The 41,941-nt window shown below is 56.8% G+C and carries 30 protein-coding genes and 3 pseudogenes; 20 read left to right on the forward strand and 13 right to left on the reverse strand.

Annotated elements, in window-relative coordinates:
• Positions 1-143: 143 nt before the first annotated feature.
• A pseudogene (locus tag M2375_RS22080) lies at positions 144-551 on the forward strand (LysR substrate-binding domain-containing protein); the annotation flags it as partial.
• A gap of 345 nt (positions 552-896) precedes the next feature.
• Here the strand turns inward: M2375_RS22080 and M2375_RS22085 are convergent.
• The 3 genes from M2375_RS22085 to M2375_RS22095 all read right to left on the reverse strand — a co-directional run bounded on the left by M2375_RS22085 (position 897) and on the right by M2375_RS22095 (position 3,940).
• The gene (locus tag M2375_RS22085; protein WP_259170424.1) at positions 897-1,811 is read right to left on the reverse strand and encodes a pirin family protein; all 915 of its coding nucleotides are present in this window, start codon (positions 1,809-1,811) and stop codon (positions 897-899) included.
• Between the two features lie 63 nt (positions 1,812-1,874).
• Complete coding sequence (locus tag M2375_RS22090) at positions 1,875-2,810, reverse strand: NADP-dependent oxidoreductase (protein WP_259170425.1); 936 nt, start codon at positions 2,808-2,810, stop codon at positions 1,875-1,877.
• Between the two features lie 59 nt (positions 2,811-2,869).
• On the reverse strand, positions 2,870-3,940 hold the full coding sequence (locus tag M2375_RS22095) for an alkene reductase (RefSeq protein WP_259170426.1): 1,071 nt from the start codon (positions 3,938-3,940) through the stop codon (positions 2,870-2,872).
• 189 nt (positions 3,941-4,129) lie between these two features.
• Between M2375_RS22095 and M2375_RS22100 the strand changes: the two genes are divergently transcribed.
• Positions 4,130-5,005 carry a LysR family transcriptional regulator gene (locus M2375_RS22100; RefSeq protein ID WP_259170427.1) on the forward strand — a complete coding sequence of 292 codons (876 nt, stop codon included), beginning with the start codon at positions 4,130-4,132 and terminating at the stop codon, positions 5,003-5,005.
• 244 nt (positions 5,006-5,249) lie between these two features.
• Here M2375_RS22100 and M2375_RS22105 read toward each other — a convergent pair whose 3' ends face one another.
• The 3 genes and pseudogenes from M2375_RS22105 to M2375_RS22555 form a co-directional block, all read right to left on the reverse strand.
• Positions 5,250-5,378, reverse strand: coding sequence for a hypothetical protein (locus M2375_RS22105; RefSeq protein ID WP_259170428.1), 129 nt, complete (start codon positions 5,376-5,378; stop codon positions 5,250-5,252).
• Positions 5,379-5,433: 55 nt separating this feature from the next.
• Positions 5,434-5,724, reverse strand: coding sequence for a helix-turn-helix domain-containing protein (locus tag M2375_RS22110; RefSeq protein WP_259170429.1), 291 nt, complete (start codon positions 5,722-5,724; stop codon positions 5,434-5,436).
• Between the two features lie 109 nt (positions 5,725-5,833).
• A pseudogene (locus tag M2375_RS22555) lies at positions 5,834-6,049 on the reverse strand (transposase); the annotation flags it as partial.
• Positions 6,050-6,112: 63 nt separating this feature from the next.
• Between M2375_RS22555 and M2375_RS22115 the strand changes: the two are divergent.
• The 3 genes and pseudogenes from M2375_RS22115 to M2375_RS22125 all read left to right on the forward strand — a co-directional run.
• Positions 6,113-6,835: pseudogene (locus M2375_RS22115) on the forward strand (IS30 family transposase); the annotation flags it as partial.
• Positions 6,836-7,026: 191 nt separating this feature from the next.
• Positions 7,027-7,932: a LysR family transcriptional regulator gene (locus tag M2375_RS22120; RefSeq protein ID WP_259170430.1), complete on the forward strand. Its 906-nt coding sequence runs from the start codon at positions 7,027-7,029 to the stop codon at positions 7,930-7,932.
• Between the two features lie 219 nt (positions 7,933-8,151).
• A complete protein-coding gene (locus tag M2375_RS22125) occupies positions 8,152-9,333 on the forward strand; it encodes an MFS transporter (RefSeq protein ID WP_259170431.1) in 1,182 nt (393 codons plus the stop codon).
• 656 nt (positions 9,334-9,989) lie between these two features.
• Here M2375_RS22125 and M2375_RS22130 read toward each other — a convergent pair.
• From M2375_RS22130 to M2375_RS22140, 3 genes are all read right to left on the reverse strand, one after another.
• A complete protein-coding gene (locus tag M2375_RS22130) occupies positions 9,990-13,058 on the reverse strand; it encodes an efflux RND transporter permease subunit (protein WP_259170432.1) in 3,069 nt (1,022 codons plus the stop codon).
• Positions 13,051-14,172, reverse strand: a complete 1,122-nt coding sequence (locus tag M2375_RS22135) for an efflux RND transporter periplasmic adaptor subunit (protein ID WP_259170433.1) — start codon at positions 14,170-14,172, stop codon at positions 13,051-13,053. The genes M2375_RS22130 and M2375_RS22135 overlap by 8 nt, the downstream gene beginning before the upstream one ends.
• A 75-nt stretch (positions 14,173-14,247) precedes the next feature.
• On the reverse strand, positions 14,248-14,865 hold the full coding sequence (locus M2375_RS22140) for a TetR/AcrR family transcriptional regulator (protein WP_259170434.1): 618 nt from the start codon (positions 14,863-14,865) through the stop codon (positions 14,248-14,250).
• A gap of 89 nt (positions 14,866-14,954) precedes the next feature.
• On the opposite strand from M2375_RS22140, the gene M2375_RS22145 reads away from it, so the two are divergent.
• From M2375_RS22145 to M2375_RS22155, 3 genes are all read left to right on the forward strand, one after another.
• Positions 14,955-16,490: an efflux transporter outer membrane subunit gene (locus M2375_RS22145; RefSeq protein WP_259170435.1), complete on the forward strand. Its 1,536-nt coding sequence runs from the start codon at positions 14,955-14,957 to the stop codon at positions 16,488-16,490.
• A 51-nt stretch (positions 16,491-16,541) separates the two neighbouring features.
• Positions 16,542-16,892, forward strand: coding sequence for a DUF4148 domain-containing protein (locus M2375_RS22150; RefSeq protein ID WP_259170436.1), 351 nt, complete (start codon positions 16,542-16,544; stop codon positions 16,890-16,892).
• Positions 16,893-18,246: 1,354 nt separating this feature from the next.
• Positions 18,247-19,329, forward strand: coding sequence for a PLxRFG domain-containing protein (locus tag M2375_RS22155; RefSeq protein ID WP_259170437.1), 1,083 nt, complete (start codon positions 18,247-18,249; stop codon positions 19,327-19,329).
• Between the two features lie 447 nt (positions 19,330-19,776).
• On the opposite strand, the gene M2375_RS22560 is transcribed toward M2375_RS22155, so the two are convergent.
• Complete coding sequence (locus M2375_RS22560; RefSeq protein ID WP_404979367.1) at positions 19,777-21,036, reverse strand: IPTL-CTERM sorting domain-containing protein; 1,260 nt, start codon at positions 21,034-21,036, stop codon at positions 19,777-19,779.
• A gap of 378 nt (positions 21,037-21,414) precedes the next feature.
• Positions 21,415-23,334 carry a DUF11 domain-containing protein gene (locus tag M2375_RS22160; protein ID WP_259170438.1) on the reverse strand — a complete coding sequence of 640 codons (1,920 nt, stop codon included), beginning with the start codon at positions 23,332-23,334 and terminating at the stop codon, positions 21,415-21,417.
• A gap of 451 nt (positions 23,335-23,785) precedes the next feature.
• Here M2375_RS22160 and M2375_RS22165 point away from each other — a divergent pair, with 451 nt between their 5' ends.
• Positions 23,786-24,634, forward strand: a complete 849-nt coding sequence (locus tag M2375_RS22165) for a helix-turn-helix domain-containing protein (protein WP_259170440.1) — start codon at positions 23,786-23,788, stop codon at positions 24,632-24,634.
• Positions 24,635-25,419: 785 nt separating this feature from the next.
• Here M2375_RS22165 and M2375_RS22170 read toward each other — a convergent pair.
• Positions 25,420-27,081 carry a HAMP domain-containing sensor histidine kinase gene (locus M2375_RS22170; RefSeq protein WP_259170441.1) on the reverse strand — a complete coding sequence of 554 codons (1,662 nt, stop codon included), beginning with the start codon at positions 27,079-27,081 and terminating at the stop codon, positions 25,420-25,422.
• A 945-nt stretch (positions 27,082-28,026) separates the two neighbouring features.
• Between M2375_RS22170 and M2375_RS22175 the strand changes: the two genes are divergently transcribed.
• From M2375_RS22175 to M2375_RS22190, 4 genes are all read left to right on the forward strand, one after another.
• On the forward strand, positions 28,027-28,350 hold the full coding sequence (locus M2375_RS22175) for a DUF3482 domain-containing protein (protein WP_259170443.1): 324 nt from the start codon (positions 28,027-28,029) through the stop codon (positions 28,348-28,350).
• Positions 28,351-28,365: 15 nt separating this feature from the next.
• Entirely contained in the window at positions 28,366-29,361 is a 996-nt protein-coding gene (locus tag M2375_RS22180) for a DUF932 domain-containing protein (RefSeq protein WP_259170445.1), read from the forward strand.
• Positions 29,362-29,590: 229 nt separating this feature from the next.
• A complete protein-coding gene (locus M2375_RS22185; protein ID WP_259170456.1) occupies positions 29,591-30,604 on the forward strand; it encodes a YqaJ viral recombinase family protein in 1,014 nt (337 codons plus the stop codon).
• Between the two features lie 134 nt (positions 30,605-30,738).
• The gene (locus tag M2375_RS22190; protein ID WP_259170446.1) at positions 30,739-31,878 is read left to right on the forward strand and encodes a phage capsid protein; all 1,140 of its coding nucleotides are present in this window, start codon (positions 30,739-30,741) and stop codon (positions 31,876-31,878) included.
• A gap of 759 nt (positions 31,879-32,637) precedes the next feature.
• Here the strand turns inward: M2375_RS22190 and M2375_RS22195 are convergent.
• On the reverse strand, positions 32,638-32,901 hold the full coding sequence (locus M2375_RS22195) for a helix-turn-helix domain-containing protein (RefSeq protein ID WP_259170447.1): 264 nt from the start codon (positions 32,899-32,901) through the stop codon (positions 32,638-32,640).
• A gap of 129 nt (positions 32,902-33,030) precedes the next feature.
• Here M2375_RS22195 and M2375_RS22200 point away from each other — a divergent pair, with 129 nt between their 5' ends.
• The 7 genes from M2375_RS22200 (at position 33,031) to M2375_RS22230 (ending at position 41,781) form a co-directional block, all read left to right on the forward strand.
• Positions 33,031-33,336 (forward strand): zinc ribbon domain-containing protein, encoded by a 306-nt coding sequence (locus M2375_RS22200; protein ID WP_259170448.1) that lies wholly within the window; start codon positions 33,031-33,033, stop codon positions 33,334-33,336.
• Positions 33,337-33,618: 282 nt separating this feature from the next.
• The gene (locus tag M2375_RS22205; protein ID WP_259170449.1) at positions 33,619-34,536 is read left to right on the forward strand and encodes a DUF2628 domain-containing protein; all 918 of its coding nucleotides are present in this window, start codon (positions 33,619-33,621) and stop codon (positions 34,534-34,536) included.
• 135 nt (positions 34,537-34,671) lie between these two features.
• Positions 34,672-35,700 (forward strand): PASTA domain-containing protein, encoded by a 1,029-nt coding sequence (locus tag M2375_RS22210; RefSeq protein ID WP_259170450.1) that lies wholly within the window; start codon positions 34,672-34,674, stop codon positions 35,698-35,700.
• 92 nt (positions 35,701-35,792) lie between these two features.
• Positions 35,793-36,626, forward strand: a complete 834-nt coding sequence (locus tag M2375_RS22215; RefSeq protein ID WP_259170451.1) for a hypothetical protein — start codon at positions 35,793-35,795, stop codon at positions 36,624-36,626.
• Positions 36,627-37,213: 587 nt separating this feature from the next.
• On the forward strand, positions 37,214-40,030 hold the full coding sequence (locus tag M2375_RS22220) for an ATP-binding protein (protein WP_259170452.1): 2,817 nt from the start codon (positions 37,214-37,216) through the stop codon (positions 40,028-40,030).
• A gap of 23 nt (positions 40,031-40,053) precedes the next feature.
• Positions 40,054-41,010, forward strand: coding sequence for a hypothetical protein (locus tag M2375_RS22225; RefSeq protein ID WP_259170453.1), 957 nt, complete (start codon positions 40,054-40,056; stop codon positions 41,008-41,010).
• 501 nt (positions 41,011-41,511) lie between these two features.
• The gene (locus M2375_RS22230; RefSeq protein ID WP_259170455.1) at positions 41,512-41,781 is read left to right on the forward strand and encodes a hypothetical protein; all 270 of its coding nucleotides are present in this window, start codon (positions 41,512-41,514) and stop codon (positions 41,779-41,781) included.
• Positions 41,782-41,941: the final 160 nt, after the last annotated feature.

Raw genomic sequence — 41,941 nt, forward strand, 5'->3', positions numbered from 1 at the left:
GCAAGATTGGACATCGTGGACTGGATCGAGGGCTTTTACAACCGCGTGCGCATGCACACGGCCATCGGGTACATGGCCCCCGTCACAAAGGAGCGTAGCCTGTTGGCTGCATGACTTGGTGTACGTGGAAACGAGGCAGGGTCAAAGTGCTGGTGCCGGTCTGCAGCCCCGCGCTGTTGGCCGAGTACCCCAAGGATTGCGCTTTAGATGCATTACCCAGGCTGCATCGCATGCAAAACCCGGATGCCTGGCAGCGCTACGCCGACGAGACTGGCATGGTGTTAGCGAACCCTGCCATCGGCTCGCGATTTGATCTGCATGCCATGTTGATAGAGGCAGCGCTTTCTGGTTTGGGTGTGGCCTTGGTTCCGCGCATTTATGTAGAAGCTGAGTTGGAGCAAGGCCGCTTGGTTGCCCCCTGGCCGCTCAGCCAATCCATTGCCAAGAAATTTTGTTTGGTCTTGCCTGAGCCATTAGGCCTGAGCGAGGCACCGTTGCAGGCCTTTGTCAACTGGATTCTGACGGAGGCGCAAACGGCAAGCTCTGCTTAGCCACGGGCCTTTGGCCGTTATTGGCTTGGAGAGTGACAGAGTCTTGAACAACTGCATTGAACAGCAACACGGTCATTCATCTGCTTGCATCAAATGCCCGTTGGGGTGCTACCAGTCATCGAACTTGTTGAGTTGACTGACTGCAATCAGCCTGAAGTTACCTCTCGGTAAAGCCAATTCGGCTTTGCAGCGCTAGCGGCCGGTGGGAACATGGCGATGAATAGCGCCTTTACAAAGCAAAGCCGACTGCCAAGTGCCATGACAACTTTTCTATCCCCAAAGCCTATAGGCCTGCATGCAGCGGTAGAGAACCGTGCTCACGACTTGTGTAGCTTGTGCAACAGCTCACTTGAACACCGGTACCGTACCTGAAGGAGTGACACGGTCTTCCGCCGCCTTTAACTTTTGCCCCAGTTCGCGGATGCGCCCTTCACCCACAGCAAGCGCCTGCGCAGAGGTGTGTACGGAATAATTTCCCAGACGCAATGGATGCGGATGTGGAATGGCCGAGCCGAGTACGAAGACCGTACTTTCGAGGCCGCGAGCCTCCAGCACGATGGGTTTCGCTTCGTCGGCGAAGACCACCATCTCACCTGGTTGCACCACTGCACCAGCATCAAGCTTGCCACTGGCGACTGCCAGCCAGGCTACCGTGTGGTCTGGTGGCGGGCTATAAGTCCAGCGTTCCCCTGGCTGCAGTGTCACCAGCAGGTAATTGATACCGTCGGGCGCGTTGACCGGGCTGTGGGCACCGTCGTAACGACCGATCACGACATGCGCGGGCCCGATCTTGGGCACGTCTTGCGCTTCGATGTAGTGGCTTTGTGGCTCTGACAGCTCCAGCGCTTCCGGTAGCGCAAGCCACAGTTGAAACCCCTGGATGCGGGTTGCGTCGGCAGGTGCGGTCATCTCCTTGCCATGCCAAACACCGAGGCCAGCACGCATCCACTCCACACCTCCATAACCAATCGTGCCGCTGCCGCTGGCGGGATCGTCGTAGTGCACGTGGCCTTCTGTGAAGACGGTGACGGTCGCGATACCGGAATGCGGATGCAGTGGCATTTTGGCCATCGCTTGAATGGCGGATTCTTGCGCATCAAAGATGTCGAGGAACACGAACGGCTTCAGCGACTGGCCGAGATCAGAGGGGCTCATGAGCCGTGTGATGGGACCGCCCGAGCCATGGCCAAGCGTGCGGTAAACGATGACGCGCGGCGAAAGTGCATGTGCGTCTGTCACAGGGGTTGTATGAGCGTTCATGGTTTGAAATATCCAGAAGGGATTAAAGGTGAATAGCCAGCGGCGTGCGCTACGGCATGCCCATCAGCGCGCGAAGTCGGCAACCACTTTGCCAAACCGAGGGCCGGCTCGATTGCGTTCTATGGCTGCAGGGATGTCATTGAAGCCCACGACTTCGCTGACCCTGGAGGCCAGCGAGCCTTGGGCGATCTCGTCAGCCAACCGCGCCAGAAGTGTCGCGTCGGCCTTGTTCGCAAACCACAATCCGCGGCGACCGGCCGGTGTACGCGCCGCGATGTCGGGCGCTGCTGCGCTTACGGTGGCGCCGTTTGGAGTCATCACATCCCACGAGCGATCAAGCACTTCACCACCCACGTAGTCGAGAACCAGATCGATGTCTTGCGCCACCGCCTCGAAGCGTTGGCTCCGGTAGTCGATGACGTGGCGCGCGCCCAGGCTGCGCACGTAGTCCAGATGTGCGGCAGACGACGTGGCGAAAACTTCAGCACCCGCTTGCTTCGCGTATTGCACGGCATATCCGCCCAGCCCGCCTGCTGCTCCGTGGATCAGGATGCGTTGACCTGCGGCGATGGGCCCCGCCTGATGCAGGCTCAGCCAGGCGGCCACCGCCGCCACCGGTATACCGGCTGCCTGCATGTCGTCCAGGCCTTTTGGCGTGTGCACCAGGTTCGCCTCGGCCACGGCTACAAATTCTGCGTAGGCACCAAGGCGCCCCAAGGGGCCCATGACGCGGTCGCCGACTTTGAAACGCGATGCACCTGGCCCTACCGCTTCCACGGTGCCAGCCAATTCAATCCCCAGCACGGCCGGGAGCTGCACTGGGAAAGCCTTCTGAACCAGGCCTTCGCGAAATTTCCAGTCGATGCCGTTCACACCGGCCGCGCCAACGCGGACCAGCACCTGGCCGTCGCCGGCCGTGGGTTTAGCTATTTCGGCGACCTCGGCGGCGGCGGCACCGCCATAGGTCCGAACCAAAATGGCGCGTTGAGTGTTTGTCATTTGAAGTTTCTCTTACTGAGGTGGACATTTCAGGAACCGGGGAGCAGAGCGGCGCTGGGTCAGGCCGCGATGCTGGCCAGGCGTGGATAGTCGGTATAGCCCTTGGCATCACCGCCGTAATAGGTGGCCTGGTCCGGTGGGTTCATTGGTGCGTTTGTCTTCAAGCGCTCCGCGAAGTCGGGGTTGGCCAGCACCATCTGCCCGTAGGCTTCCAACTGCGCCAAGCCAGAGGCGAGGTCGTTGCCAATCTGTTCACGTGCGCGCCCTGGGCGGTTCACGATGAGCGTGCCGCGCCAGAGCTTGCGGATGTCTGCCAGCAAAGCCTCGTTGCCCGCTTGCATTACATGCACGTAGGCCAGGCCTAGCTTGTCGAGTTCGGTGATCAGATAGCGGTAGAGATCCGGTGCTTCAGAACCCTCGTCAATGCCCCACAGCTTGGCACCGGGAGAAAAGCGGATGGCGGTGCGGTCCGCGCCAATTTCTTCGGTGATGGCCGTAGCCACCTCGATGGCGAAGCGGGCTCGGTTCTCGATGGATCCACCGTACGCGTCGGTGCGGGCGTTAGCGCTGGGGGCGAAGAACTGCTGGATGAGATAGGCGTTTGCGCCGTGGATTTCGACACCGTCTGCCCCAGCTTCCATCGCGCGACGCGCGGCCAGGCGAAAGTCCGCCACGGTCTGGCGAATCTCTTCAGTGGTCAGCGCGCGGGGCTCGGGGATGGGCTGCATGCCCGTCATGGTGAACATCGGCGCACCGGGCGCAATCGCGGACGGCGCCACGGCTTGCCGATGGTGCGGCGTATTGTCGGGATGGGACATTCGCCCGGCGTGCATCAACTGGATAAAGAGGCGCGAGCCCTTGTTGTGCACGGCTTCGGCGATGACCTTCCAGCCGGCAACCTGGGCATCGGTGTAAATGCCGGGGGTGCAGAGATAGCCCTGCCCGTCTTCAGAAGGCTGCGTGCCCTCGGAGACGATCAAGCCCACCGTGGCGCGCTGGGCGTAATAGCTGACGGCCAGGGCCTTGGGCGTGCCGTCGAATTCGGCGCGTGAACGGGTCATCGGCGCCATGACGAGGCGGTTCGAGAGGGTGTAGCGGCCGACTTGGACCGGGCTGAAGAGTTGGGTCATGAGAATCTCCTGAAGGGGGGGTGAATGCCTCGGACGGAAGAAGGTGCGGCAAGATCGAGATCAAGCTTTTGGCGCGCTGAATCTGTCTTCATGCACCATCTTGGATACGAGCCCCGATCTTCGATTAACCTACAGGCAAGATAAAGACGGTTCCGTGGGAATCATTAATCCAAAATTGGCACAATCGACATGGAATATCTGAACGACATGGCGCTGTTTGTGGAGGTTGTGAAAGCCAAAAGCTTTCGTGCCGCAGGCGACGCCACGGGCGTGCCCAACTCCACCTTGTCGCGTCGTATCGGCGCGCTGGAGAAAAACATTGGCTTGCGCCTGCTGCACCGCACCACCCGCAGGATCGAGCTCACAGAGGCCGGGCAGATCTACTACGACAGTTGCAGTCGCATCGTCGAAGAGGCGCGCATTGCGCATGAGCAACTCGGCGAGATGCTGGCCCAGCCCAGCGGCGTGCTGCGTGCGTCGCTTCCTGTGGATTTCGCAACCCTCTACATGGCGCCGCTGATCACCGAGTTTGCCGAGCGCTATCCGGGCATCACATTCGAGCTGGACCTCACGCCGCGCAGAGTCGACTTGGTGACCGAGCCCTTCGACGTTGCCATCCGCATGGGCGAGCAACCGAGTTCAACGCTGATCGCGCGGCAACTGGCGCGCATCACGCCCTACCTATATGCGTCGCCTGGCTATCTCAAGAGAGCTGGCGAGCCCACCGAGCCTACTGAACTGCGGCGGCACGAGTGCATCGGTTACCCGAAGTCGGGACCATGGGTGATCCATAAGGAGGACGAGACTGCCGAGGTGGAAATCGGCCGGCGCTTCACGGTCAACAGCGTCGGCATGTACCGCAGCTTCGCCGTTTTAGGCCAAGGCATCGCCCTGCTGGCCGAGGGCGTTGTGGCGGACGACGTGGCCGAGGGCCGGTTGCGTCGTGTCTTGCCCGCCTGGCATGGCAAACCCATACCTGTGTACGCGTTGACGGAAACGCGGCTTTTACCGGCCAAGACGCTGCGATTCATCGAGTTTTTACAGGACCGATTAATCACCCGTTAGCTTTGCAGCGATTCAACGTAGTTCTCCACAGGGTCCATCTAACGCAGGTGTGGAGTGATTCCAAGCGTTCCGCGGAATACTTTCTATTCAGCGACAGCCGACGCTCAACCGGCGCGCTTGAGCAAGAACTTTGGGCTCCTAGCGGAGTTTCAAGCCACCTTGAGAAATCCCCTTTTCCACCCTGGAGTTGAGCAAGCAATTCTCGGCACGCTTCTAGCGCCACTTGTGCGACGCCAAGGTCGCGCTAGCTCAGACGCTGCGCCCGGTTGATAAGCCAGGTCAGCAGGAAGCCGGGCAAGACGAAACCCAGGGTCACAAGAATGCCGTGAACCACATGGGCGGCAGGCTCATTCAATGTGGCGACATGCTTCATGGGGGAGAGCCAGGGCGAAAGGTTGAACAACACGACCACCACCATTGCGTGCAATCTACTTGCTTATCGTCGACGGCGAGCGGCCAAGGCCAGTGGCGATCTGTCGCAATGAGACGCCGGCCATCAATCCACGGGATATTTCCTCGCGCTCATCAATTTGTAGCTGATGCACAGATCGACGACGTTGCCTGGGCGCGATGCCACCGTCCGTAGCGAGGAATCCGTAGATCGAGCCCGGTGCCTTGTCCAGGGCCGCGCCGATGGCGGTCAGCGTTTGCCCAGCTTTCCAGCGAGCCCATAACTCCTGGCGCTGCTGCACCGTCAATCCTCGCTTGCGCGTTTCCATACCAAACTTCCAACAACGTTCTTGAGACGATGTTGCCTTGACCGGTTGAATGCACGAGCGCTTTTTTTAAGATGTCGCGCTCCGTGGTGACCCGGCGCAGTTCCCGTTGAACACGCTCGACTTCAGAGGCCGACTCGCTGCGCAAGGGCTTGTTGGCCCGAATGTCCATGACGCCGCCTTGCTCCTGGCTGACCCAGCGTCGCAGCACGCTCTGCTCTATGCCGAGGTCCCTCGCTATGTGCGTGACCATCGCCCCTGGCTGCTTGACCAGCTTCACGGCTTCCCGCTTGAACTCGTCCGTAAACGTTCTTCTCGTCCTTGGCATATCTGACTCCTAAGCACATCATGTCATTCGATGTGTCCGGGAAACTGGGGGAAGCCCAGTCTGTGGTCACCCGAACAAATAGCGGGATGGCTCAAGCGAACCTACCCGGACCAAAAGGAGTTGCAGGTGTCTCACGAAGCCATCTACCGCACACTATTCGTCCAAACACGTGGGGCTTTGAAGAAGGAGCTCCTGGAGCACCTGCGGCGAACCAGAGGTAAGCGTCGCTCCCGGCACTACACCCAGAAAACTCCCATCCATGGACGGATCGTAGGTGCAGTGCCTATCAGCGAGCGTCCAGCCTGCGTTGAAGATCGAGCAGTTCCTGGTCACTGGGAAGGCGACCTGTTATTCGGTGATGCCTACAGTCAGATAGCGACACTTGTCGAGCGGCATACGCGCTATGTGATGTTGGTCAAACTCGTGGACAAAGACTCGTACACCGTAGGAGCCGCGCTGGCTCGGCATGCACAGACATTGCCGCGTGAGCTGTATCTGTCCCTGACCTGGGACTGGGGCTCTGAAATGGCCGGGCACAAGCGGTTCACCTTGGCAACCGATATCCAGGTCTACTTCTGTGACCCGCAGAACCCCTGGCAGCGAGGCTCCAACGAAAACACCAATGGATTGCTTCGTCAGTACCTACCTAAAGGCATTGATCTGTCTGCATACTCACAAGATAGCCTGGATGCTATTGCGAGAGATCTCAATCAACGACCACGCAAAACTCTGGGATATCGAACCCCTGCTGAAATGTTCGATGAGTGTGTTGCGTCGATCGGTTGAATTCACAGCCAATACCTGACGCTCGCAACGACTAAACCTTGCTCCGGTTGCATAAAGGCAATACTTCTGCATACGTCGCTTTCCGGCATGACGTCGCTGCGTCCGTGCCGAAGCCTGCTTGACCCGTGTCTTATCGTCGCGCTCGCCCGCCCCAAACTGCGCCCCTACAGAAAAGAGCACCGGATACTTCCATGCTGGAAACACGCCTTCTCCAACAGTTCATCGCCGTCGCGGAAGAACTTCATTTCAGCCGTGCTGCGGAGCGCTTGCATATGGCTCAGCCGCCTTTAAGCCAAGCCATCCGGCGACTGGAAAGCGAGCTCGAAACTCCGCTGTTCCTGCGCACCAAGCGCAGCGTTGCGTTGACGCCGGCTGGTACAGCCTTTCTGGAAAAGGCAAGGTCCATCCTCCAGTCATTGGACGAGAGCGTCGCACATACCCGCCGCGTCGCGCAGGGCCTCGACGGGCGGCTGACCTTAGTCTTTATCCACATTACGCCGTACGCACCCCTTCTGCGTGCGTTGCGCCAATTCCGGGCTGCGTCACCCGGCGTCGCCTTCGAGATGAAGGAGGCGACGACGCGAGAGCAGATAGAAGCGTTGGAGAACGGCACGGCCGACATCGGGTTCATGCGTACGCCCGGAATGTCCACACCGACTTTGTGCTTCGAAACCGTTGCGCGAGAGCCTATTTGGGTGGCGCTTCCGGCGGGGCATCGGCTCGTGGACCATGCATCCATCGAACTCGCGTTATTAAAAGACGAGGATTTCGTCATGTCACCCAGGCCGCTGGGGCCGGGCTTTCACGACCAAATTGTCCGTCTTTGCCAAGCGCTAGGGTTCCAACCCCGAGTGGTACAACATGCGCGGAAACTGCACACCTTGATTGCATTGGTCGCAAGCGGCTTCGGCATTGCGCTGATACCAGCATCGCTGACCCATGAGGCGCGCAATGACATCGTGTTTCGTCCGGTCACCGCGGCCGGATCGGAGCACCTGTTGCAGCTCGATCTCCTGATGGCCTGGAATGGTTTGCAAGCATCACCTCTGAGAGACCGGCTGATCGGAGAGATACGCAAGCGCATAACACCGCCTTGAAGCGCTCATATCTTCTACGTCTTGTTTCGCGACACGAACGGTATTTCACGAGCGGTCATGTACCCGCTAAGCTGGCTTCGCGTCCACTGTCCAATGCGGTGCATCGCAATGTCCTGACCCGTGCTGACGTGTGCAGCATCTGAAAACTGGAACAGCTCCTGCCGCTGCTGCAGCGAGGCGTTCCAGCGTCTTCATTCCGTAGTCGATACTTGAACCGCCATGCCTGCAGCCATCTATGTTTTCTCACTGTGCACCTTCGCCTTCGGACTTTCAGAATTTGTCGTTGCAGGCTTGCTCTCGGCCATGGCCGCGAACCTTCATGTCCGGATCGCTGCGGTGGGGGCTGCTATCGCCGTCTATGCTTTGGGCGCTGCCATTGGCGCTCCCTTTGTAACGGCCTTCGTCTCACATTGGAGGGACAAACACGTCCTGATGGTGTCCGTAGCAGTGCTGACCTCTGGCAGCATACTGATGAGCCTTTCGCCGAACCTGCCGACGCTTTTGGCGGTCCGCTTCGTAGTGGGTCTGGGACACGGCGTCTTCATGGCGGTCGCATCAGATGCCGCGACGAAGTTAGTCGACAAGCAACACGCCGGCCGCGCGCTGTCCGTGGTTTGGATCGGACTGACGCTTGCGCTCGCCCTCGGAGTTCCGATGGGCACATATCTCGGCAGCCTATGGTCATGGCGAATCATTTTTCTGTTTATCGGGGCGCTTGGCACCTTGAGCATGTTCGGCTTGCTGTTTTTCATGCCCCATCGCCGGCCTGACCAGCGCAGAGGCCGTCGAGTGAGTGCATGGAAGGGCCTCAAAGCCGTCACGCATCCGCAGTTGATGACCACGGCTGGCGTCAGCGTCCTGGTGAGCATCGCGACCTTTTCCTTCTTCACCTTCGTTTCGCCCTACCTGCTGGACGTGACGGGTATCGATGTCCAATGGCTGAGCGTGGCGATGCTTGCGTTTGGACTTTGCGCCATCGCCGGCAATCTCCTTGGTGGCTATCTGGCGGATGTGATGGGCCCGGTCGGCAGCACTCTGACCGCCTTAGTCGGACTGACATTGAACTTGCTCGGTTTGTATTGGTTGAACGGCTCCCCCGCCGCGATGGTGGTTCTTGTCGGGTCGCTAGGCATGCTCTTCTTTTGCATCGTGACCCTGCTAACACTTCATCTCCTGAAGCTGGCCCAGGCAATTGCGCCCGAATCGACGGCAGTAGCTGCGGGCTTGAATATCGCCTCTTTCAATCTGGGAACTGCACTGGGAGGGGGGCTGGGTAGCATCACCATTTCGTACTTTGACGTTTCGTGGGTTCCTTTAGCTGGTGCGTCAGTTGCTGCTGCTGCGGCGGCAGTCCTGTACCTGCAAAAAAAATGCGCCGGACCGTGCGAGGGGACCGTCTAAGCCCCGCGAAGGCGAGATGACGAGCGTCCACCCCCATCCCCTTTATCCAGCGGAAGTACCGTCACTGAATGCACACATTCGTTCTTGCCTCTCTCTTTGTGATGTTGTCACCGGCCACCCGTATGACACCTTACTTACAGAAGGATCCGAGCCATGCCACGGGTTCATCACTCATCCGATGACGGGTTGTAGCTTTGATCTAAATGCTTGCTCCGTGTTGAAATGAATCTGTCGTTACGCGCACTAGCAGTCATTCGAGGCTGGGGGCCCAGATTTGAATTGCCCGATGGAAGGGTTCCGTAGACGAGGCGTGCGCTCAGAACTGGGAGGCCCAACGACCAATGCTTGCGATTGCTGCCATTGAGGCCCTGGATCGTGAATGACTCAAATCAGCCTGCACCAGCCGTTGAAGTGAACCAAGCGGCTGACCGCTGTTGGCTGATCTTCGACTGTCGCACAATCGCTCCATTGCAGTTCTTAAATCACGAACATCCAATGCCTTCTTAGCTTGGACATCGGATGATCGTTGCCCTCATTTAACGGCGCTGCTGCGAGCCCAGTCCGCGCCGCTCCTTGCTATAGATGTCCAAGTTGAAGAAAGCAAGCATGCGCTCTCGGTCTTCAATCTGCGACCTCGTACGCGCTCATCAAACCCGCTAGCAGTTTTTAACCGAAGGGCGGATTCGGAACCAAATCGAGTACATCGCAGGCAGAAACACTAAGGTAAGGACGGTGCCAGCCAGCGTCCCGCCGATGAGAGTGTAGGCAAGCGTTCCCCAAAACACGGAGTGCGTCAACGGGATGAACGCCAGAATGGCTGCCAGAGCGGTCAAGATGACAGGACGGGCGCGTTGGACGGTGGCTTCCACCACCGCATGGAACGGATCTAGCCCCTCCTGCTCGTTGTGCTGAATCTGCCCGATAAGGATCAGGGTGTTGCGCATCAGAATCCCCGACAGCGCAATCAGACCGACCAATGCGTTGATACCGAAAGGCTGCTGAAAAAGAATGAGTGTCGGCACCACACCGATCAGCCCCAAGGGGCTGGTCAGGAACACCATGACCATCGCCGACATCGACCTGACCTGCAGAATGATGATGATCAACGTGATGGCGATCATGATGGGAAACAAGGGCAGCATGGCGGTCATGGCCTTTGCAGACTCTTCGATAGACCCCGCTTCTTCAATGCGATAGGAAGGAGGCAAGGCGTCCTTGATGGCTTTCAGCTGCTTGCTAATGGCCGCCGAGACGTCAGGCGGTTGCAATGTGTCATCAATGTCTCCGCGCACGGTGATGGTGGGTACGCGGTCGCGGCGACGCATGATGGGCTCCTCCATTTGCACGGTGACTTCGCCCAATTGCGACAAAGGAATGCGCTGGCCTGACGCGTTAGTGAGCGTGAAATTGCCGATCTTTGCCGCATCCAGGCGCGTGTCGCCCGCCGAGCGTGCTGTCACGACGACGGTGCGAATGTCTTCACGCACGGTCGTTACTGGCACGCCACTCAGCAGGAACTGCAGTTGTTGTGCTACCCCGGATGAGGTGAGGCCAACCGCCTGCAGACGATCTTGATTCAGGGTGAAGCGCATGACGGGAGTTTGCGTACCCCAGTCAGCGTTCACGGTACGCATCATCGGGCTATCTTCCATCACCTTTTGCACCTGAGCGGCGATCAGACGCAACTGCTCAGGGTTTGGGCCGGAGACTCGGTAGGCGACCGGGAAAGGTGAATACGGACCGAAGACGATCTGCGTTGCTCGCAGCTGCGCTTCGGGTGCCAAGCCTTGGGCAACCGCCTCTCGAAACCTGTGCTTCAGTGCGTCACGCTGCGCCTGGTCTGCGGTGCGCACGACGATCTTGGCAAAAGAGGGATCGGGCAACTCAGGCGAGATAGCGAGGAAAAAACGTGGGGCGCCCTGGCCAATATAGGCGGTCACGATCTCCGATTCAGGTTGCTGCGAGAGCCACTCTTCCACCTTTTTGGTAGTCTCGCTCGTTTGCGTGATGGAGGTGCCATAAGGCATTTGCACTTCAACCATCACTTCGGGCCGGTCAGAGATGGGGAAGAACTGCTTCTTGACGATCGCCATGCCCAGCACGGCAGCGGTCATCAGGGCGCCAACGGTGGCAGCGACAAGCCACTTGTGCGCTATGACAGATCCCAACATTCTGCGAAATCTCTCGTAGCGCGACGAACCGTACATAGCCGCATGCCCGCCCTCGACCTTCTTGAGGTCGGGCAGCAACTTGACCCCCAGATAGGGCGTGAACACCACGGCAACCACCCAAGATACGATCAGCGCAATACCGACGATCCAAAACATATTGCTGGTGTACTCACCTGCGGTGGAGCGAGCGAAGCCATTTGGCATAAAACCCACTGCGGTGACCAGCGTTCCCGACAGCATAGGCGCGGCAGTATGGCTCCATGCATAAGCAGAAGCAGCCACGCGGTCGAAACCCTCTTCCATTTTCACCACCATCATCTCGATGGCAATGATGGCGTCATCCACCAGCAGCCCGAGCGCAAGGATCAGGGAGCCTAGCGTTATACGATCAAAGTTCTTGCCCGTCGCGGCCATGACGATGAAAACGGCTGCGAGTGTGAGCGGCACGGCGGCTGCGACTACCACGCCCACCCGCCAGCCCATGCTGACAAAACAGACCACCAGCACCACCATGAGCGCAGCCAGGAACTTCAGCATGAATTCATCCACCGAAGCGGCGATGTTCACAGACTGGTCTGTCACCTTGCTCAGACTGATGCCCAGCGGCATGTCCGCGTTGATGGCGTGTACTTCGTCTTCAAGCGCCTTACCAAGGTCGAGCCCATTCCAGCCATCACGCATGATGATGCCGAGCAGCAGCGCCGGCTCTCCACCGTTGCGGATGATGAATGTTGAGGGCTCTTCGTAGCCGCGCTTGACGATCGCAATATCAGATAGTTTGATCGTCCTGCCTTGGGAAACGATGGGGGTGTTGCGGATCTTCTGCAGCTCGTCAAAAGCACCATCGATGCGAATGAAAACCTGTGGGCCCTTGGTTTCGATAGAGCCGGCGGGCGTTAGCGCATTCTGGTTGTTCAGCGCGGCAAAGACTTCTTGTGGGTTGATTCCCAGCGTGGCCAGGCGCTCGTGCGAGAACTCGACATAGATCCGCTCTGATTGCTCGCCGACTATGTTGACCTTCTTCACCCCTGGCACATGCAGCATGCGTTGGCGTAGCGCTTCCGCGTCTCGCACCAGCACCCGTTGCTCCTCACCCCGGGCCTTGAGCGCATAGATCGCAAAGGTGACGTCTGAATACTCATCGTTCACCATCGGGCCTACCACCCCGGAAGGCAGATTGCGTGCTTCATCCCCCAGCTTTTTTCGAGCTTGGTAAAACTCTTCCTGCACGTCGCCAGGAGGGGTGGAATCGAGCAAGGTCAAGGTGGTGAAAGCCAGTCCAGGGCGGACAAAGGTCTCCGTGCGGTCATACCAGCGCAACTCCTGCATGCGCTTTTCCAGCTTCTCGGCGACCTGATCCTGCATTTCCTGCGGGGTCGCACCGGGCCAAGCGGTGACGACCGTCATGCTTTTGACGGTGAAGGCGGGGTCTTCCGCTCGGCCTAGCTTCAGGAAAGCGAACACCCCGGTCAATGAGATCAGCAAAATTAGGAAAAGGCTGATGGAGCGCTCGCGTACGGCCAGCGCGGAAAGATTGAAACGACTCTCAGCCACGGGAAGCTCCTGTGGACGTGGCCGCTGCGGGCGCCTCGTTGCTGAGGCGCACTTGAGCGCCTTCGCTCAGCAGATGTGCGCCGAGCGCCACGATGCGGTCACCCGTCCGAAGCCCGCCCGTTACCTGGGCGTTGCTGTCCTCGACTCGCACGATGGTGACGGGCTGCCTTCTCACCTGCTTCTCCTGGACCACCCAAACTGCGGGACCCTGGCCAGCGTCATGGATAGCACCTAACGGCACCAGCAAAACGCCGTTGGAGAGTTCTGAGGTGTTGCGACCAAGCTTGACAGTGACCGTGCTGCCCAGAGGAGCGCTGCCAGCACTTGCAGGGTCGAGTACATACCGCGCCTCAAAGGTCCGCGTTGCTTTGTCTGCCACATCGGAGAGTTGACGCAGATGGGCCTGAACCACGACGTCGTCCTTGCCGAACAAAGTGGCTTGGGCCACCGAGCCCAAGGCAGGTCTTAAGGTTTCAGGCAATTGAACGACGGCCTCACGCTTGCCAGCATGGGCAACACGTACGACGACCTGACCCGCGCTGATGACCTGACCAGGTTCGGCAAGCGTCTCCATCACGATGCCGTCTGAATCAGCCACCAGCTCCGCATATCGGCTGGCATTGCGCGCCACAGCTGCCTGCGCCTCGGCCGCGCGCAGCTGTGCCCTAGCGGTATCCGCTGCTGCTTTGATCTGGTCGTAAGCCGATGCCGCAATGGCCCCAGTGCCTTGCAACGCGCGGTAACGCGCCTCTTCGTCGTCGGCCTGCAGCGAGCGGGCGCGGGCGGCAGAAACGGCTTCATCTTGCGCGACGGCGGCCAATTTCAGATCAACCGGGTCGACACGCATCAGTGGCTGGCCCCGTTTGACCGCCTGGCCGTTGTCCACCAATCGCTCAAGCACCTTGCCTGTTACGCGAAAGCCAAGGTCGCTTTGCACCCTCGCGGCGATGGTGCCGCTAAATGCCCGACCCGAAGACGCCGCCGTGGATACCAGCACGGTGCGCACCAGCGGAGGCTGGGTCCGCGGATCGGGTGATGCGGTTTTTCCGCAGGCGACCAGCGTGAGGGACAGCGCGCCAAAGGCGACTAGAGACAGATGACGGAGCGGGAGCATGTGAGTCCTGATGAATGACCAGGACCGAATTTTGTAATTAGTGACCAATAAAGTCAATAGTCACTAATCGAGATTTTAAGGCGAAAGACTTCTCAAGACCAATCCAGCCAACTGCGCAGGCGCCTCTTCTGCATGGTCAAGGCTGTGCTGCAGCAGCAGCGGATTCAAATAAGGGCGCATGACCAGAAAGATGGCGAGCCCTGTTTCATCCAAAGGCGTCTTGCGCTCAAAGTCGCCTTTTTGACGCCCCGCCTCCAGGATTTCCAGCAGCAGTTGGTGCAAGCGCTGCTCATAGGCCTGGGCCGCCTGCCAGCGCTCTGTCGACGCAGAAATGGCGATCTCATACAACTTGCGATCCTCTGAAAAAAGGCGCAGCGTCGCTGTAACTATGGCTTTGAGTAAGCGCCGCAATTGCTCTGGAGGCGCATCGGTGCTAGCAACAGCTTGGCGAATTTCGTCCTCCATCTCCTTGAGGCAGTTTGCGCAGATCATTTCACCGATGACCTGTTTCGATTCAAAAAACTTGTAGATGTATGCCTTGGAAAAACCAATGGCTTTCGCCAAGTCCGAAACGGTCGTTTTCTCATAGCCGTAGCGACTGAAATGCTCCTTGGCTGCAATCACGATCTGCTGCCTTACATCGTGTTCGGCCGGCCCACGGGCAGAGGTGGGGTAGACGTTGGTGGTACTCATGCACTCAAGCTTAACCGCAAGAAATAAACTGCACAACAAGTGACCGATATGTAATATAGTCACTACTTCATCAACCCCATTTATGGAACATGCTGCGCCATACCGCTTTCATTTTTGCCCTGAGCAGCCTCGCTGCTGGTTGTGCGGTAGGCCCGGACTACCAACGTCCCATCACTGAGCTGCCCGGCGCGTACAGGGGCAGCGGCGTTCTGGGTGATGCAGTTTCGGTTGATCCATCCGCCGCAACCGAGCTGGGGACTTGGTGGACTGCCTTTAGTGATCCTGACTTAGGGCGTTATGTGACGGCAGCGTTGCGGCAGAACCTGGACCTTGCCCAAGCCTCTGCCCGCGTGCTCCAGGCACGCTCGGGACTGGATGCCGCTGAGGCGGCGTTGCTGCCCTCGGGCAACATTGCTGCGCAAACCGCCAGGAGCCACCAATCGACGGAGATGCCGCTTGGACAAGTCCTGAGCTCGCTGCCCGGGTACAGCCGTTTCGGCAATTTGCGCGAGGCCAACCTCGAAGCCAGTTGGGAGCTTGACCTTTTCGGAGGTTTGCGACGCGCAAAAGAGGCCTCATCAGCCGAATATGCTGCTTCAGAAGCTACGGCGACCGCCGTGCGGCTTGCGATAGCTGCCCAAACGGCAGACACCTACCTTCAGATCCGTGGCTTGCAAACGCGATTGGAGGTGGCGCGCAAACAGGTGCAGACAAAGCAGCAACTGCGCTCCACTATCGGGTTGCGTTTCGAAAAGGGCATTGCGTCTGAGCTTCAGTTACACCAAGCAGAAGGTGCGCTGTCTCAAGCCCTGGCCACGATAGCACCGCTGGAAACTGCACTGGATGCATCGCTAAACGCCATGGATGTGATGCTGGCTACTGTGCCTGGCACGCACCGAGCCGAACTGGCAGTCCATCGACCAGTCCCCGATCTTCCGACTTTTTGGCTGACAGATACGCCAGCGGATCTGCTGAGGCGCCGCCCCGACATCATCGCCGCCGAGCGGCGCTTAGCAGCCTCCAGCGCTCGCATAGGCATCGCATTTGCTGAATATTATCCAAAGCTTTCTATCAGCGGCTTGGTCGGCAGCGCGACTTCCCTCGCCTCGGGCAAGCTCTTTACAGGTGGGGCGTCGCAGGCGGGCGCGATGGCGGGGCTGCGCTGGAGGCTCTTTGATTTTGGACGCATCAATGCGCAGATCAGCCAAGCACAGGCCCAAGAGGCAGAAGCGCTTGCTGCTTACCGGCAGGCGATTCTGCGCGCCACAGAAGACGTGGAAAACGCGCTGGTTGCTATGGACAAGCGGCGCGAGCTTATGTCGGTGTTGGATATGGGCGCGGCATCGCTTTTGCGGGCCCGGCAGGCCTCAGGCGCCGCTTACGAACAAGGCGTAGTGAGTCTGATTGAGGTACTTCAGGCAGATGAGAGCCTTTTGCGTGTACTGGATGCACAGGCCCAAAACCGAACTGACGCTGCGCGCTCAGCAGTGGCTGTTTTCAAGGCACTTGGGGGCGGCTGGACGCTTGACGCAGCGAATTCAAGCCCAGTTGCCGTCATGGGTAACCCACCCCAACCGACCAAGCAAGTGGTGTACACAGACGCGCCTTCTGATCCCAAGCGCTGAAGCCATGGGTTTGTCTGGCCGCACAGCGCGGTTGCCAGCCTTACTCCACAGATGAACACATCTACCAACTGGAAAGATATGCCAGAAACTACCGCTCCCCAAATCCGTTACGCAAGCTCAAACACGCTGAGAATGGCGCTCGCCTCGATCGCGCTTTCCACCAGTTTCATGGCTTACTCCCACGAGACTGATACGCCACCAGCCCCACAACCCCCCTCACTGTCTCGAGCCGAGGTGATCGCGGACCTTGCTTTGTGGCGTCGTGCTGGCGTTGATCGCTATGCCAAGTTGCTGTCGTACGGACCAGAAACTGAAGAATATCGCTCCGTTTACCAGGAGTATTTACGCCTCCGCAACAGCGAAGAATTTCAGAAAGAGGTCCAGAAGTACTTGAATAAGTAGCATCGATGTAGTTGCAAAAGCACTGCTGAGCCATGTATGTTAGGGCCGCTGCAATCTTGACCCCCAGGGAATGCACGTAAAAATTTCCTCCCACGGCTGCGAATTCAACCGTTAACAAGTCGGCTTCGCAGCGGTTACTGCCACCCATTGCTTCATCGCACGCGTTCGGTCACAACCGCATATCGGTCATCCACGTACCGATGTTCAAGCCGGCCCTGTGACGGCTTTCAGGGTAGCAGCCGACGCTGGCCATCAGGGCACTCCAAGTTTTCGTCCGCACCTCCAGTGGGGTCAGGTTTGCGTGGAAATCAACAGCTTGGGTACACATCGCCCTACGGAAGACCGCCTGCGATACCTAGCACCAGGGAGATCAGAAGAAGTGGCGGTGCCTTACCATCTGGCCCGCCATCGGTGTCTACGAACAGCAATGCACTAAACTTAATTAATTCGCTTGGCAATATGCCGACACAAGTGAGCACAAATCTACCTGGAGTATGGCCTGGAATCAACTATATGCCTCCATTGTCACCTGTCGTCCTGCCTTCAGTAGGCCCCCACGGTTGTACAGTAGTATCTCGTCCCTCGCCTCCAAACCAATGCTCAGCGCTACCACCTGTTGAGATAATTTGTAGTCCCGTAGTTGGACCAAGATAATTGCAAAAATGAAGAAAATAAGATCGAGCACGAAAAAAGTGCGAAAATCCAAAGCACCGCTGGTTGTTTCACTACTCGTGCTCGTCTTATTTATAGTCGCTTACTGCGCATCTAATTCAATTGATAGACGAGACATCTCTGAACAAAGGCAATGCGACAATTACTGCATGACCAACTACAATCTCAAAGGCGTGTTAGAGCCGATCATAAAGAATCAAAGAACTAGGCCTGGTGCTAGTCAAGGCCCTTATAAATGCACATGTCCTCGGTAATTTTTCGCGGAATTGTTAGGTTTGCTTTATATAAGCATATTTGTTAGGGCCGATGCAATCTTGACCAGCAGGTGGTGGTAAAAGCACTTGGACTTACTTCTTTTTTGAGCTGATTGTCAAAGCTGAGCAGGGGTCAAATTCCGACGAAAGTTAGCAGCCTATAGCCTTAGATTTATATGTGCGAGGCCCGTCCACCGTTCTATCTGTGGGGCGCAACCACTAATTGGCCTGCAGTGTTTGTCGTAGTGCGGTCGGCTTTGCAGCGGTTGCTGCCACCCGACGCATCATCGTACGCGTTCGGTCATAACCACATATCGGTCATCCGCGCACCGATGTTCGAGCCAGCCCAGTGACGGCTTTCAGGGTAGCAGCCGACGCTGACCATCAGGGCCCTCCAAGTGACTGCTACATGTCCACTAGCGCCGTGCATGAATAGCGCTACCGACCCACTGCTGTCGTTCGAGCTGCCACCGAAAATGTCTGATGTGCAGCGGTTGCTGCCGCTGATTACAGCTGGGCAAGCTACCGCTCAACTGGCAGAAGGTGCTGCTGCTGTTCAAGCAGTACAGCCAGAACATGGTTTACACCTTCTTGCGCAATACGCAGCAGTCACTCAAGGGTGCGACCCCAGAGGGGCGGGCAGAGGCGCGCAAGACTCTGGCCGGCCTGCTGACGCGCCATGCCATGCCATGGCAGCCGGCGTGCTGGGCCTGCCGATGGTGAGCACCTTGCTTGCGGCGGCTTCCATGCTGGGCGTCGATGACGACGAGCCCTGGGATGCGCAGGTGGCACTGCAGAACATGCTGGCCGACGCCTTTGGCCAGAAGCCCGCCGAGGTGCTCTCGCACGGCCTGTCGCGGCTGACCCCCTGGGACATCTCGGGACGCGTCGGCTTGGACAAGCTGATCTTTCCCGATGTGCAGGAAGGCCTAGAAGGCCAGCGTCTTGGCGAGGCCGCAATGACCGCGGCGCTGGGACCGGTGGCCGCCATTGCGGTGCACGGGCTCAAGGGCCTGCAGGATATGAGCCATGGACAGTACCAGCGCGGGCTGGAAAGCATGATGCCCACCGCTGTGCGCGGGCCACTGAAGGCTTGGCGTTACCACAACGAAGGGGTCAAAGACAAATCGGGAATCGTCATTCAAGACGAGGTTGATGCAGCAGCTTTCTGGGGCCAGGCCGCCGGATTCTCTCCATCCGAGACCCGCAATGCCTTTGAAGGAAAGTCTGCGGTGATCGCACATGATCGCGCACTGATGACCAGGCGCCGCACACTGGTGGAGCAATTTGCCATGGCGGCTATGGCCAAGGATGAGGAAGGCAAGGTAGAAGCCCGGGCCGCAATTGCCAAGTTCAACGACAAGAACCCAGAGCGTCGCATCCAGCCGATGCAGTTGGCTCAGAGCGTGCGCAACCGTGAGAATCGGATTCAAGAGGCCGAGGACGGTGTCTACCTGCCGCGCAAGCGCCGCGATGCGCTCGACGTGGGACGCTTCTCCGCTGGAGAATAAAGCTGCAGGATGCGGCCTTTGTCAGTGAACGTTTGGGCGTGGTCGCGGAACTCGGAGGAGATCTTAGGCGGCGAGACGCCGAAGTAGCCGCGCTGTGCGACTAGGTGAACATCGAGCGCCGGCTGAATAGCGACGACAGCGATGAGGCCTGTTGGGGCGAGAGAGAACAATGATTTACAGCATTTATGCACCAGTCTTTTAGACTGAGCCTCTAACCATAAGAGGTATCCCTTTGATAAAAATTTTGTCCCTTGCTGCGGTCGCATTGATGCTTAGCGGCTGCGCCGTTTACGGTGATGGCTACTACGACAACGGCCCTGGAAAAAAACCTCACCCCCATGGCTGCCCTCCAGGCCAAGCCAAGAAGGGTAACTGCTGATGCAAAAAACAATGAGCCTCCCCGGTGCAGCTACGCATTAGGAAGGCTCTTTTGTTTTAGTCTAAGGGTCAGGTGCGGCGGCGATAGCCTATGAATGCCAGTAACCCTGCCAACAATGCCAATGCGCAGGTGCTCAATGTCGGAACAGGAGTGGGCGTGGGATTGGGTGGGTTAACAGTGAAGCTCATGCGCACTGTGCCCGACAAACCAGCTTGACCTGCCGCTCCTCCGTCGCCCGCTTCGGTTTCCGGGCCTCCGGCGTTGCCACCGATTGCTCCACTACCGTTGCTTCCTCCACTGCCGTCAGCACAGGCCGTCAAACTCGTGAGTACGCTACCCGAGATACCGGGTGTGCCAGATTGACCCAAGTCCCCTGTTGCACCAACCGGACCACCTACCGGCCCTGGTTGATTGCCCGGATTTCCCAGTGGGCCGACATTTCCACCAGTGCCGCCAACTTCACCATTTCCTCCGGCTCCTCCTGCACCGCCAATACCAGCCACCGTACCGCTGCCGCCAGGGCCACCAGCGCCGCCTAAGCCCCCTGGGCCACCTGTGCCACCTGCGCCGCCACTTCCCCCAGTGCGGTATATATAAACGTCAGGGGGGTCGCCCACGTTGCCCATGTTTCCGCCAGGCCCACCATAACCCCCAAAGCCTCCTGTACCTCCTACACCACCCGCGCCGCCAGTACCGCCGGCAACACCACTGCCGCCCGCGCCTCCCAAACCACCGGGGCCGCCTCCGCTCCCGTCTTTTCCTGGCCTCCCAGTTCCTCCGCGCGACGGATTGTTCGCATCGTTGGTGGCAGTAGATCCTGTGTTGCCACTTTCTCCTTTTTCTCCTGGAATACCGTTGGAACCCATCCCGCCTGGTCCGCCGGTGCCGCCTTGTGTAATACCCGCCCCGAATCCTGCACCACCTGCCCCGCCAGACCCCGCATTGCCGCCACCGCCGCCACCATTGGCCGCTACTCCCGACACTCCAGCTCCGGTGACCGAAGAAATGCCACCACCACCGGAAGAAACAGTCCCTGTGGCAGCTGCGCCGGCCATCCCGGTCTGCACCACCAGTGATGCACCGGGGCTCACAGCCAAGGTGGCCTTGCAGTAGCCGCCCCCGCCACCGCCGCCCCCGACGTAACGGCCAGACCCGAAGCCACCGCCACCACCTCCACCCCAGGCTTCAATCGTGATGCTGGTGACATTTGCGGGCACGGTACAGGTCCCGCTTTCGTTGACGCCGCTCACGCAATCCGCAGCCATTGCTTGTCCCGCATTAGCAAGGCAAAGCAGTAGGGCAACTTTCGCACTTTTGGATATCTTCATTGTTTCCTCTTATAAGCATAGGGGCGCTACCACTCTAGTTGGCTATGTTGCGAATCCATAAGAGGCGAAACCTTCACGTTGCACCTGAACCAGCTAGATGATCGGGCTGAGAATGCATCTGCGAATGTCGGACTCGGTCACATGCTGATCACATCATCAGCAGCAGCATCTCGGCGCGATGATCTAGAGCCTGCACATTGAAAAAAGCGTGCCCGGTCAGTACCTGGCCCGGGTCATGAAAGAGCATTCAGAAGCACCGAGCTTCATGACCAGTTCAATCACTGGGGCAGTCAGCGATAACTGGATAAAAAAATCGTCTCCTGTTGGAGACGATTCCTTGTACCTCGATAAGTCTTTATGCCCTGAGGCTTCTACCTATCACTGGCCGCGTTGGCGACGGCGCAGTGCAAATGTACCGATACCGGCACTCAATGCGCCCAACAGCGCCAAGCCAGCCAGATCCAATGCGGGAACTGGTGTGGCAGAGCCGGGGGTGGCGATGGCGCTATTGGCAGTCGCACTGTTGTTGGCCGGGGTGGGGTCATCAATGCCCGCTGGAGCCGCGATGCTTGCCGTGCTGGCCAGCGAACCGGTGGCGTTTGCAGCGACCTTGGCGGTGACGGTGTAGGTCACGCTGGCGCCGACGGGCAGGTTGACCGTGTCGTTGATGTTGCCGCTGCCCGATGCACTGCAGGTGCCGCCGCCCGCACCCACACAGGTCCAGGTGGCATCCGTCAGCGCGGCAGGCAGGGTATTGGTGACCGTGGCGCCCGTGGCTTCCACAGGGCCGGCGTTGCTGGCGGTGATGGTATAGGTCACCGTGGCACCGGGTGCTACGCTGGTCGCGGCACTGGCGTTGGTGATAGACAGATCGGCATTCGGAGGCTCACCCGTGCAGGCTGCGGTGACATAGAAGTCAGCAATGGCACCCAAGGCGCATGTGCCGCCGGCGCAATCGTTGGTTTCTTGCCCGCCATCCAGGCGGAAGCCGACGGTGTTGTTGCCGCGTGCAAAACCAAGCGCTGTCGTCGTTGTATAGGTTGAGAATGCACCGTAGCCATTGGGCAGATACACGGGTCCCGCAGGCGTTTCCGCACCAGCTGCGGGCTTCACATAGACGGAGCTTCCGTAGTCATCAAATGCAAACCGCCCGGTGAGCTTGATGCTGGCCAAATCGACATTGCTGCCGACATTGACGGGCTGGTTCATCACGAACGTTGAGCCGTCCTGAATGCCACGGGACTGTCCGGTAGCCGCTGGGTAAGGCACACCCGGAATGTCGGTGCTGGCAGGGTTTGTCGTTCCAGGGCTGATCCAGCGAGCGTCAGTGGCCGTTGCCAGCGTTGCTGGATCGAAGTAGCTGCGATACCGGTAGCTGTCAAACAGAGGCTGCTCGACGTTCTCCAGCGCGGTGCCTGCCGCATTCATTCGCTGTGCCCATTTCCAGTCTCTCGCGTTGGTGGTGAATGGGCCCACGCGGACTTCATCACCGGCCAGGCTGCCCGCAGGGCAACTCAAAGCCACCGCCGGTTGCGCTGGCGGCTCATTCTGGCAATCGGCTGTGATTTCAATATCTGCCATCAATCCCGTGGGATTGCCTTGCGAAGTGGTGGGAGCAGAAAAGGCATTCTGTACCGCGAAGCCAATGGTGTTATCGCCGTAGTAAAAGCCCAAGCCACTAGCGCTGCTATCTAGGTTGATCGTTCCTGGGGATGCGTAGGAAGTACCCAGATTCTGGGTTTGCAGCCAGTCGCTGGCGCCCGAAGGGGGGGTGGAAGGACGTACCACGAACTGCGTATTGTCATCAAAGCCGCCTACACCACGCACTCGGATCGTGGCCAGGTTGACGTTGCTGGCGATATTGATAGTGTCGTTGTAGATAAAAGTAGCGCGACCATTGACCCAGGCGCCATTGGCGGTATCTCCATTGGTGATCACTGCAGGGTAGGTGCCAGTGCCTGTATTGCCGCCGTTTGCATTGCCTTCCACAAAGCTTGCATCACCAAACGACAGCCATTTGCCAGCAAAGGGTTGACCATTGAGCGAGCCTGAGCTTGCGCCATGAGTTTCAGTGGCCGGGTTGAACCAGCCGTTCCATTGGTAGTCTTCCCGAATGGTGGCCGCTGCGCCAGTGGGTGCGCTTACGTAACGCGCATCAGTAGACCAGTTCGATGCGGACGCGGTGCTGACCCGCAGTGGCACTCCGCAGGTCAAGCTGGCAGCTTGCACGCTGGAGGCTGCTGCCATCCCCACCAAGGACACCGCAATAAACGCGGCTTGTCTATGAATTGCATTCATCTGAAAAACTCCATCCTCGTTGTTATCAATAAAACTAGATCTACCTACCTATTGCAATTGCAAAAATCTATTTTGATTTCTCATTAGCTATTTTTATAGGTGCTGAAGGAATTGTGATTCATGAGAATCTAGCAGCAAATTCAGATGATGCATTTTGCTTAAATTTAAAATTATTTGGTAAATTGAAAACTTTTGGAAATAATCAATTTATATTTCTCAATATTTGTGATTTGTCATTGTAATTTTTAATGCTTTGGCACTTGCTGAGGATCGCGTAATATATTTACGGCAATTTTTGCACCTGTCTTCTATTGGGTGCCTCTACGCTTCCTGTCAATGCCATAGCTACACATTGTTTGTCTGGTAGCGCCAACAGGGCACGCTACGCAAAGCGCAGGAGAAATTAAAGTAATCCTGGCTCCGGATAGCGTCGCGGGTCTGCGCGCAATATATGAATAATAGTGAACTCAAAATCCCTGATGTGGTGATCGTTGATCGCGATTCACAACAGCTTCGTCTGTTGGTAAGCGCGCTTCGTAGTAGCTCTTATAACGTCAGGGTCATAGAAAATGAGAGTCAAGTTTATAGTCGTATTCTTTTGCAGGCTCCAGATCTGGTGTTGATGGATGTGCAGGCGACTGATGGAAATAATATAAAGACGGCAAAATTGCTCAAAGAAAATTCATCAACTCGGTATGTGCCTATTATATTTGTATCCACTTTGACTGATGAAAATGACCGATTGCTTGCTCTTCGGGCCGGTGCAGTTGACTATATTTTGAAGCCATATTATGTGGACGAAGTGCTCGAACGCATCCGCATACATATTGCATTGGCACGAAATAAGACGGATTTTGTCCGTAGCCTGGGTGGGGAGGCTATTTCTCTGAATGCGCAGTTAGAGGTTCTGCCAATTAATGTCAGCATCAAACAGGTAGCCACCGAATTCATTCTGGCTCATATCAGTGATTATGAGCTAAAGGGCAGTGATGTTGCTGCAGGCTTGGGTATGTCCATACATCGCTTGAATATGGTTTTTGAAGCTGCTACTGGAGGGACTGTCTTTGATTTTATTCGCAAGGAGCGGATGGAAAGAGCCGCTAAAATGTTGGTGTCAGGTTCGCTGGGGGTAGCAGATATTGCAGTGGCAGTGGGTTATCCCAATCCCAGTAATTTTTCCACCGAGTTCAAGAAGTTCTGGAAAAAATCACCTAATCAGTACCGTATGGCTTGGTTTGGCGATGCTACGCTGCAAGTAAGCCAGCACCCTGAACTGAAAAGGGACATTGAAGCGAGGTAGAGTAATATTTGAGCGGCAATCCAACCTGCTGGGCGCGTATGTGCTCAACCAGGTCCCTATTTGGCTTTAGGCATCACCGAGCAGCAAGTCGCCCTTCCAGTGGCGAGGAACTGCCCGATCTTCGACAGAGGCTGGGCATTCGCTGATAGGCACTGCTTAAACGACGCGGCCACTTCAAAGCGCAACTAACACTGGGGCGTCACACTAAACAATTGGTGCGATTGCCCAGGGCACTTATCAGGGAACTGGTGGGCGTTCAGGGTCGCTGTCTGTCCCATGCATCAGAGTGCCGAAGCGACATGATATGACCCGGGTCCCCTAGATTTATGGTTCGAGTCCAATCGCGCTTACCAAATCTTCCCTTGGAAAAGAACCAGACTTCAGAATACCAGGGATCTGTTGGAAAACCTGTCTGAGGCTTCTATTTGAACAAACCGCCTTCAGGGTGGTTTTGCGTTTCCGACGCCTACCGCAGCTCCGACTGGGATTTGTGCAACAACGCCGCTGTGAAGCGTAAAACGTACCGCACGGCAACTGGTGGCAATGACTGATTCGGGTAGCAGTAGTCATGACTATTCTTGAGTTGAAAGACTGCAATCAGCTGCCAACACCAGTCGTTGGATGCAACCTTTCCTGAAGTGCCATTTCAGCAGCCTAGCTGACTGATAATTGAATGGCCTAGCACTTCGAAGACCGCTTTGCGCGTAGCGGGTTCATTTCGATAGAGCCGGTCCAGGCTTGAGCAATGGCCATTTGGATGATCAAGGCTTCAAATTGCCGATGCGCTATGGCTGTCTTTGAGTGCGTTCCTGGACTCGCAATGCCAGCGTATGTATTCCGGAGAAATCGAAATTTTCCAACATTCCTCTGACCAGGGTAGTGAATGGGGCGCGGCTGGGATCTTGGCAATGGAATTCGACCCAGTTTTCAATATCCGTTAGACGGCCATGCAATGCTAGGCTGGCGAGCTCACCCAGGGCTGCATCCTCCGGTAGAGCCTGCTTGGACCAGTCCATATCTTGCAGCACTTCGCCATAGCCTGTCTTGCTTGGTGGGACAACAGACCAACTCGATTCAGTGTCTTCTATCTCAAGCATGGGCAATGCAAATGAAAAGGTGGAACCTTGACCAACGCCGCTGGACACGCGCAAGGTGCTGCCCATGGCCGAAAGAATGCGCTGCGCAATGAACAAGCCCAACCCTGTGCTTCCGCTTGCAGCTTGGATCTGCTGAAAAGCCCCAAATATATCGACGTTGGATGTCAAATCAATCCCAATTCCTGTGTCGCTGACCGTGAAGTGCAGATAGCGACCTCCCTCTTTAGAATCCAGAGTGACCGATAGCGTTACGACTCCATCATGCGTAAATTTCGCTGAGTTAGAAAGTAAATTAAGGAGTACTTGACGCAGTCGATTACCGTCCACATCAATCAACGTCGGAACTCTTGATGGAAGTTGACGGCGGAAGCAGTTCTTCTGCCTCAAACATAAAACAACAGCATATTCCGAAATATCTTCCAACAAAGGAAGCAAATAAGTTAATTCAGATTTCAGGGCAAGGGGCTGCAATTCCAACTTCGAGTAGTCCTGCAACTCATCGATCAAATTTAATTGATATTTAATATTATTTTGAATGGATGTCAGAGATTTTCTTTGCGCTTCGGTAGCGTCATTGAGTAGTAGCTCGGCATATCCAGATATAGTCGCCAGGGGCGCACGAAGATCGTGACTGATAAAGCCCAAAGTTTCTGTTTTTTGTTGATTCTTCACTTTGGCATCGACGATCAATTTTTGTTGCAGTAAATAATTTCCGTTGATCATCAAACAGATGGCGGTGATTGGCATCACTGCGGAAAAAACGAAAACGTAGGCGATTTGAATATAAGACGATCCAGCGGGGCCAGCAGGCACCAGACTAGGTATAAACAGGGTAATAAAACGAATCAAGTAGACTAGGCATTCAATAGCCAGCGAAGTCGAAAGCAGTCGATTGATGAAAGATTTATCACCATATCGAGTGACTGTAATAAATTGAATAAAAACGAATACAAAAAGAAAAGAGGTAAAACTCATCAGTCTATACGGGTAGTTTGGATTCCCCCACATAAACCAAAAGACCAAGACTTCAGAAATTACAGTGCAAGGCACAATCAAATATCGCATCGAAGGCTGGCCATAAAACTTCCTGATGCCGAGCGTTTGCATGGCTACACCTAGCGTCAATAAATGATTCCCAATAGACGAATACGAGTAAATTGTGGGGTTGTTATTAAACCATCCAGCATACAAACACACTGCCAAAGTGGCAATGAAAAAACCTAATGTGTAGAGCCCAATTCTTTTAATACCAATCTGACGAATGTGATTGGACAGAAGCAGAGGTATTAGCACCAATCCTGAAACAAAGGCTGACGTGGCAAAAAATAAATTGTAGTTAATTGCGGTCATATTGATCTCGCTGTCAGACAGCTCTCAACATATTCGAATAACGCCAATATCCATTGATGGACGTTGACGTCCATGCCAAGTATGGGATTGCATCTAGGAGTTGACCGTACATCGTCACCCGACCTCTGCACAGCTGCCGCCAGACATCCGTTTCTGTGCGCTCCCAGGCAAGCCCCCTGACAGGGACACACTCATAAAGCGGAATCCTTGCCTTCAGGATACGTGGATGGATGGCTGCTTCAGTGTTCGCTAGGGGCATAACTGTTCTTATTGCTAACAGCATCTCATTGTCGCTGGGCCGATGCGGGCTGCATAAATGGGCATTCCCTTACTGAGCTTGCTGTGACAGGCATACAACGCCGGGTAGATCGCTAAGCCCGCTGATGCAAGCTCACTCGGAGCGTGTCATGCCTTGACTATGGAGCGGTCACGCGTTAGGAGAGAGAAGTGAGTTGCATCTAGAAGGCGACCGTTCAAGGCAAGTCATGTCTCGGATAGCTTGAAGGAGGCTATGCATCACGGATACATGCAGGAATTGACTGCCACTTGCAGCTAACGCTGTATAACAATCACATGGCAACAAGGTTTGAGCGACTGCAACGGATCGAAAGCGCCACTTCATCGCTCTTGAAAGCGGACCTTGGCATGTGTCTGTTTGCAGCGGCGGCTTTAAGGTGTAGTGCAGGCCTACAAGGATGACTCGCTGCAATGACTGCTCTGGGCACCACCAGTCATCGAACTTGTTGAGTTGACGGACTGCAACCAGCCTGTAGCGGTAGTACAAAATCCGTCGATCCTAAATATTTTCAATCATATATCCCTGACCTGATGCGGTAGCGGTTTGCTGCAAAGCGAGCTGTCTCGCATTGATTTCATCTCTCTTCCATCCATCTAGCGCCCCTGGCTTTCGAGCCCGGGGCGCTTTTCTTTATGTCAGGAGTTTCTATGTCTATCCAATGTCCCCACTGCCATTCTCTGAATGTGCGTGTCAAGGGTATCGCCAAGGAGCTGGGCCAACGTGTTGGTTCTGCCGCTGGTACAGCCACGGGTATTGCAGGTGCCATGCAAGGTGCCACCACTGGCGCATCCGTCGGGTTTGTGGCTGGCCCCGTCGGTGGTGTTCTCGGTTCCTTGCTCGGCGCCATCATCGGTGGTGTGCTCGGCGGTACCGTGGGTCACGAAGTCGGCGGCCGCATCGGCGAGCAGATCGACGAGACCTATCTGGACAACTACGAATGCCAAAGCTGCGGCAATTCGTTCAAGGCTTGATGCAAGGAGATCACCATGTCCCATCTCGTCGAAACCATGGCCTATGCAGGCCAAACCCCCTGGCACCAACTGGGCAACCACCTGCCTCGCAAGCAATCCCTCGATGTCTGGGCACAAGCCGCAGGCATGCAGTGGCAGATCCTCGAAACGCCCGTGCGCTATCTGGCTGCCGACAGCTCAGAAGCGTCTTCTGCCTTGTATGCCGAGCCCATGGAGTTCCCGGACCAGAAGGTGCTGTACCGTAGTGATACCAAAGCACCGCTGTCAGTGGTCAGCAACCGCTACCAGGTGGTGCAGCCCCGCGATGTGCTGGAGTTCTACCGGGATCTCACAGAGGTCGCCGGTTATGAACTGGAGACAGCCGGTGTGCTCAAGGCAGGTCGCAAGTTCTGGGCCTTGGCCCGGACTGGCAAATCAGTTGCCCTCAAAGGCGATGACGTCGTCAACGGTTATCTGCTCTTGGCGACTTCCTGTGATGGCACCCTGGCCACAGTCGCCATGCCCACTACCGTGCGGGTGGTCTGCAACAACACGCTGGCGATTGCCCTGCAGGGAGCAACCAATGCCGTGAAAGTCTCCCACTCCACCCGCTTCGATGCCCAGGCCGTCAAGCGCCAGTTAGGCATTGCCGTGGGCCAATGGGATTCCTTCATGTACCAGATGCGCACCTTGGCAGAACGAAAGGTCAAGAGCCACGAGGCGATGAACTTCTTCTTGAAAGTGCTTTGCGCAGCAGACAAGCCAGGATCCAGCGGAGCAGGGCAGTCTACGGGTCTCACCAATGAACGGGCCTTGCAGAAGGCGCAGATGCTCTTTGACGGCCACGGGCGCGGCGCCACCCTGTCCGCAGCCCAGGGCACGGCCTGGGGCTTGCTGTGTTCTATCACCGAGTACGTGGACCACGAGCGCCGGGCCCGCAGCCAGGACAACCGCCTGGACAGTGCCTGGTTCGGTGTGGGGGCTGCGGTCAAGCAGCGGGCACTGGAGCACGCTTTGCAACTGGTGGCCTGAATCCACGGGCTCGCGGCGCGCCCTTCGCCCTTCGGCCTTCTCCCCCGTCTCTTCCTTTCTCATTCGAAGCTTTCCAACGTCATAGGCCCTCACCACTGCGGTGAGGGCTTTGTGCTTTGGGCTTTGAGATTTTTGGGGCAGGGGATTGAAGAAGGAGGGCAGTCGCTTGCATTGGACCTTCATTGCCCGTTTCCTTGTCTATTTCTTCACCCAATTCACTGGAGGCACCATGCCGACACCTGTTTCTAAACCTGTATCAGCCTCACAGGCCAGACGTCCCGCGCTGCGCCTGGTCTCCACCAGGGACATGCCGCGCGAGACCTGGCTGGATGTGCGCCGCCAAGGCGTCGGCAGCTCTGACGCCGCCGCTGCCGTAGGGCTCAATCCTTACCAGTCTCAACTGGAGCTGTGGATGCACAAGACCGGCAAGGGCCATCTCTTGCCGACCGTTGATCCCAACGACGAGACCAGTCCCATGTACTGGGGCAGCTTGCTCGAACCCATCGTCGCCGCCCACTACACCAAGCGCACCGGCAACAAGGTGCGCCGGGTTAATGCCGTGCTGGGCCATCCCCAGGTTCCCTGGATGCTCGCCAATATCGACCGGGAAGTGGTGGGCGCTTCCGATGTCCAGATCTTGGAATGCAAGACTGCAGGCATCAACGGTGCCAAGCTCTGGAGAGATGGCGTTCCGGAATACATCCAGCTGCAGGTCATGCACCAACTGGCCGTGACAGGCAAGCAGGCCGCCGATGTGGCCGTCCTGATCTGCGGGCAGGAGTTGCAAATCCACCGCATCGAGCGGGACGAGACCATGATCACCCAATTGATGGCCTTGGAGGCGCAGTTCTGGGAACGAGTTGAGACTGGACAGGCGCCAGACGCAGATGCGTCGGACAGCACGGCAGTTGCGCTGCGCAGCGTGTACTCGCAGGACAGTGGCGACACCGTGGATCTGTCCGAGGACGAGAGTGCTTGCCATGCATTTGCCAAGCTGCTTCATGTTCGCAAGCTTCTGCAGGACTGGGAGGTCCAGGAAGCATTGCTGAAACACCAGATCCAGCAGCGCATGGGGGCAGCGTCGTACGCGAACTTCCCCGGCGGCTCGGTGAGCTGGAAGCGCTCCAAGGACGGCAAGGCCTTCAACACCGCTGCATTCGAGAAAGACCATCCGGATCTGGCCAAGGCCTACACGAGCGCCAAAGCCGGATCGCGGAGATTCCTGCTGCAGGAGTCGGGCTGAACTTGCAGTCAGCTCAACACCCCGTAGTCACTGGCCACCAATATCCGATCGCCAATCAGAGGTCAGCAATTCAACCCATCCGCCCTTTGCTTCTTCTTTGAAGCAAGGGGCTTTTGCATTTCTGGAGAAACACCATGATCAAAGGATTGATGATGACGCCCCCTGTAGTGGGGCGCATCTCCATTGGCAAGGTCATCGAGCGCAATGGCAAGCGATTGCCGCAGAAAGATGACGAATTCACCATCACCACCCAGGTCCAAATCCGCAGGGGCTGGGTACTGCATCCGATGGATGGCATTCTGCGCGCAGAGATCACCGACCGGGCATTGATGACAACAGGCGTGGAGGTGACGGAGTTGCATGCCCTGCCTCCTGAGTTCGATGGTGCAACGCAACAGCCGAAGCAGACTTTGCAGGACAAGCTTGCCAGGCGGGCCAGGGCAGCCAATCCATCACAGGCCACGAAGGGCGATAGCGAGCAAGGCACCAACTCGGCGCAGAAGACGATGACGGAGGTTGTCAGCCCGACCGATGGCAAAGCTCCAGCCAACGCCCATTCTGCCAAACCCAAGCTGCGCAGCATCCCCATCCGTGTGCTCTTCAACGACCCGGCGCTGAACCTTCGGGCCAACTACACCTTGTTCGACCGGGCCACGGCGCGGCCCCTCTGTGTGGGAGATGGACAGACCTGCAAACGCATGACAGGCAAGGGCGTTGAGGCACACCCTTGCGAAGGCCCGGACCTGTGTGCGCTCGCCATTGAAGGCGGGTGCAAACCGTTTGGCCGATTCCACATGCGCATTGACCATCCGGACAACCAGGCGGACGCCCTGAGCACCTTTGTGCTGCGTACCACCGGGATCAACTCCCTGCGCACCTTGATGACCCGCATGCAGTACCTGCAGGCGGCCAGTGGTGGATTGCTGGCATATCTCCCACTGGAGCTGCGCTTGCGCGCCAAATCCACGGCCATGTCGCACCGCACCCCGATCTACTACGTGGACCTGGGTATCCGAAATGGAATGCCGCTTGACGCAGCCATCAGCCAGGCAGCACAGGCTGCGGAATATGCGCAGAAGTTCGGCCACAACCAGGAAGCGCTGGAGCAAGCTGCCAGAGAAGGCTATGCGCTGGGCCTGTTTGAGGAACTAGAGCAGGAGGCGACAGAGATCGTGCAGGAGTTCTATCCGCAGGCAGCAGAACCCACGGGGCAGGGGATGCATATGCAGGAGATGCACCAACCCGAGAGAGGACGAGGCAAGCAGCATGGCTGACTCTGCAGATAAGGGGCTCGTCCACCGTTACATGCATGGCATCCGGTTTGATGGACCGTGGGAACACAGGATAGTCAGCCTATCGGGGCGCAGGCGCTGGAGCTACATGTTTCCGGATACAGATCGCGCCAGAGTATCGGATCCGGAAGGGCTGGAATGGTGCCTGAGGCGCAGTGCAGCGGTGATGACGCAACGGCCTATTCGCAGCATTGCTGTCTCTCTGCCATTGAGCACACCCATAGATGACGACCATGGCGGGAAAGCGCTGTTTCCGCACTGTGAGATTTGGAGCGCCACGAGCATCGGAACCGAGTCGATGAACTGTCTAGGAGCTGTTCTGACGCATGGTGGTTGTGCATTGCTCAAGCTGGTATTGCAGCGCAGGCACTACGGCCAGTTGGAGGACACCGACTGCTGGGTCTGGGTGGTGGGTGTGGAGATGACTGTGTTGCCTGAAACCGTAGAGGGAAGCAAGCCTCGGTCAAGCCATGCCATCAGGGCAGGACTGGTCGTCAGTCATGCGTGGAGCGCGCCATGGGGTAGCGGGTTTGGCGCTCGTGTTTCGTGGGATGCGCTCGGTGAGTGCGTTCTTTGCTCTGTGGACGGAGTGCGTTTGCAAGGCCGATGTGCGGAGGTTGTGACCATCGTGCCCAAGCATTCGCAACATGCGACGTGAGAATCAGAAAGGATGAACCCGGCTAGCGCCGGGTTCATCCTTTCTGATTCTCTTTTTTTTTTGCGGCTATGGCATTCCTGGAGCTACGAGTGCGTCTCCGGCGGCTTGATCAAGGTCCAAGCCTCCACATCCAGCGCTTGCGCGATGCGCTCGATATTAGCCAGCGAGACATTCCAACGCGATCGCTCCACGGCTGATACGTACGTCCTGTCTAACTCGCATTCGAGCGCCAGGCGCTCCTGCGACCAGCCTTTCTCTACACGTTTGAGGCGCACCCAGTACGCAAACACATCGCGCAGGTTGTCGGGATCAGGAAGATGAGTAGGGGGAATGGGTTTGGCAGACACCCTCCCAGCATCCGTTTCTGATACATTTACATCTACGGAGTTTGCTTCACATATTGATGCAAGAAGGAACCCAATCTGACATCAGCGGGGCATCTCCCCGTGCCGAATACCAAGAAAAGGAGTGCGCGCATGCGCTTGGAGCGTCTGTTGCCCTGGGTGTTGATGCCCAACATCGCCATGGCAGGTGGGGGAGGGGGAGGCATCGTCCTAGGTCTGATCATCTTTTTGCCGATCCTGGTATGGGGCTTCATCAGGCTCTGGAAGTTCTGGTTCCAGATGATCTTTGGAGGCCAGGGTCGTGCGCAGCCGCACCAAGGCGGCTCTTACCCTATCGTCCAGCCCATGGTGCAAGCTACGAAGGACTGTCCTTACTGCGCAGAACCTATTCTGGTCAAAGCCAGGAAGTGCAAGCACTGCGGCTCTGATTTGAGTTGATCATGGGTTGGGGCATCGATCTGACGGGACGATCAGCAACAGCCTTTGGTATTTCATCTGTGAGTTGCTAGATCCCAGCTTTATTGCCAGTCTCACCACTGACGCAAATCCATTGAACCACCCCTGACAGGTCGCTGAACGGATGCACGGCTTGTTCCAGTCTTGGCCTTGGTGCGTTCTGATTTGATGAGTTTGCTTCACTTTCAGCGCTGTAGCAGCCAGACTGCTGCTGGTTATGCCTTTCTATGGCGTCACCAATAACGACAAGAGGAAGAGTCACACATGCAAGAGAAATACAACGTTGTACTGAGCGGACGACACCCTGCGGCAGATGCCCACCAGGTGGCGCAAAAGCTTGCGTCCCTCTTCAAGTGCACGCCTGAGCAGGCCGGACGCCTGCTGTCGCAAGCATCCTGTGTGGTCAAGAAGGATGTGACTGCGGAGGTTGCTGACAAGTACAAGCGGGCCATTGAGAGCACCGGCGCCCAATGCATCATCCAGTTAGCTCCTCAGGAAGCACCGTTGGATTTTGATGAAGTACCTGTTCTCTCGGCTGTTTCTGTATCTCCATCGCCGTCCGTCTATGTTGGTGAAGTTGGAATGCAAGTCCCTTCCGGAGTTGCTGCGGACACCATACAAGTACTTGCAACGGTATCCGCCCCTGCATCTGCTCCTGTTTCACCTCCAGACGTCACTCCTGCGCCGGCAGTGCATCTACGATCTGCTCCAGCTTCATCATTGCCCCGCCAAGAGGCCATCCAGATCTTTGTTGGCAAGAGCCATGGCTACTTCGAGCGCAAGTGGAAGGAGGCGGCGCAGCGCAAGCACCAACTGTCCTGGAACTGGGCTGCCTTTCTGGTGGGTTTTGGCTGGATGGGGTACCGCAAGATGTACCTCTACTCCTGGATTTTCATCGGCGTAGTGGTTGCTGAACTGATTGCAGAACTTGTCATTGGCGTTCCCAGCTCCATTACGAGCAGCATCAATCTTGGCATTGCGATCGGCTTTGGCCTCAAGGGCAATGCCTGGTACCAGCAGCATGTGAATCAACTGGTGGACCAGATCCTGGCATCCCATGCACCCGAGCAGGCCCGCATCGAACTGGCCCAGCAGGGTGGCACCAACATCGGTGCTGCAGTCGGCTTTGTGGCCGCGCTGCTTGTCTTGCTCGCAATGATCGGCGTCATCGCGGAAGGTTGACCCCTTTGATCCAGCAAACCGTCCTGGTGGATCGCATCAACCGGTGCGACTTCCATGGTTCCCCGATTCCGATTTTCCGCGTTGCGTTAGTTCGCCGGGCTCCTTTGACCACCAATATCCATCTCTGACTTCCCTATGAAACTGACAACATGCAGCGCGCTGCTCATGGCGGTAGCCCTGGTGGGGTGCACCGACCGTGCACGAAATCGCGTCTCTTCTTTGGTCGAGCAGGCCCAATCGATCTTTGGCTCCAAAGACGCGGCAGAACAAGCGCCAGCCACGCCGGACTTGCTCACCCAACTGATCTCCTGGGATGCCATCGGTATGAATTTGGCGTATGTGAATCAAAGGGCAGGGCCTGCCGTTCGGTCCGAAGACCACCAGCATCACTACATGGTCCAAGGCTGTCAACTGGTGCTGCGGAGCGAACAACAGAACAAAACCATACGCTCGGTCCAGGTGGCACTCTCGCCGGGGTGTGATGTGGATGTTGGTGGATTGTTGGGCATGCCGCAGCGGCAAACACTCAATACTCTGACCTTTGGGGCGTTTGAAGAAGCCATGGGCTCAGGGCAGTACCTGGCGGACTGTCTTCGGGACTGCGGCAATGCTTATATTCCCAATGTCTACCTGGTCGCGCAAGGGAGCAGGGCATTGCAGTTCAGGCAGGTAATGCTCACTGCAGAACTGGCAAAGGATCCGGCCATTGAGGCGGCAGGGCATTGGGCTGACGCCATGGTGGCGAAGGAATCCGAAGACTGGGTGGTGAGAGATCTGGGATTCAACTGCCAGTCCCAGAAGTACCGTGATGCGGCGGCGCAGGCGTTGCGCACTGTCAAACCCCAGTTCTTCAGCTTTGGGGACGAGTTGGAGTTCCCCACTTGTCCAACGGCGGAGGCGGCAGCGAATAGTGAGTCGCAGGCAGGGGCATTGACTGTTCCCCCCGGCATGGTCATGGTCCCGCAGCCCACAGGCCCGTGCGACATGGACTACGACAAGCGGCTACGCGCTGCAGGTCTCAAAGCGAACGAGGTTTCCATACATGGACCCGAGGACGGAGACTTCAAGGGTTATGGATGTGCCTACCGCATCGTGCCTGCGCCAGGCAATGCGGTACCGCCCGGTTCGACGGTGACCTACCGAAGTGCGTGGGAGGCCGGATGAGTCTCAAGCATGCCAGCTATCCCTTTCAGACGTCTCTCTAAGGCTTCGCTCCATGGGCCGCGACAGCGGCCACATTCACCTCTCACATACCTATGAAAAATCTCTCCTTCGTTGTTGCTTGCTCTGCCATCGCTCTTTCTGCTTGCAGCAAGAGCCCCGTTGACATCGTCAAGTCCAGTTATATCGATGGTGCTCGCACCACGACAGTTGCCAACGGTCTGAGCAAGCGGCCACTGTGCAAAAGTATCCATTGGGATAGTTTCAAGGACGAAAAGGGACGCGTGGTGGTGCAGTACAAATGCACCATCATCGATGGTGAAGACTTTCAGAAAGAAATGAGAGAGGACTATCTGCAGCGCATCACGAAGGCTGCAGAGCAATCTGTCGTCAGCGCTGTGAGAGATCGCGAAAGCGCGGCGAAGCGAATTGAAGAAGATTTTCCGTATGAAAGAAATCTGATCGAACGCGCGCAGCGAGCAATTGAGCGGATCCAGGCGCTACCTGAGCAGCGATCTTTGCAACGGGACCAAATTATGGGCCTTCGGTTCGAAATCGAAGAATATGAACGCGGCTTAGAGAGGAGTCGGCGCGAAGCTAAACGAAGGCTACAAAGCGCTGAAGAGGACATCCTAACCGCTCAAAAACGGAATGATCCAGAGCTTCTGAGAAAAGATGCGATGGCACGGCATCCCGTCTACCAAGGCACGTCAGAAATCTTTCAGTGGATAGTTAATGCCGATGGGCAGCCAGTGATCACATATGGTGAGATACAGGCTAAAGACGCCAAGGCACAAGTGCAAACGCTGATGAAGTACAACCAGCCGCATCGCATGCTCAGCCTTGCATCGCAAGCGCAGGAGAGCAGAATCTTGGACTACCTGCAGGGGATTGGCATGGCGTCTTTTCTGGGTGTGCTCGGGCGTTGAATCCGACGTGTTTGAAACACATGCAAATTCAGCGGGAAAAATTATTGTGAAAACTCACCCCTAAAGGGGTGGTGTGAAGAGGAGGCGTCTAGAAACTATTTCATCCACACTTCAGTCGCGATGCCAGATTCAGGCTGATCGCAGTCAGTCGACCTAACAGACTGAGTGACTCAAGCTACCCAAAGCTGTCTTCGCAATGTATCTACTTTGCACGTCTGCTCTACAACCGGAAGCGGTCTTCTGAACTGGAACCCACCGAAGGACCGCCTTCACGGAATCTGAAGCGGCGCTATCGACTCGTTGCAGCCGGTCGCTTCGCGAAGCTGAACGACAGCAGCGCAGCCATCGCGTTCGTTCGAAAACCGATGCTGAACGGCTGCTACAGCTTCTGGCCTTAGAGTGGTTGCCATGCGGCCGACAGTCCCAAGTCATCACCGGACCTTGTCAAGCCCGAGTGACTCGTAGCGAGGCGTAGTAAACAGCTATGCGAATGGAGGCGTGGAGCCCATGCGGCCTTTTCCGATACTTTCGACAGCGGCAAAATTGTTGATCTACGGTATTTAAATCCGTTCGGTGGGAATGTGGTCTTGAACGAGAATGAGCAGCAAGACTTAAAAATGGAGGTGAGCATGCTGGTCAGGGATCCCGTCGAAGAAATCAAAAGTACGAAAGTTTTTTCGCACCTTTCATCGCAGAGTCCAGAGTATGCCGATCGTGCTGTCCGTTTCGTCGAGGCGATAGCGCCCATTCTCGCGACGACGGTGCAGCATTTCCCGCTGTACACCCGTCATGACGCGCACCATGGATTCCAAGTCGTGCGCCGCCTGCAAGATGTACTGCAGGATGGTTGCTTCGATTCGGGATCGGACAAGTTGCTGGGGGCACCAGAGATGTTTCTCCTCATTGCAGCTGCCTATGCCCATGACCTGGGAATGACAGTTTTTCCGGGCGAGGCGCCCGGTCTCAAGTCGAAGCTGGACCTGCCTGTCGACGAATGGGAAACCAGTGTCGCACTGACGAGTTACCTGCGCCGCGAACATTCCAAGCGAGGGGGAGCCTACATTCATCGGAACGCATCGGTCTTCGGCGTTCCCGAAAATCTGGTCGCACCTCTTGACTGGATCATGAAGTCGCACAACCTGAGTGTTTCGGAACTGGAAGCGAATCTTCGGATACCATTCGCGGCGGATGATCGCGTACTGGATGTTCGCCAGCTTGCGGCGATTCTGTGTACTGCTGACGCTATCGAATTCAGCGACACACGTGTGTTGGACGGCGTGGTCGAGATAGCACGGCAGACTGAGGGCGGCGCAGCGGCGATCTCCTACCGGGAAAACAGGAAGCATGATTGCATCCGTGACAGCTTGGCGGTGACTGCCGATGGCCAGGTGGTCGTCAGTGGCACGTTCGATGATGGCGACGTGCTTGCACTCGCCCACCGGACTTTTGATGAAATGGAAGGCTGGATACGCGGATATTGCGACATTGACCGGCAGTCAAAAACTCCTCGGTTGAAGATCCGACCCGAGCCGTTTCTACGAAGACTGGATCTGCCAGGCGCGACCTTTGAACGCCTGGGTGTCAGGATGAGCAAGCGGGCAGTCATAGATTTGGTGGCTTCGAACGCTGTCTGGAGAGGCTCGACTGGCGCGCCGGTCCGTGAGTTGGTTCAGAACGCGGTCGAGGCATGTCGATTCAGATCGCACCATTCCAGCCCGGCCGACGGATACCAACCGCAGGTGAAAGTCGAATTTGACAGGGCGGGGCACACTATTACCGTATTTGACAACGGTTGCGGAATGTCGCTTCGTACCATCCTGAATCACTTCTTGAGCGTAGCGAGCAGCCGGGCCAAGGAGCCAGCCTACGCGACGAAGAATTACGCCCCGATCGCACGATTCGGAACCGGCTTCTGGTCCGTATTCACTGTGGCCACGACAGCCCATATCAAGTCACTGGCTTTCGAGTCCGGAACCATCCCGCGCACCGGGCTGCAGTTCGACGTTTCTCTTGACGAACTGAGGGACTACACCGTCTTCCGCGATTGCCCAATGTCTCCCGGCACATCGGTGACGTTGAGACTGCGTGACGATGTTGTCATCGACGATATATACGAGCAGTGTCGCAATCTTTTGATTGCGGCAGCTGTGCCGATCGACTTGGTCCTAGACGGCGCGGTTGAGAAAGTCCCGGCCTCGGTCCCCGACGTCACTCCCGAGATGCTCTTGGGGGCGAAGATAAACGTGATGGAGAAGGATGGGTTGCACACTTTCCAATGGCGCGGTGAGCAGTCCGGGGTCGATGTCGCCTTGGGACTGGTGTTTCGCATCGAAGACCAGAGGCCGACATTCCGTCTGAATGCACATACGTCCGTGATTTCCCGACTCAATCGAGGGTCAGGCATGTCAACCACGGCAGTCTGTGGATTCCAGGCACCATTCAGGTCCTCCGCGACTTGCTTCGACCTATGGAGAGTTGGGGCGAGCATTGCGAATGTGAACTCTCCCCAGGGGATTGTGTATTCGCTCGATCGCGGTCAAGTGCTCGAGTCGGAGCAAAGTGTGAAGATGGGCCGCGCCATATCGCAGTGCATACATGATGGCTACCGAGCATTCTTGAGATCGCGCGACGTTTACGACCCCCAGTCGATCTATCGTCTCAATGAGGAATCCGAACTCAACGGTGGCAATGTCTTCGATCAGTACACGGACAATCAACTTTCTGTGGCTGCAGATGAATACCCGGATCTTCTCTGCTTCCGGCTGTATGAAGTTAACCCTTTGCGTGGATTCGGTCAGGCGGTCGTGCGCCACGTGGATTGGAAGGGACTTCAAAAACTCTCGGGTTCATGCGTCGTCGCGCAGACGAGGCTGGATCTTCCGGCGCCCGAAGGGCAGTTCCGCAGTATCTATGCGGAACAGCTTACCGCGATCGCGTATGACGCTGCGACCCACATCTTTCGACAAGAGCAAATGGTTGAGCCGCTCTATGTGCTCGAAGCGAATCGACGCGCATCGATGCTGTTCGATGCGGACCCGACAAGCACGATCCAGACGATACCTCTGCAGAACAGTCCCGAAGGTGCGCTTGTCCATTTGGTTCTCCAGCGATGGCATTTACGACGCGTGACGCTTGACACGGACAGGCATCAGATCATTGCCAAGGTACAAGGGCGGTGGGCTGGTGCCTTGTATTCCCGAAATTTCGAAAGTCATCGCGGTACGCCGTATGCGTTTCTTGGCCGCCATCGGGTCCTCATCAGGCAGGGGTCTGAACTGCATGATCACTGCATGGCTTTGGCCGAGCACAAGCGGTTCCTTAAGCTGGCGGATTTGGTCGACGACCTCCAACTGCATTCCCAAGGATTCGATCCTGAATCAGTACGAGAACTGGTCAAGTCTTGATTGCCTCAAGGAGTTCTGGGAATATGACGGAGAACAATCAGTCGACGGCAGAGTCCAGCGTTTCAACGCTGTTCGGCTATTACCCCGAGAGAGTCGATATCTCGACCACGCAGTTCACGTTGCAAACTCATTCTGACTTTCGGAACGCTATAAGTCTCGTCAGAGGTGATCCGCATGTCGTGAAGGACTGGATTTATCCGGGCGCCCAAAGCACAAAGAATTTCATGACCGGCCAGGTCTACGAGATGCCCTATCGCGCTCGCGTCTTCGGGCTTCCTAAGACCCATCAACTGACGTTACATGGCAATCAGAACCCCGACGATCTCGAGTTCGTCGTCTGGTGCCTGTCGTTTTTCACAGGTATGCGTTTGACGACGACCGAAGCTGGATTCCTCGACGCAACACCGGTTAAACCGGGCAAGCTGGTCGACTTTATCCTAGTGGGTTGCAATTTATCGGATGCAGTTCAGCTCGCGCTGGACTACCTTGCTGTAGAAGCTGCTGATCCCCGCGCGTCTAAACGGGTCTCCGCCGTCATCCATGCCCTGTTCCTGGCACAGTTTCCACAGAGTCTTCCTTTTGAGCGGTTCCAGTACCTGTACATGGCCCTCGATGCTTGTTTCAAACTCGTTGCTTGCAAGCAGGTCAAGACGCCTTCGGTTCCGCACGCACGTCGTATTGAATGGATCTGCACGACATTAGGCCTGCCTGTGCCTTCCTGGGCAGACAGCGCCATGAGCGCTGCAGATCTGGCGACGGTTCGAAACGATGCGATCCACGAAGCACTTTTCTTCGACGAGCCGCTGGGGTTCGCGATCTACGACGGCAATAGTCCAGGCCTACATACAGGAAAAGTCATGCTTCAAATGCAGGCGCTCGTATGCCGTCTGTTGGTGGCCATTCTTGGCAATCCCAAGATTGGCTATGTCCTGTCTCCTGTCGATACCAGACAGGTTCAGGCGCTGGAACTAAACAAATGAGGACGAGCGCTTTCTGATCCCCCTGGTGACTTACATCAGCCTGAAGCTGCCACGCTGGAGTTCGGACCAGCAGCGGTTGCTGCCTCTCGCCGCCATAGGCTGAACTCACACTGACCGCCAGCAAATGGTCGTTAGGCGTGGGGCGCGTCACAACGGACCCGATCTACTGCTATGGTAGTCGCAGGCCGAGCCAGTCAGTGCTTCATTGATGAAGGCCCATTTCTGGTTCTAACCGGTCCATTGTTTAGAAGTTCAAAGGTGACTGCTGGATGAAGGGCAATTCACTATAGGGCCTGACACAAATTTCTTCGGGTTCACAACGCATGGGTGCGCCCGTTCTACGCCGTGAACACGTTCGAGGTGGACTTGGTGTCGGCGGGCAACGTCGAGAAGGTGGTCGCAACCGTCGATGCAGTCTACAGCCAGCCAGCTACGCGGGCTCGCTCAACGACGCAGCTGAGATCTGGAGATTGAGCTCAGTATGGAAGATGAATCCTGACGATGGCCAATCACGAAGTTAAGCGTTGGTTCGCCATTCGTCTTGGCAAGCTCGTTGACCACAGGACCGTCATCCCTTCCTACATATGCAAGTCGCTCGTATTCGCTCACGGCACCTTTTCCGGGCAACTGATCTTCAACATCCTCAAGCATCAGGTGAGGCAGCTCGTCTCAAACGCCTGGCGATGCAGCGAATCGATTCGCCAGCAGCCGATGCTCGGGAGATCTTTTATCTCTCAGACATCGTCAACGCTAAGCGAGATCGATGCCTGACTGGCGGACGAATGCCTGACCCTGCCTCGTTTCCACGTACACCAAGTCATGCAGCCAACAGGCTGCGCTCCTTTGTGACGGGGGCCATGTACCCGATGGCCGTGTGCATGCGCACGCGGTTGTAAAAGCCCTCGATCCAGTCCACGATGTCCAATCTTGC

Origin of the sequence: Comamonas sp. BIGb0152, from assembly GCF_024809975.1 — a bacterium.
Lineage (GTDB): Bacteria > Pseudomonadota > Gammaproteobacteria > Burkholderiales > Burkholderiaceae_C > Comamonas.

Coding starts and splice junctions, on each gene's coding strand:
- M2375_RS22165 (WP_259170440.1), top strand. CDS start 23,786: ATGAATAATAGTGAACTCAAAATCCCTGATGTGGTGATCGTTGATCGC.
- M2375_RS22105 (WP_259170428.1), bottom strand. CDS start 5,378: ATGAAGCATGTCGCCACATTGAATGAGCCTGCCGCCCATGTGGTTCAC.
- M2375_RS22190 (WP_259170446.1), top strand. CDS start 30,739: ATGATCAAAGGATTGATGATGACGCCCCCTGTAGTGGGGCGCATCTCC.
- M2375_RS22145 (WP_259170435.1), top strand. CDS start 14,955: ATGCTGCGCCATACCGCTTTCATTTTTGCCCTGAGCAGCCTCGCTGCT.
- M2375_RS22095 (WP_259170426.1), bottom strand. CDS start 3,940: ATGACCCAACTCTTCAGCCCGGTCCAAGTCGGCCGCTACACCCTCTCG.
- M2375_RS22185 (WP_259170456.1), top strand. CDS start 29,591: ATGCCGACACCTGTTTCTAAACCTGTATCAGCCTCACAGGCCAGACGT.
- M2375_RS22205 (WP_259170449.1), top strand. CDS start 33,619: ATGCAAGAGAAATACAACGTTGTACTGAGCGGACGACACCCTGCGGCA.
- M2375_RS22170 (WP_259170441.1), bottom strand. CDS start 27,081: ATGACCGCAATTAACTACAATTTATTTTTTGCCACGTCAGCCTTTGTT.
- M2375_RS22160 (WP_259170438.1), bottom strand. CDS start 23,334: ATGAATGCAATTCATAGACAAGCCGCGTTTATTGCGGTGTCCTTGGTG.
- M2375_RS22150 (WP_259170436.1), top strand. CDS start 16,542: ATGAACACATCTACCAACTGGAAAGATATGCCAGAAACTACCGCTCCC.
- M2375_RS22120 (WP_259170430.1), top strand. CDS start 7,027: ATGCTGGAAACACGCCTTCTCCAACAGTTCATCGCCGTCGCGGAAGAA.
- M2375_RS22230 (WP_259170455.1), top strand. CDS start 41,512: ATGGCCAATCACGAAGTTAAGCGTTGGTTCGCCATTCGTCTTGGCAAG.
- M2375_RS22140 (WP_259170434.1), bottom strand. CDS start 14,865: ATGAGTACCACCAACGTCTACCCCACCTCTGCCCGTGGGCCGGCCGAA.
- M2375_RS22225 (WP_259170453.1), top strand. CDS start 40,054: ATGACGGAGAACAATCAGTCGACGGCAGAGTCCAGCGTTTCAACGCTG.
- M2375_RS22175 (WP_259170443.1), top strand. CDS start 28,027: ATGTCTATCCAATGTCCCCACTGCCATTCTCTGAATGTGCGTGTCAAG.
- M2375_RS22155 (WP_259170437.1), top strand. CDS start 18,247: ATGAATAGCGCTACCGACCCACTGCTGTCGTTCGAGCTGCCACCGAAA.
- M2375_RS22210 (WP_259170450.1), top strand. CDS start 34,672: ATGAAACTGACAACATGCAGCGCGCTGCTCATGGCGGTAGCCCTGGTG.
- M2375_RS22180 (WP_259170445.1), top strand. CDS start 28,366: ATGTCCCATCTCGTCGAAACCATGGCCTATGCAGGCCAAACCCCCTGG.
- M2375_RS22135 (WP_259170433.1), bottom strand. CDS start 14,172: ATGCTCCCGCTCCGTCATCTGTCTCTAGTCGCCTTTGGCGCGCTGTCC.
- M2375_RS22090 (WP_259170425.1), bottom strand. CDS start 2,810: ATGACAAACACTCAACGCGCCATTTTGGTTCGGACCTATGGCGGTGCC.
- M2375_RS22125 (WP_259170431.1), top strand. CDS start 8,152: ATGCCTGCAGCCATCTATGTTTTCTCACTGTGCACCTTCGCCTTCGGA.
- M2375_RS22560 (WP_404979367.1), bottom strand. CDS start 21,036: ATGAAGATATCCAAAAGTGCGAAAGTTGCCCTACTGCTTTGCCTTGCT.
- M2375_RS22200 (WP_259170448.1), top strand. CDS start 33,031: ATGCGCTTGGAGCGTCTGTTGCCCTGGGTGTTGATGCCCAACATCGCC.
- M2375_RS22215 (WP_259170451.1), top strand. CDS start 35,793: ATGAAAAATCTCTCCTTCGTTGTTGCTTGCTCTGCCATCGCTCTTTCT.
- M2375_RS22110 (WP_259170429.1), bottom strand. CDS start 5,724: ATGGAAACGCGCAAGCGAGGATTGACGGTGCAGCAGCGCCAGGAGTTA.
- M2375_RS22100 (WP_259170427.1), top strand. CDS start 4,130: ATGGAATATCTGAACGACATGGCGCTGTTTGTGGAGGTTGTGAAAGCC.
- M2375_RS22085 (WP_259170424.1), bottom strand. CDS start 1,811: ATGAACGCTCATACAACCCCTGTGACAGACGCACATGCACTTTCGCCG.